We start from the raw sequence: 57,443 nt of genomic DNA on the forward strand, positions 1-57,443 counted from the left end.
TTCGGCGCCCTCGAATTCGCGTTGGCGCAAGCCACGAAGAAACGGTATGAGGGTGAGGTAGACATCCGCGTTTCGATCGACCGCGAAACGGGCGAATTCGAATCGTTCCGCCGCTGGCACGTGGTGCCCGATGAAGCAGGCCTGCAATTGCCGGATCAGGAGATCCTGCATTTCGAGGCAAAAGAACAGATTCCCGATATCGAAGTCGATGACCATATCGAAGAACCGATCGAATCCGTTGAATTCGGCCGCCGTTTCGCCCAGGATACCAAACAGGTCGTCCTGCAGCGCGTGCGTGACGCCGAACGTGAACAGATCCTGGTCGACTTCCTGGAACGCGGCGATTCGCTCGTCACCGGCACCATCAAGCGCATGGAACGCGGCGACGCCATCGTCGAATCGGGCAAGATCGAAGCGCGTTTGCCGCGCGACCAGATGATCCCGAAAGAGAATCTGCGTATCGGCGACCGCGTGCGTGCCTACATCTTGCGCATCGACCGCAATATGCGCGGCCCGCAAGTGATTCTGTCGCGCACCGCGCCGGAATTCATCATGAAGCTGTTCGAGCTGGAAGTGCCGGAAATCGAGCAAGGCATGCTGGAAATCAAATCCGCGGCCCGCGATGCCGGCGTGCGCGCCAAGATCGCCGTCTACACGGCCGACAAGCGCATCGACCCGATCGGTACTTGCGTCGGCATGCGCGGTTCGCGCGTGCAGGCCGTGACCGGCGAGTTGGGCGGCGAACGCGTCGATATCGTGCTGTGGTCGGAAGATCCGGCGCAGTTCGTGATCGGCGCACTGGCGCCGGCGAACGTGTCGTCGATCATGGTCGATGAAGAAAAACACGCGATGGATGTCGTCGTGGACGAAGAAAACCTGGCAATCGCGATCGGCCGTTCCGGCCAGAACGTGCGCCTGGCCTCGGACCTGACCGGCTGGAAGATCAACATCATGACGGCCGAAGAATCGGCCGACAAAGCTGCCCAGGAAACGGCTGCCGTGCGCATCCTGTTCATGGAAAAGCTCGATGTCGACCAGGAAGTGGCCGATATTCTGGTGGAAGAAGGTTTCGCCAGTCTGGAAGAAATCGCTTACGTGCCAATTTCCGAAATGCTGGAAATCGAATCGTTTGACGAAGATACCGTCAATGAACTCCGTACCCGTGCGCGTGATGCGCTCGTGACCGAAGCGATTGCTTCGGAAGAGGGTCTGGAAGGCATGGACGAGGCGTTGGTGAATCTGGAAGGCATGGATCGCATCACCGCCGGCAAGCTGGGTCTGGCTGGTATCAAGACCGTAGAAGCATTTGCAGCACTGGCATACGACGAATTTGGCGCAATCCTGGCCTTGTCTGCGGACCGTGCGCGTGAACTGATTACAAGTGAATTTAAAGATGTGACCGACGATGAGATGAAGTTGGTTGACTCGAAATACGACGATCGTGCCAAGGCGTTGCAAGCCAAGGCATGGAGTCTGGCCGAATCCGCAAAGGCTTAATTTGAGTATCTTTATCATCTCCGCGACACATAGAAAAGAGGACTGAATGGCGAGTAACAACGTAGCCCAATTTGCCACCGAACTGAAGATGCCTGCAGATTTGCTGCTGACGCAGCTGCGTTCTGCCGGCGTCGAGAAAAGTTCGACGTCAGATCCATTGTCGAAAGATGATAAGGACAAGCTTTTGGATCATCTGCGCCGCACACACGGCGCAGCGGCTGACACAGAAAAGAAAAAAATCACCGTGACCCGCAAGGAAACGACTGAGATCAAGCAAGCTGACGCCACCGGCAAATCGCGCACCATCCAGGTGGAAGTGCGCAAGAAACGCACTTTCGTCCAGCGCGACGAAGCTGCGCCGGTCGCAGCTGAACCGGTCGCGCCTGCCGCACCGGTGATCGATCCCGCCGACGTGGCGCGCCGCGAGGAAGAAGCCCGTAAACAGGCTGAACTGATCGCCCGCCAGGAAGCCGATCTGCGCGAAAAACAAGAACGTCTGGCCAAGCTCGACGCGGAAAAAGAAGCCCAGGCGAAAGCCACGCAACAGGCTGAATTGGCTGCGAAGAAAGAAGCGGAAGCGGAAGCGAAGAAAGCGGCCGCCAAGGCTGCCGCCGCGCCTGCCGCCAGCGCTGCCGCGCCTGTCGTTGATGACGCCGCCGCCGAAGCGAAAAAAGCCGCTGCCGCTGAAGAAGCGAAGAAGAAAGCCGCCGCCGCTGCTGTTGCCGCCAAGGAAGCCGCTGACAAAGCGGAAGCCACCGAGCGTGCACGCAAGGCCGTTGCCGACGAAGTCGCCCAGATCAAGGCCATGATGAACGCGCCACGCCGCGCCATCAAGGCGCCGGAACCCGTACCGGTTCCCGTCAAGCCGAAGGCGCCGGAAGGCACCCTGCACAAGCCTGCTGACAAGAAACCTGGCGACAAGCCGGGCGACAAGAAGCCTGCTGTTGCAGACAAGAAATCCATCAAGTCGGCCAATGTGTCGTCCACCTGGTCCGATGACGCGAAAAAACGCGGCACCACCGGTGGTCCGAAACCACGCGGCAACAGCGGCCCAGGCGGCCGTGACAGCTGGCGCGGTGGCGCGAAGGGCCGTCGCCCGACGCACCATGACGACCGTGAATCGAACTTCCAGGCGCCGACGGAAGCCGTCGTCAAGGATGTGCACGTACCGGAAACGATCACCGTGGCCGAACTGGCGCACAAAATGTCCGTCAAGGCATCCGAAGTCATCAAGCATTTGATGAAATTGGGCCAGATGTGCACGATCAACCAGGTACTGGACCAGGAAACCGCCATGATTCTGGTGGAAGAAATGGGCCACAAGGCGTTCGCCGCCGAACTGGACGATCCGGAAGCGCTGCTGGCCGACGTGGGCGAACACGCACACTTCGAAACCAAGCCGCGCGCACCGGTGGTCACCGTCATGGGTCACGTCGACCACGGCAAGACCTCGCTGCTCGACTACATCCGTCGCGCCAAGGTTGCCTCCGGCGAAGCGGGCGGCATTACGCAGCATATCGGCGCTTACCACGTCGATACGCCACGCGGCATGATCACCTTCCTCGACACCCCGGGCCACGAAGCGTTTACCGCGATGCGTGCCCGTGGCGCCAAGGCAACCGACATCGTCATTCTGGTGGTTGCCGCCGACGATGGCGTGATGCCGCAAACGAAAGAAGCGATTGCCCATGCGAAAGCAGCCGGCGTACCGCTGGTGGTGGCGATCAACAAGGTCGACAAACCAGGCGGCAACGTGGACCGAGTGACGCAGGAACTGGTCGCCGAGCAAGTCGTGCCGGAAGAATACGGTGGCGAATCGCCATTCGTGCCGGTGTCGGCCAAAACGGGTCAGGGTATCGACGACCTGCTGGAACAAGTGCTGCTGCAAGCCGAAGTGCTGGAACTGACGGCTCCGGTCGATGCGCCTGCGCGCGGCCTGGTAGTCGAGGCGCGTCTGGACAAGGGCCGTGGTCCTGTCGCGACGATCCTGGTGCAGTCCGGTACCCTGAAGCGCGGCGACGTGATTCTGGCGGGCTCTTCGTATGGCCGTGTTCGCGCCATGCTGGATGAGAACGGCAAGTCGATCGCTGAAGCGGGTCCTTCGATTCCGGTTGAAATCCAGGGTCTGACGGAAGTGCCGGTTGCCGGTGAAGAAGTCGTCGTCATGGCGGACGAGCGCAAGGCGCGTGAAATCGGTCTGTTCCGTCAAGGTAAGTTCCGCGACGTGAAACTGGCGAAACAGCAAGCGGCGAAACTGGAAAACATGTTCGACCAGATGGCCGAAGGCGAAGTGAAAAACTTGCCGCTGATCATCAAAACCGACGTGCAAGGTTCGCAAGAAGCGCTGGTCGGTTCGCTGCAGAAACTGTCGACCTCCGAAGTGCGCGTGCAAGTGGTTCACGCCGCTGTCGGCGGCATCACGGAATCGGACGTCAACCTGGCAGTCGCCTCGAAAGCGGTCATCATCGGCTTTAACGCCCGTGCTGATGCCCAGGCACGCAAGCTGGCCGAGTCGAATGGCGTGGACATTCGCTACTACAACATCATTTACGATGCGATCGACGAGATCAAATCGGCGTTGTCGGGCATGTTGGCGCCAGAGAAACGCGAAACGGTCATCGGCCAGGTCGAGATCCGCCAGGTCATCCTGGTCTCGAAAGTGGGCGCGATTGCCGGTTGCCTGGTCACCGATGGCGTGGTCAAGCGTGCTTCTTCCGTCCGCCTGTTGCGCAACAACATCGTGGTGTGGAGCGGCGAGATCGACTCCCTGAAACGCTTCAAGGACGATGCGAAAGAAGTTCGCGCCGGTCTGGAGTGCGGCCTGTCGCTGAAGAACTACAACGACATTCAGGTTGGCGACACGCTGGAAGTGTTCGAAGTCCAGGAAATCGCTCGTACCCTGTAATCGCAGCAGCAATGAAAACCGCGCGGACATACCGTTGTCCGCGCAAACACGTGGGGCGCATTGGTCAACGGGCAACCGTTTGATCCATGCGCCCTGCGGCACTTAGGACAGCATAAAATCATGGCTAAACATAGCAAAACCATGCCAGCGCGCGGCTTGCGCGTGGCCGACCAGATCCAGCGCGATCTGGCCGAAATCGTCGCCTACGAACTCAAAGACCCGCGCGTGGGCACGATGATCACCATCACCGAAGTGCAGATCACGCCCGACTACGCGCACGCCAAGGTGTTTTTCACGATGTTGAAAGACAGCAAGGAAGCCATCAAGAACACCACCGAAGGCCTGATGGCCGCGTCGGGCTTCATCCGTGGCTTGCTGGGCAAGCGCCTGCACATCCACACCTTGCCGATGCTGCATTTCGTGCACGACAGCTCGACCTCGCGCGGCATGGAAATGTCCTTGCTGATCGACAAGGCCAACGCCACGCGCGCGGCCGACGCCGAGCCGGACGCGAAACCTGAGACGGACGAGCAATAACAGTGGCGGGTCCGAAGAAACCACCGGGCATCAAGCGGGTGCGCGACCTGGTCGATGGTGTCTTGTTGCTCGATAAGCCTGTCGGCTGGTCCAGCAACGACGCCCTGATCAAGGCCAAGCGCGTGCTGAACGCGAAAAAAGCGGGCCATACGGGCACCTTGGACCCGTTCGCCACGGGCTTGCTGCCGCTGTGCTTTGGCGAGGCGACGAAGTTCTCGCAGGACTTGCTGGAAGCGGATAAAACCTACGAAACCCTGGTGCATCTGGGGCAGACGACGGATACGGGCGACACGGAAGGCGAAGTGCTGGAAACGCGCGACGTCAACGTCACCGAAGAACAGATCGAAGCCGTGCTGGCGCGGTTCCGCGGGCCTATCCTGCAGACGCCGCCCATGTACTCGGCCTTGAAAAGGGACGGCAAGCCCTTATATGAGTATGCAAGGGCAGGCATCACCCTGGAGCGCGAAGCGCGCCCGGTGACCATCCACAAGCTCGAGTTCCTCGGCTATGCAGCCCCTTTCCTGAAATTGTCCGTGATGTGCAGCAAGGGCACATATATCCGCGTGCTGGGCGAAGACATCGGCCATGCCTTGGGTTGCGGCGCGCATCTGAATGCCTTGCGCCGCACGCAGGTGGGCAATCTGACGCTCGATGGCGTCGTGACCCTGGATGCGCTGACGGCGCATGCCGAGCCGTTGAGCTTGCTGGCGCCCGTCGATGCATTATTGTCGAGTTTCCCCGCCGTCCAGCTGACGGAAGAATTGGCCAAGCGTTTCCTGCATGGCCAGCGCATTGCGCTGGGCAAGGAAGACGTCGCCGTGCCGGCCGAACCGGGCAGGGTGCGCGTGTATCACGACAGCAAATTGCTGGGCACGGGCCAGTTGCAGGAATACAGCATCCTGGCCCCGGAGCGCTTGATCGCGACAGCGCATCAATAAGTCACAGCAACGTCACATTACCCAGCGACACTCGTCAAACAGTGTCGCTTTTTTAAACAAACCGTCCCCGACTGTGGGAGCCGCCAGCATTTTTAGATAGCGTTGCAACGCAACATGCTATACTACGCGGTTCCGGAAATAGATTAGCATTCGGGTATCTCGTACACCTTGTACGCACTCCGCAGTTTTTCAGTAACTACTACGACCATGTCAAATACAAAACGCGCAATTCGTAATATCGCCATTATCGCCCACGTTGACCACGGCAAAACCACGCTGGTGGATCAGCTGCTGCGCCAGTCCGGCACCTTCCGTGAAAACCAAGCGGTCGACACCCGAGTCATGGACTCGAACGACCTGGAAAAGGAGCGCGGCATTACGATTCTGTCGAAGAACTGCGCTGTTGAGTACGAAGGCACCCACATCAACATCGTCGACACCCCAGGCCACGCCGACTTCGGCGGCGAAGTGGAACGTGTTCTGTCGATGGTCGATTCGGTTCTGCTGCTGATCGATGCACAAGAAGGCCCGATGCCGCAAACCCGTTTCGTCACTCGCAAGGCGCTGGCACTGGGTCTGAAGCCTATCGTGATCGTCAACAAGATCGACCGTCCAGGCGCACGTCCGGACTGGGCCATCAACCAGACGTTCGAACTGTTCGACAAGCTGGGTGCGACCGACGAACAACTGGATTTCCCTATCATTTACGCTTCGGGCCTGAACGGCTATGCCGGCCTGACCGAAGACGTGCGCGGCGGCGACATGAAGCCGATGTTCGACGCCATCCTGGAACACGTTCCAGTACGTGACGACAATCCGGAAGGCCCGCTGCAAATGCAGATCACCTCGCTGGACTACTCGTCGTACGTCGGCAAGATCGGCATTGGCCGCGTCAACCGCGGTACCGTTAAAGTTGGTCAAGACGTGCTGGTCATCAATGGCCCAGGCGCCACGCCAATCAAAGGCCGCATCAACCAGGTGCTGAACTTCAAGGGCCTGGAGCGCGTGCTGGTGGACGAAGCCGTTGCCGGCGACATCTGCCTGATCAACGGTATCGACGAAATCGGCATCGGTTCGACCCTGTGCGCAGTGGACACCCCGGAAGCGCTGCCGATGCTGACCGTCGACGAGCCAACCCTGACCATGAACTTCATGGTCAACAACTCGCCGCTGGCTGGCCGCGAAGGCAAGTTCGTGACCTCGCGTCAACTGCGTGACCGTCTGGAAAAAGAATTGAAGGCCAACGTTGCTCTGCGCGTAGCGCCGACCGACGACGACACGATCTTTGAAGTGTCGGGCCGCGGCGAGCTGCACCTGACGATTCTGATCGAAAACATGCGTCGCGAAGGCTTCGAGCTGGCCGTGTCGCGTCCACGCGTGGTCTTCAAAATGGTCGATGGCGTGCGCCACGAGCCGTTTGAAAACCTGTCGGTTGACGTGGAAGAAGTCAACCAGGGCGGCGTCATGGAAGAACTGGGCCGTCGTCGTGGCGACCTGCAAAACATGGAATCGGATGGCAAGGGCCGCGTGCGTCTCGAGTACCTGATCCCGGCGCGTGGCCTGATCGGCTTCCAGGGCGAATTCATGACCCTGACCCGCGGCACCGGCCTGATGAGCCACGTATTCCACGAATACGCGCCAGTCGACAACACCCGTGGCGAAATGGCTGGCCGTCGCAACGGCGTGCTGATTTCGCAGGACGACGGCGCCGCCGTTGCCTACGCCATCTGGAAACTGCAAGACCGCGGCCGCATGTTCGTGTCGCACAATGACCCGGTCTACGAAGGCATGGTCATCGGTATCCACTCGCGCGACAACGACCTGGTCGTCAATCCGATCAAGGGCAAGCAGCTGACCAACGTGCGTTCGTCGGGTACCGACGAAGCGGTGCGCCTGGTGCCGCCTATTCAGATGTCGCTGGAATACGCCGTCGAATTCATCGAGGACGACGAACTGGTGGAAATCACGCCGAAATCGATCCGTCTGCGCAAGCGCTTCCTGAAAGAGCACGAGCGTAAAAAAGCGTCGCGTGATTCGTAATCTGTTGTAGCGCATGGCCTGCGGGCCATGCCGCGCTCAAGCCCGTTGCTCCGCCTTTCCTTCACCGGTGAGGCGCGCAGCGGGTTTGTCATTTGCAGCTCCTGTTTTTTTGTAGACACCATGACTTCCTCTTCTTTGCCTTCCCGCCGCCTGTCCGTCGCCCCGATGATGGACTGGACCGACCGCCATTGCCGCAAGTTCCACCGCGAAATCACGCGCCACACCTGGCTCTACACCGAGATGGTGACGACGGGCGCGCTCGTGTACGGCGACGTGGAGCGCCATCTGCGCTTCAACGAGGAAGAGCATCCGGTGGCGCTGCAGTTGGGCGGCAGCGACCCGACGGACCTGGCCACCAGCGCGAAGCTGGGCCAGCAGTGGGGCTACGACGAGGTCAACCTGAACTGCGGCTGCCCTTCCGAGCGCGTGCAGAAAGGCGCGTTTGGCGCCTGCCTGATGGCCGAGCCGCAACTGGTGGCCGACTGCGTGAAAGCCATGCGCGACGTGGTCGACATCGACGTCACGGTCAAGCACCGCATCGGCATCGATGACAGCGAGTCCTACGACTTCGTGCGCGACTTCGTCGGCACCGTGGCCGACGCCGGCTGCAAGACGTTTATCGTGCATGCGCGCAACGCCATCCTGAAAGGCCTGAGTCCGAAGGAAAACCGCGAAGTGCCGCCGCTGAAATACGATTACGCCTACCGCCTGAAGCGCGACTTTCCCCAGTTCGAGTTCATCATCAATGGCGGCATCAAGACCCTGGACGAGATCGACCTGCATCTGCAGCACCTCGATGGCGTGATGCTGGGCCGCGAGGCGTATCACAATCCGTATGTGATGGCGCAGTTCGACCAGCGCTATTACGGCGACGAGACGCCCGTGAAAACGCGCGAGCAGGTGCTCGAAGCGATGATTCCCTATATCAGCGCGCAGCTGGAAAAGGAAGCGGGGCGCTTGAAACTGAACAGCGTCACGCGCCACATGCTGGGCCTGATGCAAAACCTGCCCGGCGCGCGCGGCTTCCGCCAGACCCTGTCGGACTCGAAGAAGCTGGCCTCGGGCGACCCCCGTTTGCTGCTGGAGGCGGCGGCGCGTTTGTCGCTGCCCGCGTAATGGACGCCTGCCACAGCCTTGCGCGCGTGATTGAGGGCTACCTGCTGGCCGTCGGCGCTCTGAAGGATGACGGCAGCTTGTTTCTTTGCGAGTATCTGGGACCCGTCGCGCCGCAGGCATCGCTCGAGGCGCTGTGCCGCGCGCTGCGGATTGCGCCGGACGGCTTGTCCTTGCGGCCGCTCGAGAGCGTGGTGTGCAGCGGCATCGCCTGCACGCCGCGCCAGTGGTTGCTGGAACGGTTTCGTCCCATGAGCGAGGCGGACCGTCAGCCGCTCGATGCGCGTTTATATGACGGTTTCGAACGCGAACTGGCCGAACTGCTGCGCGGCGAGCCCCGCTGGTATCAACTGGTATCGTCAAGCCAGATCAGCCTGGCCGGGCAATTGGGCGCCATCTGGAGCGTCTTTGTCTTTGGCACAGAGTGCCACGCCTATGTGATGCATTGCAGCTGGGACAGCTGAGCCAACTTGTCTATACCGCTGCCCCTGCGCAGTGGTATTGTCCGTACTCCCCCTTCCTCTGAGCACCTCCTCCAAAACGATGCAATATGGCTACGCCATGTGTTGTAAATGCGCCGTTTCGGCGCACGCCCGCACTGCCATGGGGCATTTCTAAGGGGCAAGAATCGGCGTTGTTGCCATTTCCCCGAAGAAAGTTAATCTGCCATTTATTCGGGTACTTATTGCTTGCTTTGAGGCAAAATTTACACCTATAATTGATTATAGACAAATATTTCTCATATGAATGTTTGATGTTGATCTCACATCAGCAGTGTCAAAAATTCAGTGTGTGGAGCAAGTTTGCATTCGCAGTCACTGGCTGTTTCAGGGCTGGCGAAGGACCAGGAAGTACCCCAGGCTGCGTGCAGCCGGATACCGCCAGCATACCAATGGGTAAGGGCGGATACCGGTGTACCGCAGCCTTCGTCTTGTCGTGCCGGGCAAAAAATCCTTATCAATAGTTTCATTTACGAAGAGCCGAAATGAATTTAGCAAAAATGAAGGTTGGTACCCGCCTGGGCCTGGGTTTCGCCCTGGTACTGGTTCTGCTGGTGGCCGTGACCGTCCTCGGCATTGCGCGCATGGCGCAAATCCAGGAACGTCTCGATCACGTGATCAATGTCAACAACGTCGTCACCCGTCTGGTGATCGACATGCGTGGCAACGTCAGCGACCGCATCACCTCGCTGCGCATCCTCACCCTGATGACAGACGCGAGCGATATGGAGCCGGAAATGGCGCGTATCAAGACGCAGACGAGCACCTATCAGGAAACGCAGAAGAAGCTCGAAGAGAAATTCGCCGTCGAGTCGACTGCCGAAGAAAAAACCCTGCTCGCGTCGATCAAGGAATACGAAGCGGCCGCCATGCCGGCCATCGCCAAGGCATCCGCACTATGGATGGCCAACGATGCGGAAGGCGCCACGCGCGTGATGATCAAGGAAATCCGCCCGGTGCAGAAAAAATGGATGGAAGCGCTGGAGCAGCTGGCCACCCTGGAAGACAAGCTCAATGAGCAGATGCAAACGGACGCCCGCAAGGCCTTCGACAGCGCGCGCCTGTTCATGATCATCCTCGGCGTGCTGGCCGTGGCGATGGGCGTGGCGGCGGCACTGGTGATTACCCGCGGCCTGCTGAAACAGCTGGGCGGCGAGCCTGACTATACGGCATCGATCGCCGGCAGCATCGCCAATGGCGATCTGTCGATCGGCATCCACACCCAGCCTTCCGATACGTCCAGCCTGCTGGCGGAAATGAAGGAGATGCGCAACAGCCTGGTGGGCATCGTCGGCCAGGTGCGCGTCGGTACGGAAACCATCGGCACGGCCTCGCGCGAAATCGCCGATGGCAATATCGACCTGTCGTCGCGCACGGAAATGCAGGCGAGCGCGCTGGAAAAAACGGCGTCGGCGATGGAAGAACTGACCTCGACCGTGAAACAGAATGCCGACAATGCACGCGAAGCGAACAAGCTGGCCGCGACCGCGTCGGACGTGGCCCTGAAGGGCGGCTCCGTCGTGTCGCAAGTGGTTGACACCATGAGCTCGATCAACGAGTCGGCCAAGAAAATCGTCGACATCATCGGCGTGATCGACGGCATCGCCTTCCAGACGAATATTTTGGCGCTGAACGCGGCTGTGGAAGCGGCACGTGCCGGCGAACAAGGCCGCGGCTTTGCCGTGGTGGCGTCGGAAGTGCGCAACCTGGCCCAGCGCTCCGCCGGCGCGGCGAAAGAAATCAAGATCCTCATCGACGATTCGGCCGAGAAGACGGAACGCGGCACGCGTCTGGTCGGCCAGGCTGGCGTGACGATGGGCGAAGTGGTCGACAGCGTGCGCCGCGTGACCGACATCATGAGCGAGATCGCCAGTGCCAGCCAGGAACAAAGCGCAGGCATCGAACAGGTCAACCTGTCGATCATCGAGATGGATGGCATGACGCAGCAAAATGCCGCCCTGGTGGAACAGGCCGCCGCCGCGGCGCAAAGCTTGCAGGACCAGGCGGCCGAACTGGCCCACGTGGTCAGCATCTTCAAGCTGGTCGAAGGCGAAGAGAAACCGGTAGCGGCGTCTGTGCCGGCGCCCGTGGCGGCTGTGGCTGCTCCGGTTGCCGCGCGCAAGCCGGCGCCGGCATTGCGTCCGGTGAAATCGCTGACCCGCAAGACCGAAGCGTCCGCTCCCGTGGCTGCCGCGGCGCCACGCAAGGCGGCAGGGGCCGGCAGCACCAGCAATGACGAGTGGGAAGAGTTTTAAGCGCGGCCAACAGCGCACAGGAAGTTGTAATTACCGTATCTGATAATCATGGGGAAGCACATGTTTGAGAATAAGCGTTTGATGAGTGTTGCAGCAGCCTTGCTGGTGTCCGTTTCTTCCGCAGCCTTCGCTGCCGAGGTGCCGGCGTCGTTCGATGCCAAGAACTGCAAGGCCGACTATCCGAAAGCCTCGCTGATGAACGAAGAGCAGGGCACCGTGTCGATGTCCTTCCTGGTCAATGCCGATGGCAGTGTTGCCGATTCGAAAGTCGAGAAGAGCAGCGGCTTCAAGAACCTGGACAAGGCCGCCATCAAGGCCCTGTCCGCATGCAAGTTCAAGCCGGGCACCAAGGACGGCGCCGCAGCGCAAACCTGGACCAAGGTCGATTACGCCTGGAAGCTGGACTGATCCACGCATCGTCGGGAGCGCCGCTCCCGGCATGACCATATCCGCTACGGGCGGCGCCTGCGAGGGTGCCGCCCGTATTGTTATGTGCGCCAGCCAACGGCGCTGTCGCCCCCGATTCTGTTACCCTCGAAACATACCTTCGGGATCTCTCACCACAAGAGGCTTATCATGCAGCGCATCCTGACACTTTCTTCCCTGGCGGCCACCGGCTTGCTGCTTTCCGCCTGCGCTACACTGGGCACGCCTGTGGGCTTGCAGGCGGGGCAGACCGTCGCCGTCGTCAACAGCTTGAGCTGGGACAATCCCCTGACAGGCAAGCGCGACGGCGTGCGCACCAGCTGGCCCATCAAGGATGGCAAGATTGCCCCTGAACATTTTCCGCTGGCGCAATTGAAGCAATGCGAGGCCGGCGGCAAGGCTTGCAGCTGGGGTGTGATGCGGGCGCAGCGCAGCGCGCCGCGGCTCGCTTATGCGGACGGCGGCGTCGACCTGGCCGTGGACGTTTCGATCGACGTGGCGCGGCGCCAGGATGCGCGCCAGGGCGAGACGCAAACGGCGATGGCGATACCACAGGACGTGCCGGCCCTGGCGGGCAAGCAGCGCGTGCAGCCCAGCTGGAAATTGAAGTATGGCAAGGTCGAGCAGGTCGAGCTCGATTACGGCGTGCGCTACCAAGTGTGCGTGCAGCGCTACGATGCGGTCGGCAAGGCCATCGATACGTGCGCGATTCCATTTATCTGAGGAAACATGCCGCGCGGGCTGCTTGTGGCGCCATTGCCACATTTCATGTTGCGGCGTGCGTCGGGGTGTAACAATCGGTAAAAGCGCAGCAAAGCCACGTGTAATTTCTTATAGTACTTAATTAAGGTAGTGCAGAGAATTGGTACTCGAGGAGAATTACGATGAAAACCCTGTTGGCAGTAATGTCGCTGGCCGCCCTGGGTGGCTGTGCCGTGGCGCCCCCCGGTCCCGCGTATTACGGTTCGCGCGCGCCGCAGGGGGCCTACAATCCATATGAATGGCATACGGTCTCGTCCGAGCCGGTGCAGTCGGGCCGCGTGATGAGCGAACCGCGCGTGGAATACACGAATGAGCCCGTGTATGTGCAGCAGCCTGTGTACGTGCAGCAACCAGTGTATGTGCCGGCGCCCGTGTACGCGCCGCAACCGTATTACTACAATCCGCCCGTGACGATCGGGCTGGACTTCATGTTTGGCTTTGGGCGCTACGGCGGACACCGCGGCGGCTGGGGCGGGCATGGCCGCTACCACGGCCGTCGCTAGACGCCGAAAATTGGCCATCTGGCGTGAGAAAGCGCGCCGTGCTTCGTAAAGCACGGCGCGCTTTCTCATTGGCCATGACGGGCAGCGCCGCGAAGCTGAATCAGTGGAAATATACCGAACTCTGGTGCAGCACGTCCGCCGAGCACAGGATATACATCGCCGCCGCTGCCAGACCTATTTGCAAGGCGCCAAAGCTGATCGGGATGAGGCGGGACATGTCGTACTCCTGAGTAGTAATGAGGTGTGGTCAGGCTTTCATCTTAGGTTGAATTGATGCCTTTGGGCATCGGATGAATGTCCGCCACGATGTAGGACAACACCTCGTCGCTGAGGCCCCGCCTCGCTCTCCGGCGGCCGGAGTAACCCCCAATAAATTATTGCGATTTCTGACTTCCATAACCGGCGCTCTGCGGCGTTGCCCACTGCTAGCAGTGCTCGCACTGCGTCGCAGTGGGCGCCTTGCATAGCATCCGGTTCTGTTCGTCATAACTTCACAATAATTTCCTGAGGATTACTTACCGATTTTTCCAGCGCAGCACCGGCTCTTCCGGCGCCGTGTCCGGCACGTTCGACATCGCCAGCCAGTGCGTCAGGCGTTCCGGATGCTTGAGATTGATGCCCATGCCATCGATGATGCCCACCTGTTCCAGCATGCGCGCATCGATCTTCGCCTTCGACACCGTGGGCGCGCCCATGACCATGCGTTCATACGCCTTGCGCGCCTTGTGTTCCCACTTGTGCAGATTGCTTTCGTCGAAACGGTTCGCTTCGAAATACACGGTCAGGGTGCCGTCGAGGTTGCCGAAGCCGACAATGCCTGCGCCCTTGCGGATGGTGGTGGTGTTGTTGATGTCGAATTCCGCCGTGGGCACGAAAATGCCGGCGCGGCCATCGATGTCGGGACGTCCCACGGGTGTTTCCTTGCCGTAGGAACTCGTTTCGGTAATGGTTTTTTCTGCAGACATGGTGCGTGTGTGGTGGCCGTGCCGGAAGCGCAATCGGGTCCGGCAGCGCCAGTCATCCTGTTCAAAAAATGCGTGCTGATGATCAGGGCGGGGTAGGGGCCCTGGCGGAGCGATGCTTGGCATTGCTTGATACTCCGCTATTGTAGCGCCAATTTAATTCTTTTGGGCAACATTTAATGCGGCGGTGCACGCTTCTTCGGACGCAAAAAAGCCGCCCGGCCAAACGGCGGGACGGCTGTTGCGCGGCGACTGTCCGGGCTCAGGCGGCTGTCTTGCGGCGTGCCATGAAACCCAGCAAGCCCAGGCCCAGCAGCATCATGGCGTAGGTTTCAGGTTCCGGCACGGCGGCCATTACGGAGACGTTGTCCAGGTAGGAACCATAGGTGGGTGCGGAGACGGGGCCGATCGATTCGAAGCGCAGCAGGCTCGACGAGCCGAGCGCGGTCACGTTCTGGCTGTAGGTTTGCCACACGCCGCTCGTGGTGCCGATCAATGCCGTTGGCGTCAGCAGGGTGGAACCCCAGTAGACATTCATCAGGCTGTTGGCGCCGCCAGCCGTATCGGGGCGGCCCGAGTAGGCAAACGACAGCGCATAGGTGCTGCCGGCCGTGGTGGCGATCGCTTGCGATACCGACGTCAGGCGGTCGGTATTGAGTTCCAGGTATTGCGTGCCGTTGGCGGCGACAGGGTTGAATCCGCCTTGGCCGCCTTGCGTGGCGCCTTTCTGGATTTCAAAGGCCGAGTTGCCGCTGGCCGATGAGGTCCAGCCTGTCACGCTGCTGAGCGGTGCCCAGGCCGAGGCGATGACATTGTCTTCAAAGCTGCCGTTGACCACCAGTTCGGTCGCGGCGTTGGCGGCGCCGGCGGTGACCAGGGTGGCCAATGCGGCAATCTTCAGGAAGGTGGCTGGCGTTTTCATGAGGTTCTCTTTTGGTTGATTAAAGGATAATTTAATTTCTTAAATGACATTTAAAGAATATCACCAAAACTCACGAAAAAAACAAGCGCTCGCTAAAAATATTTGCAATTGTGAAATCTTTTGTTTCTTAATGGCAATTATTTTCATGACGGAACAATTACTGTCGCGCCGTAAGGCGAACACGGCTTCCGACCGCCTTGCACCACGGTATTTTTGTGACATCGGGACGTAAAAAAAACCTGCATCGAAACAACAACGATGCAGGTTTTTCTGAGGGGAGGCGCGGGGGCGGCGGCATCTCGATTCGATAGGCACTGCCGCAGGCCGTGCTCAGAAGGTCAGGCGGCCCTGCAGGTAGACCATGCGCGGCGCGCCCACCAGCTTGCCCAGGTTGCCGTCCGAGGTGCGCGTGAAGTAGCGCTTGTCGGCGAGGTTGTTGATGCCGGCGACCAGCTCCAGGCCGGCCGGGCCCGGTACTTTCCATTTCACTTGCGTGTTCCAGGTGCGGAAGCCGGGAATGACGCCCAGGTTGCCGGCCGCGTTTTCCGCCACGGTGTTGGCTTCGTCGGCGAACTGGCGGCTCTGGTGGCTGCTCGACAGGTCGAAGCCCCAGGCGCCCAGTTGGTAGTGGGCGCCGACGGTGTCCGTGGTGCGCGAATAGAAGGGCACGTCATTGCCCGCGTTCGCGCCATCCTGCAAGGTCGCCTTGGTGTAGGTGTAGGTGGCGTAGGCGTTCAAGCCGGCCAGCGGGCCGGATCGGTCGAAATGGTAGTCGATGGCCGATTCCAGGCCCCGGTGATGCGTGGCGCCCACATTGTAGAAGACGACGTTCTCGCCGCTGCCGACGGACTGGATCTGGTTGTCGAACTTGATGTTGAACAAGGTCGCTTCGGCCGACAGCTGGCCGCTTTTCCAGCGCGCGCCCAGCTCGGCTGTTTTCGCCAGTTCCGGCTGCAGCGGATTCTTGCTTGACTGCGCATTGAGCTGCGTATTTTGCACGGCGCCAAACGAGCTGTTGTAGTTGCCGAACAGGGTCACGTTAGTGTTGAGCAAGTAAGCCACGTTCAGCGAGGGCAGGGCCTTGTTGTTGAGCAACTCGATCCGTTGGTCGGTCGGCAAGTGGTTGAAGCGTTCCATCTTGATGTGTTCGTAGCGCACGCCCGGCGTGATGCGCCACGCGTCGATGGCGATCTTGTCGTCGATATACACGGCCTGGGCATCGGTGGCATTGTCGGCGAAGCGCGTCGGCGCTTGCCGTACGCCGCTGGCGATGACGACGTTGTAGATGGCCTCGTCGGCCCGCTCGACCAGGTAGCGGTAGCCGACGGTGACGTCCTGCGAGACCTTGCCGGTAATAAAACGCTGCGTGTAGCGCGGCTCGATGGCCGTCGTTTCATAGTTGCGCGGCTGATGCCCCAGGTTTTTTCCGCTGATCAGCGTGCTTTCGCGCGAGCTCTTGTTGTAGTAGGCGCGCACCTCGACTTCCTGCGTGCCGGAGAGGGCGTTCAGGTAGCCGATGTCGAAGGCCTTGCGCTCGCCGCTCCAGAAGTCGGTGGGGCGCGTGTTCTGGAACGGGTCCTGCTTGTATTGCGCGGCGGTCAGGCCGCCCGGCGTGCGCGACGTCACGTCATAGTAGGACAGCTTGCCGTAAACCTCGGCCGTCGGGCTCAGGTCGTAGCGGAATTTCAGGGCGAAGTCGTTGACCTTCTCATCGCTGCCCACGCGCCAGTCGCTGCCGCGGATGCCGGAATACAGCACCGCCAGACCCAGGCCGCTGTCGAGCTGGGTGCCGGCGAAGACGCTGGCCTGCGTGTTGTGGCCCACTTCGCTGTACGAGTTGTAGCGCACGGTGGCGTCGCCTGTGACGCCTGGCGTGGTGGGCACGCGGCGCGTCTTGAAGTTGATGATGCCGCCCACGTTTTGCGGGCCGAAGCGCACGGCGCCGCCGCCGCGCACCACGTCGACCGTCTCGACATTGGCGAGGCTGACGGGCGCGAACGACAGTTGCGGCTGGCCATACGGCGCGACCGACATCGGTATGCCATCGAGCAAGACCGTGCTGCGCGGCGAATAGCGTCCGGCCAGTCCCCGTACGCCGATGTTGAGTGAGATGGCGCTGCCCGCGCTGCCCGAGTTGTCGCTGATCTGCACGCCGGGAATGCGGCGCATTACGTCGCTGAGGCTGGTCGCGCCCGAGTTCTCGATATCGTCCTTCTGTACCACGGTGCGTGCGCCCGCGAAATTTTTCGTACTGGCGGCCATGCTGGTGCCCAGCAGGTTGCTGCTGACCTGAATCGATTCCAGAATGGGGCCGGCATTGTCTGCGCTATTGGCTTCCTGCGCTTGCGCGGCAAGCGGCGCGCCCAGGCAGGCGAGGGCGATGGCCAGCGCGCACGGGCGCAGCGAAAAGGGCAGTGCGAAAGGTGTGACGGCCATGCATGGATCTCCGTAATGACAATGTTTGCGCGGGCAATCGGGCGGCGCGACAACATCGTGGCGTGGACGTCCGGCGCAAAAGGATGATAATGATAATGATTCTCATTTTATCCGTCAATTGCGAACACTGCGTAGTGGTGGTATGCCTGTCTGCTGGGTGAGGAAGTGTTGCTGACGCGGTACAGGAAGGAGTCTGGATTGCCGCTTGGCACCATTGCTCGGGTGCGGCGGCATTCTGCGTGCTTCTTGTATACTGCCGCTTTTGCAGCCGTCAGACGTGAACGTACAATGAGCCAGATAACTGAAACGACACCAGGCGATTCCTCCGTGGAACGCCGCCAGGGCGACCAGCCGGCAAGTGCTGCGCGCAAACTCAATCTGCTGGTGGTCGACGACAACCAGGAAGTGGGCGAATCGCTGGCCATGCTGCTCGAAGCGCTGGGCCACCACGCGGTGGTGGTGCGCAACTGGCAGATGGCCGTCGAGCAAGTCAAGCTGTGCGTGCCCGACGCCGTCTACCTCGACATCGAGATGCCGGGCATCAGCGGCATCGAAATCGGCCGCCGCCTGCACCACAATCCCGAGACGGCCAACGCCGTGCTGATCGCCGTCACCGGCCACAGCCTGCCCATGTACATGGACGACGCGCTGGCCGTCGGCTTCCGCCATTTCCTCGTCAAGCCCGTGCGCCTCGACGACCTGGCGACGACGGTGCAGTCGGTGCTGGCGGGATAGGTATCCTGCAGTAAAAGACGAAGAGAGCCGGCTGCATGCCGGCTTTTTTGCAAGAATGCGCCTGGGATTGGAAAAACAGTTGTGCTTGCTTAAAAGCGCCGTCCCTGATCCGGCATAGAGTGGCATGACATCTATCTCAAGGAGATGATTCATACCCTATATTTATTCCAATGTCGCCGAGTTGAAAGGCAGGCCCGTTGTCGGTAGTCGCCGCTGCGTCGCTTTGGTGCAGTACTATGCTCGCGCGCCAGTCACGGCAAACTGGCGCGAGGGTGAAGCGGTGTTGGGGAACGCCAACATCAAACCGGGAACCGCGATCGCCACATTTGTCAGGGAGCGTTACCCGAACCGACCACATGGCAATCATGCCGCCTTGTTCATCGGCCAGGCGATAGGCGGCATCTATATTGCAGACCAATGGAAAGCCGACGGCAAGACCGAAATTTCGGTGCGGCTGATACGCTCGCAAGGCAAGGACAAGCGCGGTAATTACATCCACGCCAGCGATAACGCCGATGCATTTTCCGTGATTGAATGAGGTTGGTCATGGCATACTCAAAAACGACAATGGCAGCACGGACCTGCTGGCCTGCAATGGCACTGCTGGCCATATCGTGCCTGCAATCGGCAGCCAGCGCCGCGCCCGTTGCCTGCCCAGTGTCGATTTCCCAGGGCTCGCTGCAGCTTGCCGATGTACCGCAAGGCTGGACCAGCTATGTCGGTTCGCCACTTTACCTGCATGCGGCGGCGCCGATGAACGGGCCACCGGAGCAGTTGGGCGAGCTGTCGGACTTCCGGCAAAAGCGCTTGAAAAAAGGTTGGGTAGATACTTATCGGCTCGATGGCAAGTTTCCGGAGGGGAAATGGCTGGCCTGTCGTTACGGCGGCACGGGTCAGCTGACTTTGGCGATGCGGCTCGACGACAGTATCGACAGCTGTACTTTTACTTATCGGCAAGGTGAGCATGTCGGTGAGCGCAACATCGCCATCTTGTGCAGATAGTCATGGTGTTTGATTTACGCCATAAAAACCTGCGCCGAAATAGAAAAAGCCCGGTTCGAAAACCGGGCTCTTCTTTATTCTGTGGGGTGGCTGATGGGGCTCGAACCCACGACAACAGGAATCACAATCCTGGACTCTACCAACTGAGCTACAGCCACCACTGTCTTACTTACCTGTTTAGCTGTTTTGCTGAACAGGTGCCGAATTATACAAAGAACTCGCCAAAGTGGCAAATCTAAATGCAGTCTTTTTTAAAGAATCGAAAGATTGCATGAAAACGCTCGCTTTTGCTCACCCAGCTCACACGGACAGGTGCGCGACGGGCGGCTGCAAGTCCAGCAAACCGGAGAAGGCTTGCGCCAGGGATTCGACCTTGGCCGTCGTGTAACCTTGCAGCTGGGGCGCATCGTTGCCGGTGCGGCGCAGGCTGGCAGCATCGAGCAGCCGGGCCAGCTGGCGCGCCACGGCGTCGCCCGTGTCCACCAGCGTGATCGCATCCTGCGTATGCGCGCGCACCGTGCGTTCGATGGCGTCCTGCACGAAGGGGTAGTGCGTGCAGCCGAGCACGAGGGTGTCGACGCCTTGTTTCAGCATGGGGGCGATGTAGCGTTCCAGCATGGCGCTGGTGGCGTCCAACGGGTCGTTGCCCAGCTCGCACTGCTCGATACGGTCGGCCAGGCCGATGCAGGGCTGCAAGATGAAGGTGGCGCCTGTGGCGGCGCTCACCTGCTCGCGCAGGGCCAGCAGCTTGTCGCCGCGCAAGGCGCGTTCCGTGGCCAGCACGGCGATCTTGCCGTTGCGGCTGATGGCGGCTGCCGGCTTCAGGCCCGGCTCGACGCCGACGATGGGCAGGTCGGGATAGCGCGCGCGCAGTGCCTTGATGGCGGCAATGGTGGCCGTGTTGCATGCCACCACCAGTGCCTTCGCGCCTTGCTGCAATAGAAAGGCGGTGATCGCCAGTGAACGGTCGACCACTTGCTGTTCCGTCTTGTCGCCATATGGCGCATAGGCGGAATCGGCAAAGTAAATCAAATCTTCCTGCGGCAGCTGCGCGCGGATATGGCGCAGCACCGACAGGCCGCCCACGCCGGAGTCAAAAATGCCGATGGGCGCGTCTGGGCGGGCAGTGCTTGCAATAGAAGTCATATAAAGCCGAAGAAGATAAAAAAACGCCGCGCTGATGTGGCCGCGCGGCGTCTATGGTAGAGCTTGTTTAAGCAACCGTCACGGGAATCTTGCTGACGCTATTGAGTTGCTCGATCTTCGCTTGCCACTCTTTCGGGCCCGTGTTGTGCACCGAGGTGCCTTTCGCATCCACGGCCACCGTCACCGGCATGTCGACGACGTCGAATTCGTAGATCGCTTCCATGCCCATGTCGGCAAAGCCCAGCACCTTGGCGTGCTTGATGGCTTTCGATACCAGGTAGGCGGCGCCGCCCACGGCCATCAGATAGGCCGACTGGTGCTTCTGGATCGATTCGATGGCGACCGGGCCGCGCTCGGCCTTGCCGATCATGGCGATCAGGCCCGTCTTTTCCAGCATCATGTCGGTAAACTTGTCCATGCGCGTGGCCGTCGTCGGGCCGGCCGGGCCGACGGCTTCGTCGCGCACCGGGTCGACCGGGCCGACGTAGTAGATCACGCGGTTCTTGAAGTCGACCGGCAATTCCTCGCCACGGGCCAGCATGTCCTGGATGCGTTTATGGGCGGCGTCGCGGCCCGTCAGCATCTTGCCGTTCAACAGCAAGGTCTGGCCCGGCGTCCACGAAGCGACTTCTTCCTTAGTCAGGGTGTTGAGGTCGACGCGCTTGGATTTTTCCGTGTCCGGCGTCCAGTGCACTTCCGGCCACGACGACAGCGACGGCGGCGTCATGTAGGCAGGGCCCGAGCCGTCGAGCACGAAGTGGCCGTGGCGCGTGGCGGCGCAGTTCGGGATCATGGCGACCGGCTTCGACGCGGCATGCGTCGGGTGCATCATGATTTTCACGTCGAGCACGGTCGTCAGGCCGCCCAGGCCTTGCGCGCCGATGCCCAGCGAGTTGATCTTGTCGCACAGTTCGATGCGCAGTTCTTCCAGCTTGTTCTGCGGACCGCGTTGCTTCAGCTCAAACATGTCGATGTCTTCCATCAACACTTCTTTTGCCATCAGCATGGCTTTTTCGGCCGTGCCGCCGATGCCGATGCCCAGCATGCCGGGCGGGCACCAGCCGGCGCCCATGGTCGGCACCGTTTTCATGACCCAGTCCACCAGCGAGTCGGATGGGTTCATCATGATCATCTTCGACTTGTTTTCCGAGCCGCCGCCCTTGGCTGCCACTTTCACGTCGACGGTATTGCCTTCGACCAGTTCCATGTGCACCACGGCTGGCGTGTTGTCCTTGGTGTTCTTGCGGTCGAAATGCGGGTCGGCCACGATGGAGGCGCGCAGCTTGTTGTCGTCGAAGTTGTACGCGCGGCGCACGCCTTCGTTGACGGCGTCGGTGACGGTGCCGCTGAAGCCTTCGAAGCGCACGCCCATGCCGATTTTCAGGAAGACGTTGACGATACCCGTGTCCTGACAGATAGGACGCTTGCCTTCCGCGCACATGCGCGAGTTGGTCAGGATTTGCGCGATCGCATCTTTCGCCGCCGGGCTTTGCTCGGCCGCGTAGGCGCGCGCCAGGTGCTCGATGTAATCGGCAGGGTGGTAGTAGCTAATGTACTGCAACGCTGCGGCAACGGATTCGATCAGGTCTTCTTGCTTTATGACAGTCATGGTGTTCTCGCGGTAGATAAGAAGGGTAAGACTTTTTGCTGAAAGCCCATGGCCGCTGCTGGCAGCCATGGGCTTCCGGTTAATGCGGGCGTGCCTGGTTCTGCGTCACGGTCATGATGCGGTCGGTGTAGGCAATCGCCATCGCCGACAGGATGAAAACCATGTGGATCGCCGTTTGCGCGATGACCACATTCGGTTCCTTGGCATAGGCGCTGGCGTTGATGAAGGTCTTCAGCAGGTGGATCGACGAAATGCCGATGATGGCCATTGCCAGTTTCGTCTTCAGCACGGAGGCATTCACATGCGACAGCCATTCCGGCTGGTCCGGATGGTCGTCCAGGTGCATGCGCGAGACAAACGTTTCGTAGCCGCCGATGATGACCATGATCAACAGGTTCGAGATCATGACCACGTCGATCAAGCCCAGCACCACCAGCATGATGGTCGCTTCATTGAGCTTGACCGGTGGCGGCACGCCTGCCACGGTGACGGCGCTGATGACGTGCTGCAGGGCCGCGTCATTGCCGAACACGGCGCCGATCAGGTCTGACAACTCCACCCAGAAATGAAATACGTACACGCATTGGGCAAGAATCAAACCCAGGTACAGCGGCAGCTGCAGCCAGCGCGACATGAAGATGAAGGCGGACAGGGGATGCAGTTTGCTATGTTTGGGCTTTTGTAAGTGGTCGATCATCTGGAGTTTCCTGGGGGTAAATACCAATTTTTGGTATGCCCGACATTTTACACTTGCTGCTGATCACTGCGCATGCCCTCGATTTGGATTCTTGGGCTTGATGAAACACAAAGCGACGCCAACTAATTGACTTGTTATCAGTTTTTCCATCCAGAATGCTGGGCGGCGTACGCTTGACGCCCGTCGCCTGTGGCGATTATGGTTAGAATGGACCGAGGAAAACGCCGACTGTAAGGCGTCCGTAAGACAGCAGGAATATTGTGTTAGCAAACAATTACTACACTGGAGACTAGCATGGCCGCTATAGAGAACCAAGGGCAGGGCACAGAGCAGCAGGGACCGGAAGAGTCGCGCGTATTTGAACCGTCGGCAGCGTTTGCCGCACAGGCAACGATTTCCGGCATGGACGCCTACCGCGCCATGGTGGCCGAGGCCGAACGCGACTACGAAGGCTTCTGGGCCAAGCTGGCGCGCGAAAACCTGAGCTGGAAAAAGCCGTTCACCCGCACCCTGAACGAAGACAACGCCCCGTTCTACAAATGGTTCGAAGACGGCCAGCTGAACGTGTCGTACAACTGCCTGGACCGCAACATCGAAAACGGCCTGGGCGACAAGACGGCCATCATCTTCGAAGCGGACGACGGCACCGTCACCAAGGCAAGCTATAAAGAGCTGCACGAAAAAGTCTGCAAGCTCGCCAACGGCCTGAAAGCCAAGGGCATCGCCAAAGGCGACCGCGTCATTATCTATATGTCGATGTCCGTCGAAGGCGTGGCCGCCATGCAAGCGTGCGCGCGCATCGGCGCCACCCACTCCGTCGTGTTCGGCGGCTTCTCGGCGAAATCCCTGCAGGAACGCATCATCGACGCGGGCGCCGTGGCCGTCATCACGGGCGACGAGCAATTGCGCGGCGGCAAAAAGCTGCCACTGAAATCGATCGTCGACGAAGCGCTGGCGCTGGGCGGCTGCGATTGCGTGAAAAACGTCATCGTCTACAAACGCACGGGCAGCGACTTGCCGATGGTGGCCGGCCGCGACACGTGGCTGCACGACCTGGTCGAAGGTCAGAGCGCGCAATGCGAGCCGGAATGGGTCGATGCCGAGCATCCATTGTTCATCTTGTATACCTCCGGTTCGACGGGCACGCCGAAGGGCGTGCAGCACTCGAGCGGCGGCTACCTGCTGTGGGCCGCGCTGACGATGAAGTGGAGCTTCGACATCAAGCCGGACGACGTGTTCTGGTGCACGGCCGACATCGGCTGGGTGACGGGCCACAGCTACATCGCGTATGGCCCGATGGCCGTGGGCGCCACGCAAGTGGTGTTCGAAGGCATCCCGACCTTCCCGAACGCGGGCCGCTTCTGGGAAACCATCAAGAAGCACAACGTCAGCATTTTCTACACCGCCCCCACGGCCATCCGTTCGCTGATCAAGGCGGCCGACGTAGACCCGAAAGTCCACCCAAGCAACTACGACCTGAGCAGCTTGCGCCTGCTGGGCACGGTCGGCGAGCCGATCAATCCGGAAGCGTGGATGTGGTACTACAAGCATATCGGCGGCGAGAAATGCCCGATCGTCGATACCTTCTGGCAAACGGAAACGGGCGGTCACATGATCACCCCGTTGCCGGGCGCGACGCCGATGGTGCCTGGTTCCTGCACCCTGCCATTGCCCGGCATCATGGCCGCCATCGTCGACGAAGCGGGCCAGGACGTGCCGAACGGCCAGGGCGGCATCCTGGTAGTCAAGCGTCCATGGCCATCGATGATCCGCACGATCTGGAACAACCCCGAGCGTTTCAAGTCCAGCTACTTCCCGGAAGAACTGGGCGGCAAGATGTACCTGGCAGGCGACGGCGCGATCCGCAACAAGGAAACGGGCTACTTCACCATCACGGGCCGCATCGATGACGTGCTGAACGTGTCGGGCCACCGCATGGGCACGATGGAAATCGAATCGGCGCTGGTGGCCAACCCGCTGGTGGCCGAGGCCGCCGTGGTGGGCCGTCCGGACGACACGACAGGCGAATCGATCTGCGCCTTCGTCGTGCTCAAGCAAGCGCGCCCGACAGGCGAGGAAGCGAAGAAGCTGGCCCTGGAACTGCGCAACTGGGTCGGCAAGGAAATCGGCCCGATCGCGAAACCGAAGGAGATCCGTTTCGGCGACAACCTGCCGAAAACCCGCTCCGGCAAAATCATGCGCCGCCTGCTGCGCGTGCTGGCCAAGGGCGAGACGATCACGCAAGACGTCTCGACCCTGGAAAACCCGGCCATCCTGGAGCAGTTGAAGGAAGCGTCGTAATGGAAGGTCGGTCCCTGCGGGGGCCGACCATGGCCTCTGTTGGGCTGCCGCTTGTCGTTGCCAGCTTTAACTTTTACCCCACGGTAAATAACTTTGGCAGTCCGTAGATTCTTTGCTATAATCTGCGGCTTCGCGACAAGCGAGAAATAGTACGCAATGCGAGCCAGTAGACGCATTGCCTGCAGGAGAGGTGGATGAGTGGTTGAAGTCGCACGCCTGGAAAGCGTGTATAGGTTCATAGCCTATCGGGGGTTCGAATCCCCCTCTCTCCGCCACGGATACAAATTGGCCAGTTCAAGGAAGTCCAAGAACGTCCACAAAAAACCGTTTTAGCCCGTGCTAAAGCGGTTTTTTTGTATTCTGGCGTCCAGTACTGTCCAGCTGCAGCCAGTAAAAATCGGAGCTAGATACAGATCAGCTTACCCCAAGTCTCGCAACCAAGCCCTCATTCGCCGGTCTAAAGTGATTTCTGACGCATATGCTGAGGAGACCAGCCATGGCCAAGATCATCCCTCCCCTGACCGAGTTCCAGGTCAAAAATGCCAAGCCCAGGCAAAAGTCATACAAGCTGTTCGATGGCGGCGGCCTGTACGTTGAAGTGATGCCCAGCGGTTCGCGGATCTGGCGTATGAAGTTCCGCCAATCGAACGGCAAGGAAAATACGCTGACCTTCGGGCCTTATCCGGAAATTTCGCTCATGGTGGCGCGTGAAAAGCGCACGGAGGCGCGCCGCTTGCAGTTGCAGGGGATCGACCCAGGCAAGCACCGCGACGACGCCAAGCGGCTCGCTGCCGAAAAAGCATCCAATACCTTCGAGAAAATCGCCCGCGAATGGTACTCAAACAAGGTGCCGACGTGGAGCGAGCGCACTGCACGGAACATGCTGCAGCGCCTGGAGGCCGATATTTTTCCAAGCATCGGCGACCGGCCGATCACGGAAATCCGGCACCGCGAACTGATTGCCACGCTGCGCAAGATCGAGGCGCGCGGCGCGACCGAGATTGCGCATCGCCTGAAAGCCGTCTGCTCGCAGATATTCAGCTACGCCATCCAGTGCGGCCTGGCTGACCGCAACCTGGTGGTGGACATGAAGGACGTCCTGAAGACCAAGCGCGCCTCGCACTACGCCGCTATCGATGCCGATGAATTGCCCGCCTTCCTGGACGCGCTGGCGCGCAACGAAGCGCGCATGTTCGAGCCGACGCGCATCGCGCTGCGCCTGATGCTGCTGGTCTTCGTGCGCACCAGCGAACTGATAGAAACGCCATGGAGCGAAGTCGATCTGGAGAAGGGCGAGTGGATTATTCCCTGGCAGCGCATGAAACGCGGCAAGCTGACCGTCAACCCCGACATGACCAATCATCACGTCTGCCTTTCGCGCCAGGCGCTGGCCTTGCTGCGTCAGCTGCACACCATCACGGGCCGCGGCACGTACCTGTTTCCAAACCAGCGCGACCACGACAAGCCGCTGAGCAACAACACGCTGCTGGTGGCGCTGGCCCGCATGGGCTACAAGGGGCGCATGACCGGCCACGGCTTCCGTGCGCTGGCCATGAGCACCATCAAGGAGCGCCTGGGCTACCGCCATGAAGTAGTGGACCGACAGCTGGCGCACGCGCCCAAGGACAAGGTGGCCAGCGCCTACGACCGCGCCCAGTTCCTGGCCGAGCGGCGCAAGATGATGCAGGAGTGGGCCGACTACCTGGAAGCCGTGGAGCGCGGCGATACGCCGCAGCCAGGCCATCATGGATCGCTGGAACTGGTGTGGCCAGCGCCGCGTCGTTAAGGAGGGAGCCATGCCAAGACGAATTGAACCCCTGACAGAGCAGCAGCTGATACAGGCGGCGCCTGGAGACAAGCCATTCAAGTTATTCGACGGCTACGGCCTGTATGTTGAAGTCATGCCGACTGGAACAAAGGTCTGGCGCATGAAATTTCGTCAGCCAAATCGGAAGGAAGACAGGTTAACTTTCGGCCACTACCCGGAAGTTTCGCTGGAGCTTGCGCGAAGCCGCTGCTTAACTGCCCGAAAGATGCTCGATGAAGGCCAGGACCCGCGTACGGAATTCAATGCCGCGCACATGCGCCTACCAAAGCGGCTTTGGCGAAGCCGTCCGCTCCCGCCTGCCATAAAGGCCGGAAAAGTGGAGCGTCGCGCAAGCCATGTCGGCATGCAGGCGGTGGAACGGATGCGGCTGCTGGCCTTCCCGGTACTGAGCCGCGTTTCCACCGATGAAAGAGTGCGAAGCGACATGCTGGCCTTGCTGGAGAAAATCCAGCAAGAGTGCGCCGCCGAGGTGATTGACGTGCTGTATGACTACTGCGCCGATATCATCTTCGGCTGCCTTGAATTGGGTATGGATGAAGATGACTTGATCGAGGCCATGAGGGATGCCAGGGTGGCGCAGCGGCGGAGGTGAATGCCTGCTTGCAGCGGCATTATCGTTGCAGGGGGGGGCGGTTTTCTCGATGCTTGGCTAGTTGGCAGTGGGTTTGCTTGTCGAGATTTTTGTTGTGCTAGTTATCAAATGAGTTAAAGTCCTATGAGAATAGCTTGCCTGCTCGTGCGGCGGTGGAGAGCAACGGCAGCGAATGGCTAATACCTCATAGTTAACTTCACTCTGCGGAGCGCAATGAAGACGATACGCTTGCCATCCCGACTAATATCACCACTTACCAGCCCCACCTTTGGCTGGCCGCAACTGTCATTCTTGACTGGCTTGGCAGTCGGAGCTGGCTGTTTTGTTTATTATTTCTCGGCCCCGGTCCTATATATATAACGGCCCTCCTGGTATGTGTGTTCTGCTGCTTCACCATTGTCTTAAATCGACGAGAGCGGCATCGACTTGAATTACTGGCAAATTCTCGACATGGAGAGTCGATCTGCAACTTTGCTCGCAGCTTTGATACGCGGCTTACCGACACCTGGGTCATTCGTGCGGCGTATCAGGAAATTCAGCTCCTGCTGCGCTCCCATGTGGCAGCGTTTCCTGTCCGTGCTTCAGACTCGCTATTGGTGGACTTACGAATAGACCCGGAGGATGTAGAGGATTTGTTGCGGGATATTGCAGAGCGAAGCGCGCACACATTGGTCCGGGTTGAGGAAAATCCGCTGTATGGGAAGGTGAACACAGTGATGGATTTAGTGCTTTTCATCAATGCACAGCCTGGGAAAATCTAGCCTGTTATCGTGCTGGAACTGTCATGGACCTTAGCGGCGGCATCGGCCAAGGAAACTAAATCTTGCATTGCTCTTCATGGCTCCGACCGCTTAGGGGGCTGAGACAGGGTTGGCTGGTTATTTGTTTACACCGGAATAATCTCGGTTACTTGCCCTCAGGTACCTCGCTTGTCGATACGATCAATGCCTGGGGAATGATCGGTTATTGTGGACGCCGTAGCTGTCGGCCTGCTGGCCTCGATACAAGCTTGCATCCAGCGTAGCACTTCGCTTCTGAGCCAGGCGGAGGAACGTCCCTGCAGCTTCACCGGGGCAGGGAAGGTGCCTTCCTTGATGCCCGCATAAACGCTGCTGCGCGACTTGCCGCAGGTTGCCAGCACTTCGCCCAGGCGGATGAAGCGCTCTTCGCCCATGCGCGGTTCCACGCGGCGCTCTTTCAGGTATTCGGTTGTCGCTGCTTTCATGGCGTCCCCTTTCGTGAACCAAAAATGCCAGCGGCAAGACCGAGGTGAACGGCATATGCGGCAGGCCTTGCCCTGCCACCGATTCGTCCTTCGCGGAAACGCGCTCGCAATCATTATTCCGAAAACACGCGTCCAGTATCGAATGCCGTAATGGCTGGTGCAACAAGAATTGGCCTGCCATGCCACTTAGATCAAGCCTGCCGCGCACTACGCGTGACATCAAGGCTGGACACAGGAGCCGGTTCGTGGAAGCTTTAGCAGCTAAAAATTGGGCAACCGACGGCGCATCTTCATGCGATAGATACATTGCCATCGACTGGATTTCATTTTCCCCTTTGCAGTACAGTTGCCACATGCGCATGCGACCGCTTGCATCCCGCGTCATCAATGCCTTCCAGCAAACGTTTCGACTGGCCTCCAGGGAAGATGTTTACAGGCACGGCCATTGGACGAGAAACGCGCTATTGCCGTGTAGTACTCGTACAGCAGACTATAAAAATTTGTTGCTGACATTGATCAAGGTCGGCCCAGATGCATGTCAAATGTTCCCAATTGGACGCTGCCTATTGCCGCTGATCAACCGTGCTACTTTCGGCATACATTCCTGCTAAATCTGCTCTCGTACCTGCAAAAAAATGGTTCGACCGAGGTATTACCCGGTGATTTAAGGGTTTCAGTCGCTGCACAGGGCGAAACTACCGTGCTAGTTTCGGCATACATTCCTGCTAAATTTGCTTTCGTACCTGTAAAAAAATGGTTTGGTCGAAGTTGTGTCCGACGATTTTGGTGGTTTAGTCGCTGCGCGAAGCGGGGCAGGATAGGTGAAGTTAGCTAACCTTCGGTTAGCTAACTTCCCACCTGCTTATTCGCACTTCGTGCTCAACGTAACACCCCAAATTAGACTTTCGAATGAGCATGCATCTACCGTACCTTTACGTGAGTCCGTGTCCGAATGGCAGGCCTGATCCTTGCTGCCTCCCAATTCCTGATCAAGCAGTGTAGGAATTTAAAAATCTCATCGTACTAACAACAATCTGGAAATTAGTTGCGGAATACTGCTACTCTCTACCGTGACAATTTGTGTATTTTTCAGATTTTCAAGATGTTATCCTCACAGTCAACAGTAGTTCTCTAATATTGGTCTCAGCTACGATGAAATTATTTCGCTGGGAGGGATTCGTTAAATTTTTTAGAAAATAGAAAAATGGGCCGCTCAGCTGATTACACAATCCAAGGATTTTTATATCAGTTTAATCAAACGCTTTCTGAATTATTGAAAGCTGCAGATGATGCTGTGATCACTATAGAAGGAATAGTGGAAGACATCGAGGTGGCGACATTCTCTGGAACGAAAGCGATACAATGTAAATACCACGAAACTCAAGATAAATATACGCCAAGCATTCTATATAATCCATTGCTTCAAATGATGAAGCATTTCAAATCCAATCCGACTGCAAAAATTAGCTATTACTTATTTGCACACTTTCCAAATGAAAAAGCAATTACGGTATCTTTAGATGATCTAAATAATGCGATTAAGTCAAAAAATAAGGATTTGAAAGACCTGGTGTTGGAAGTTGCTGGTGTTAATGTTGATGACTTCCTAAAGGTTTTTTCAATTTATGTTACCCCAAAGTATGACGACTTAATGGCGGAAAATGGGAAACTATTACAAGCGCTTGGCTTTAGTAAGTTAGAGGTCGATACGATGTTTTACCCAAATGCGATTCAAATTATCGCTGACTTGAGTATAAAACACGATGTGAAGCTTAGGAAAATAACAAAAATTCAGTTTTTAGAGGCGCTACGCCAAATTAGATCAACAGCCGTATCACAGTGGACACTTGCGCTGAATACTAGAAAAGTAGTACTTGAGACACGTCGTAAACAACTTAAAGAAAATCTCAATGAAAATGTCCGTTTGCGACATATTATAATATTTCCTAAGTTTATTGATGAATTTGAAGATCAAATTGTTCTTTTTATTAAGTCATTTACTGATAAATACCATTTTAAAGTATCACATACACATACCCCTCTTTTTGCGATAGATGTTAATGTAAATCTTTTCGACGAAATTGCGGAACGGCTTGTTGCGAAAGATGCAATACCAAATCATGGCCGACCGGTTAAGATTTTTTCAGAGGCAAATTTTTTTCGCGAGCCGTTGGTCCAAAAGGATAAAAAAGAATTTGTTTTGCGACTTATTCGCTGGGAGGAATATAAAAACATTGCTATTAATACGAAGCCAGATGATCTTTTCGTAATCGGTGATGGCGAGAAAATTATGTTGAACGTAAGGGATGTAAATTTGGAATTTCTCGGATCTGAGAAATTTAATGAAATAAAATACATGATGGGGATAAGCAATGCCTATTAAGATTGGATCTGTGCTTTCCTGTGCTCCTGAGGCCATTGTTGTTATGGTCGATGGCCTTGAGATTTTCGAAAAAAACAAAGAAGGTTTGCAAGTTGGTCGTTTCTTAAAAATCGCTCAAGGCAATCTTGACTTCACGATTGCTACTATTCGAAATATTAAAGGAACTAACAACCTTGGCCTAGATGGAAGTCCACTTTGGAGTTTCCAGATCGAATGCCAGGCCATTGGGACATTGGTTGAGGACAAGACGTTTGATCGAGGCAGTTTACTTTTACCTGTACCGACTGAGCATGCATTTATCGCAGAGGCGGATACTCTCGATAAAATATTTTCTGCAGATGGAGAGCACGATTTTCCGCTAGGCAAACTCTCTATGAATAAGACGATTGATCTTATGATAGATGGAAATCGATTTTTTAGTAAACATATTGCTGTGGTCGGTTCAACTGGTTCTGGTAAGTCATGTACGGTTGCTAGCGTATTGCAAAGTGTTGTAGGTATTTCTCAGAATAAGAATAAAAACAAAAATACGAGAAATAATTCGCATGTTTTGATATTCGATATACATGATGAATACACTGCTGCTTTCACACTTTTAAAGGAAGAGTCTTTTACTCTAAGTCGTCTGGATATTGATTCTTTACAGTTGCCATATTGGTTAATGAATTCAGAAGAGTTGGAAAGTATGTTTATCGAGAGTAATGAAGCAAACTCTCATAATCAAGTTAGTCAATTCAAACATGCTGTTGTTCTTAATAAAGAAAAACACAATCCAAAGATTACTGAAGTCACTTACGATACGCCAGCATATTTTTCGATCGATGAGGTTTATAGATATATTGAAAACTTGAATCGAGAAGTCATTGGGCGATTAAATGGGGAAGATAAACCTAAGCTGGCTGATGGGCGATTAGTAACAGATCGAAAAATATACTTTGATAAGATTCATGACTTTGTTCCGAACTCTACTGCGAAAGAGAGTAAAGCAACCAGCGGGCCGTTTAATGGTGAATTCAACAGGTTCGTTTCTCGACTTGAAGCAAAGTTAGCCGACAAGCGTCTGAGATTCCTTTTGAATGCGAAGAAGCCGGACGGGCAACCTCATGTTACCGAGGACTTTGAAGCATTGATGAAACAGTTCATCGGCTACCTTGATTTGGCGAACGTCACTATTGTAGACTTGAGTGGTGTACCTTTTGAAGTTTTGAGTATTACCGTTAGTTTGATATCACGTCTTGTCTTTGATTTTTGTTTTCATTATTCTAAGTTGCAACATGCGCAAGGAAAGCTAAATGATATCCCTGTTATGTTGGTTTGTGAGGAAGCGCACAACTACGTTCCACGGAATGACCATGCTGCATATCGAGCATCTCGAAAATCTATCGAACGAATCGCGAAGGAAGGACGTAAATATGGCCTAAGTCTGATGGTTGTAAGTCAGCGTCCCTCAGAAGTGTCGGAAACTATCTTTGCTCAGTGCAGCAATTTCATGTCCTTGCGTCTGACAAACGATGCGGATCAAAGTTATGTGCGACGGTTATTTCCAGACAATGCTAATGCTATAACGGAAATTCTACCTAACTTGGCTCCGGGAGAGTGTGTGGTTGTCGGTGATGCAGTTTTGCTACCTGCAGTCATCAAGATGCCTCTACCTGTTCCAGAACCCCACTCGCAAAGCGTTAAGGTTCATAAGGAGTGGAGAGAACCGTGGCGCGATGTTGTGTTTGCACAAGTCATTGAGCGCTGGCGCAAGTAGATTCAGAGCGAAATTAATGGCGCAGTAATTAGCTACCTCGCGTATTCGATTGATCTCCTAGTTCTCCATGGATACTTTGTGGCCGAGAATTTTGTCGTTGAATGAATACTTAGGGGCATTTTCGGGGAATGGGCCTCTATCGGTTGGATCGCAACGGGAGCTCCATCCTTTTCTAAGTATTGGTGAAAATGGCGATATCGAAAAATATTATCCATAGACAAGCGCAATCAGTGAAGTTTCGCAAATTATTCATTGGCTCTTCTTGATGGTTGCGTTGGCAAAATTCGGCTAAAAGTCAAGACTACCGAATATTGGATAAGTGATTGATTTTTGGGGTATGGTTGAGGGTAAACCCGAGATCGAATTCTGTCGAAAACAAAGGTTGGCGACGCTTGCTGCGAAAGATAAAAATCCCCCTCTCGCAAAAGGCCACCTTCGGGTGGCCTTTTTGTTTTTTTGCGCGCCCTGTGCGGGGGATTCGAAGGGTAGGGCCTGCGGGGCCGGCACTCTCCGAATCGACCAACTGCTGCCGCTGCGCGGCAGTCCCGCGCGCCTGCGGCGCGCGTTCGTGGTTCTAATCAGGGTTTCGGCTGAGCCGGCTTCTACGGCGCCCAGCGCATCAGTCCGTGTCCGAATAGCGGACCCGACCTTCGCTCTCTTGCTCTTCTTAACATCGCTCCAGGCCGCATGAAGCATGGGTTGTTGAATTGAGTAAGTCCGTTTCCATTGACCTATCACATACCTTACCGGGGGTGTTGAGCATACCTTTCAGTGTATGAATTGTGCTGCGCCCACGTAGCAGTACTCACTGCCATTGCCCTTATTTCCAAGAAGAATTCTATGTTAGTTTTATGTGGGGTAGACGTTGGTGATCTATCCCTGTTTGTGATGTGGGGGGCTTTCTTGTTGTCATCGTTGATGATGCTGAGGTTCGAACACATAACAACAAGGAGCGGGTGTAGCCATGGATGTATGGAAAGCGATAACCTATGTGAGTTCGCCTCTGACGCTCGTAGCGTTCCTTGCTGCCGTTGTGGCATGGGTTTATGTCACCCAGCTCAAACGTACTGAGGTACTAATCAATAGCGCCAAAGAATCTGACAGACGCATATTGCTCGAAGGCGTGCTGGAGGTACTTCGTGTCAATGTGGACAAACTACCTCTGGCACGTCGATTTGAAATTGCAACACAGCTTCTGCACGGAAGGGCACTTAAACTCAAACTGGCATTTACTGCGTTCATGGTGGTGGCGTTTGGAATGCTTGCTTTGTCTGCTTTCGCCATCTATCAATTACCAGCGGAACAATCCATCAAGGATTTGCTGGAGGGACAGCAAAAGCTAGAGGCAGTGGCTGCACTGAAGAGACATCAGATATATCCTATTTCTGATTCTGATTTGCCTCGTGCCCTGAGCGAGCTTGTAAAACTCGACAAGAATGAGTTGAAGTTGGGGATACTTGAGAGAACGCAGAAAATGCAGGAAAAAATTGACGCAGCTCCCTCTGTTGCCGAACTACGGAGACGCGCGGAGAGAACGGAGGCTCCCTTCGAGCGTCTGGGCCTCAAGCTATGGGCAGGCGTTCCCAAAATAGGTCCAGATCAGCCACGTCGTTTTTATGTCAATGTACCAATAGGTGCCGACTATGCATGGAAAAGGCTGAGGATTATCAATCCAGCCACAAATGAGGAAATCAGGGTGATTGCTCGCCCAGTGATAGATGACCAGATTCGAGACGTTGACATTCACCTTAATTATCAACAAGCCGCACAGCTCTTCGGTACGCAGATTCCTGAAAGAAAGAAGGAATTATGGGCGCAAGTGCTGGGGCCGGGGCAGCTTTATGATCCAAGTTGTGAACCCGCTCGCAAGCCGGCGGAAAAGAGGCGGTTGGCGCAATGTGATCCTGAAGAGTCGCCTGACTATTTTGTTATGTTAAAGTCCCGGCCATAAGCATATCGTGCTGAGTCTGCTCGAGCGCGATACTACCGCCATATCGTCCGGAGCAAGGTACGCTCAAATACATAATCTGTTTTGTAGACGAGATGCGGCTTACCGAAGTCCTGTACAACCCATGTACTGCACAGCGACGCGGGATGCTTAATTCACGGACGCTGCCATCACCGTTATTCCCCCGCAAACCTTGTCGCTTCTCAATTCCCCATATTTTCCAGAATGTACCGTATTGGCGCACGAAGCTGCCCGCGCGATGGCAATAGTTGGTCGATTCAAAGAGGGGCGGGCCATTAGCTCCGATCCTTTGACCTCCTCGATAGGCTATGAAACTATCCCGACAAAGTCCGAATAGATCTAGGTAAGGGCGTGTCGGGATTTGTGGCAGACCTAGCCCTGGGCAGCTGCAGGCTTCGCTACCGCCGGCTTGCCCCGCGAGCGCGGTTTCGCAGCCACCGCTTTTCTGGGAGCGCCATCCTCCGTCACCGTCTCCCCATTCCCAATAACCTCCGCCACCAGCCGCACCCCAAGCGCACCCAGTACGCGAGTCATGGTTTCCATGCGCGGCTGGCTATTCGGGCGCAGTGCTTTGTACGGACTCTCGCGCCCCAGTCCAGCCGCTTTGGCAATTTCGGTCATGCCGCGCGCGCGATATCGCCAATGGCGGCGGCAAATATGGCGGCGTCGTTCGTTGCCAGCGCCTGCGTGATGTAGGCGGCGGCTTCATCGCTGGTAATGTATTCCACTGGATCGAAGTCTTCCAGATCCAGCCCGTTTTCCAACCGGACAATGTGCTGAGCGATGATTGCCCTAGTCTTGGCGTCCTTGATATCGGACAAGCAGTTGCTGAAGTGCTTGGTTTTTGTGTCCGTCTTCTGAGATAACTGTATTCATTCGAATACAGATGTGCAATCCAATTTGAGTAATCATTACTCTCCCGCAAACCTTGTCGCTTCTCAAGCCTCTCATAGTTTCCCCGATGTATCGTAAGACTCTTCTTCATCCCCCGGAGAACCCCATGCCGATGCTTTTTTCGTCATCGAATAGAGGGGCATCCATGCAACATCAGCGTTTGTTGAGCGGCGCCGCCTGCTGCATTTTCCCTGTGTTCACGCAGGCTGCCGTGGCCATCTCGCTCGCTTGCCCGGAGAGCGTGCCTGCGATCTCGATAACGCTGAATGCCGTGCCGGCTGGCTGGACGCCGTATGTCGACAGCCCGCTCTATCTGAGCGCCGCAGCGCCGATCGACGGCGCACCGGAGCGCAGGGGGCAGCTCGTGCCCGGCGGGGAGCGCACGAAGAAAGGGCATACGATACTCAGCTACCGTCTGGAAGGCTCCTATCCAGACGGCAAGTGGCTGCAATGCAGTTACGGCGCGCATGGTGAGGTGACACTGTCGAAGAGAATGGACGACAGTGTCAGCCTTTGTGAATTCACCTACAGGAAGGGCAGCAAGGCCGGGCAGAACGAGATCGATATCGATTGCCGTTAAGTCATTGGCATCACCGCACTCCGCCTCCCTTGGCTTCGGCCTCGATCAAGCTGAGCGCCGCACGCGACAGCAGGCCGCTGCGCGTCTCGTGCCGCGCTGCCGCATAGCGGTCGATCTTGCTCAGCACAAAGCGCGGCAGGCTGATGTTGATGCGTTCGGGCTTGCTATCGAGTTTTTCTAGGTCGAGGTGGACCAGTGCCCAGATGCCACCCGCATGCTCAGGATTGGCCTGTAGAGCTTCGATCTTGCTTTGCGTGATATCCACGGGTTCGCCCAGCTCCAGCAGTGTCTCGATGTGACTGGTGATGGCTGCCCGGACGTTGTTGAGCGCGTCTTCCACGCTATCGCCCCACGAGTGGACGCCTTTGATGTCGGGGACGTTCACACCGTACACACTATCGGCATCTTTAAAAATGACAACAGGGATATCCATTGCTCCTCCCTCAGTTACTATTTATCGAACTCTGCAATACGCAATAGACATTCTTACTTCAGCCCTGCGGATCTCAATATGCTGTTCCACGTGCCGACAGGCAGGTCTTTTTTCGGATGCGGTACCGTGACCAGGCCAGGCTTTTCAGCATGTTTGAAGTGATGGTGGCTGCCTTTGACGCGTACCTCTTCCCAGCCATCCTCTTTCAGCATTCGGATCAAAAGACTTGAGTTCATGCGTCGCTCCCAAGTACTGCTATCTATAATCATACACAGAATGTGTATAAGTGTGTATTCCAGGTCTGACGCTACGCAACGTTCAGACGCAAAAAAGCCCGCCGAAGCGGGCTTTCTCACTCTACAGTCAAGCCAAAAGCTCAGAACTGGTTCATGGTGTTGTCTTTGCCGGCAGCTTTGAGCGCCGCTTCACCGCTGAAGTAATCCTTGTGATCGTCGCCGATGTCCGAACCGGACATGTTTTGATGCTTCACGCAGGCGATGCCCTGGCGGATTTCCTTGCGCTGCACGCCGGCCACGTAGCCCAGCATGCCCTGGTCGCCGAAGTATTCCTTGGCCAGGTTGTCGGTCGACAAGGCGGCCGTATGGTAGGTCGGCAGGGTGATCAGGTGGTGGAAGATGCCGGCTTCGCGGGCCGAGTCGGCCTGGAAGGTGCGGATCTTCTCGTCGGCGGCGAGCGCCAGCTCCGTCTGGTCGTATTCCACGCTCATCAGCTGGGCACGGTCGTAGGCGGATACGTCCTTGCCTGCCGCTTTCATGCTATCGAAGATTTGCTGGCGGAAGTTCAGGGTCCAGTTGAACGATGGGCTGTTGTTGTACACCAGCTTGGCGTTCGGGATGACCTTGCGGATTTCGCTGACCATGCCGCCGATTTGCGCGATATGCGGTTTTTCCGTTTCGATCCACAGCAGGTCGGCGCCGTTTTGCAGCGAGGTGATGCAATCGAGCACGCAACGCTCTTCGCCGGTACCGGCGCGGAACTGGAACAGGTTGCTCGGCAGGCGTTTTGGACGCAGCAGCTTGCCTTCGCGCTTGATGATGACGTCGCCATTGCCCAGCGCGTCGGCGGACACTTCTTCGCAGTCGAGGAAGGAGTTGTATTGGTCGCCCAGGTCGCCTGGTTCATTGGTGACGGCGATCTGCTTGGTCAGGCCGGCGCCCAGGGAGTCCGTGCGGGCGACGATGATGCCGTCGTCCACGCCCAGTTCCAGGAAGGCGTAGCGGATGGCGCGGATCTTGGCCAGGAAGTCTTCGTGCGGCACCGTGACTTTACCGTCCTGGTGGCCGCATTGTTTCTCGTCGGACACCTGGTTTTCGATCTGGATGCAGCAGGCGCCCGCTTCGATGAACTGTTTCGCCAGCAGGTAGGTCGCTTCGGCATTGCCGAAACCGGCGTCGATGTCGGCGATGATGGGCACGACGTGGGTGACGTGGCCGTCGATCTTGGCCTGGATGGCTTGCTTTTCAGCACCTTGAGCCGCGTCCAGCTGGCGGAACAGGCCGCCCAGTTCGCGGGCATCGGCCTGGCGCAGGAAAGTGTAGAGCTCCTTGATCAGGGCCGAGACGGCCGTTTTTTCATGCATGGACTGGTCTGGCAGCGGGCCGAACTCGGAGCGCAGAGCGGCGACCATCCAGCCGGACAGGTAGAGGTAGCGGCGGTCGGTGCTGTTGAAGTGCTTCTTGATCGAGATCATCTTCTGTTGACCGATGAAACCATGCCAGCAACCGAGCGACTGGGTGTACTTGGACGGGTCCGCATCGTAGGCGGCCATGTCGTTGCGCATGATCTTCGCCGTGTACTTGGCGATGTCCAGGCCGGTCTTGAACTTGTTCTGGGCGCGCATGCGGGCGGCGGACTCGGGATTGATGGCATTCCATGCGCTACCTTGTTGCTCTTTCAAACCGGCAACAGCCTTGATGTCGTCTTGATATTGGGACATGTGTATCTCCTAAAGAAAAACTAAGTTTGAGAAAATCGTCGAGTGCGCCGCTTTGTCGATGCGAACTACATGACTAAATAGTAGGCTTATTGGCGCCGATGTTCAAGTCTTATATAAGACATATAACTTAAATTAAGTCTTTGTTTTTCAAGGGCTTAATTATTATTTTTCAGGATGTGGAATGAATTTTCAAAAAGTGAGAGCGGCGGGGTGGAGCATTGCTCATCAGGATTCCGCGATATGAAACGCCTTTTCAGAATTTGGTGCAGCGCGACAAAATCGGGGCGAAAAAAAGCTCCAGAAGGTGGCGCAGAGGTAAGTTTGTTTTAATATCATGCTCCGCTTGTGAAAGGTAACGTCAGTGATGCAGATCAACGGTATGGATTTACCCATCGAGTATGTTGCTTTTGCAGCAAGGTATCGGAATGCGGCAGGATTCTGCAATTTGAGACTGAAGGAAGAGCTCGATTCCTTCGGCAACGTCTTGCAGACGGAATTGGCTCACATCTATATGGATGAGGTCGAACTGACTGCCCAGACAGCGCAGCTAGAGGCGTTTTTCACAGGTGATGGCTGCTATGGGGAGCCTGGAAGCGGCAGTGCTGGCCCGGGAGCCATTGCGGACATCGTTGATTTTACAGAAGTCATTTGTTTCGGCATGGCCGGTGACGGGAGTCAGTTCTGTCTCGATTACAGGGGCGCTCGAAGCGCGCCTTCCGTCATCTTGTGGGACGATGATTACTGGCGAAAGATTTCAAATTCCTTTGAAGACTTTCTATTGCTATTTTCTTGATCGATTCCATGGGCAGTTGCTGCAGCGCACGAAGTCACCCCCGCGCGCTGCGCGACTCTAGCGTCCCACCGTCTGCCGCTGGTCCTTGATGAACAGCGCCGTCAGCATGCCGATTACGCACACGCCGATCACGTAATAGGCGGGGCCCAGTACGTTGTTCTTCAGCATCAGGGTCACGACCACGGGCGTCAGGCCGCCGAAAATCGCATACGACAAGTTGTAGGAAAACGACAGTCCCGAGAAGCGCACCTGGGCCGGAAACGCTTGCACCAGCACGTAGGGCACGGCGCCGACGACGCCGACGAACAAACCCGTCATCGCGTACAGGGGCAGCAGCAGGTCGGGGCGGGTGCCGACGGTGGTGTAAAAGAGGTACGTGGAAATGGCCAGCAGCACGGAGCCGACGAAGATCACGCGCTTGCCGCCCAGGCGGTCGGCCAGCATGCCGGCGATGATGCAGCCGAAGGCCAGGCACAGGGTCGCCACGGTATTGGCGACCAAGGTGGTGCGCGGGGCGATGTGGTGGATCTTTTGCAGCAGGGCAGGCGTCATCAAAATGACGACGACGATGCCGGCCGACAGCATCCAGGTCAGCAGCATGGACACGGCGACGGCGCCGCGGTGGCTGCGCAGCACGGATTTCAAGGGCATTTCCGTCGCTAGCGCCTTGCGCTGCTGCATTTCGGCAAAGACGGGGGTTTCATGCAGCCAGCGGCGCAGATACATGGCGCCGAAGCCGAAGATGCCGCCCAGCAGGAAGGGATAGCGCCAGGCGCCCTCGCTGATTTCCGCCGGCGTGTAGACGGTGTTCAAGCCCGTCGCGACGAGCGAACCGAGCAGGATGCCGACCGTCAGACCCGCCGTCAGCACGCCGCAGGCAAAGCCCGTGAAACGGCTCGGTACGTGTTCAGAGACAAACACCCAGGCGCCCGGCACTTCGCCGCCCACGGCCGCGCCCTGGAAGACGCGCATCAAGAGCAGCAGCAGCGGGGCGGCCAGGCCGATGCTGGCGTAGGTGGGCAGCAGGCCGATCAGCAGTGTCGGCACGGCCATCATCAGGATGGAGAGAGTAAACATGCGCTTGCGGCCGAGCAAATCGCCGAAGTGGGCCATGACGATGCCGCCCAGCGGACGCACGACGTAGCCGGCGGCAAAGATGCCGAAGGTTTGCAGCAAACGCAGCCATTCCGGCATTTCCGGCGGGAAGAACAATTGGCCGATGGCGTTGGCAAAGAAGACGAAGATGATGAAGTCGTAGAACTCCAGCGCGCCGCCGAGGGCGGCCAGCGACAGGGTTTTGTAGTCTTGTTGGGTGAGGGGACGGCTTGCGGCGTTGATGGCAGCGGTGTTGGAAGTAGGCATGTGTCTCGTTCTTGTGTGTTATCGGAGATTGCCAGACCTAGCATACGCATTTCCGCCGCGTGAGTAAACGCCGTGGCAGGGTGCCCGCGCGGGGAGTCGCCTCAGCTGTGCTTAATACAACGCCGCTATCATTCGCGTTGACTTCATTGGAAAGGACACTGTATGCATATCATGATCGTGGGCGCCAGCCGGGGCCTGGGACGCGCGCTGGTGGACGGTTTGCTTGCTGACGGACATGCCGTCATCGGCGTATCGCGCCAGCAGCCCGCCGACTTGCCCGCTGGCCTGGGCACGCAGCTGCAATGGATCGCGGCGGACCTGGCCGCACCCGCGGAGGCGGTCGAACGCATCGCCCACGAAGCGCCCGCCGCGCTGGACGCGGTGATCTACAACCTGGGCGTGTGGGAAGAAAAAGCCTTCAGCGACGACTACACTTTCCTCGGCGATGCGGACGATACTATCGTCGACATGGTCAATACCAACATCACGTCGACCATCCTGCTGCTCAAGCGTCTGGTGCCGCGCTTGCTGGCCAGCGGCAAGCCGCAGCTGATACTCACGGGGTCCACGTCCGGCCTGCGCCAGAGCGGCCGCCCCGAAGTGACGTTCAGCGCGTCGAAATTCGCCTTGAACGGCATCGCCGACGCCTTGCGCGAAGGGTTCCGCGCGCAGGGACTGGCCGTGACGGCGCTGCAGCTCGGCTATCTGAATACCTATGATGGCTTGTCCGTGCCGCTGGCGGATGCTAGCGCGCGCGGCGAGGGCGAACTGATTCCTGTGCATGACGTCGTCGCCGTCGTGCGCATGCTGCTGAACCTGTCGAATGCCTCCTTCGTGCGCGAACTGGTGATGCCCGCGCTGCGCGACGAGCGTTTCTGACTCTTACGCGTTCTTGCCATAGACCTCGGACCAGCCGAGACGCTCTTCCAGCCACTCGTCCACTTCCGAGCTATCCATGTGCATCAGGGCAGCGCCCAGCCGCAGCTTGCCCTTGGCCAGGGCCAGCACGGCGAACACGGATTCGAGCATGACGGGGTCGAGCTGGCCCTGCAAGTCGCGCGCGGCGATGGCGGGTAGTTGGGCCCAGGCATCGCGGTAACTGTCGGCCAGCCAGTCCGGCAGAGGCGGATTGTGCTGGCGGTGGCGCTCGATTTCAATCAGGGCGATGAGCGCATAGAAATCTTCCTCGCGCGCTTGCGCGCCGCCCAGCATGGCGACGAGCTGGGGCACGGCCGCATACGAGGCGACGCCCACGTCGCCTTGGTGGTGCAGCTCTTCCCACAGCTCATGCCACACGTCTTCGCCCGCCCGCATGGCCTTGAGCGCCTCGGCCACGTCGTAGGGTATGCGGTAGCCGCCTTCCAGGGTGGGCCAGAGAGGATCGTCGAGTGATAACAGCATGGTTTTCCTTGATGGGACAGCTCGGCTGAGCAAACGCGCACTATACAAGCACCCGGCGCACGCAGAGCGCGTAGCCGTCGAACTCGCGCAAAGTCTGATAGGCGACGCCCGTGTCAAAGTCCTTGCACCAGGCTTCGTCTTCGATGTCGCCCGGCTCGCTCGACCAGTGCCAGTTTGGCCGGAATGCCTCTTTCAATGTCGCATACAGCAAGGTCTGCTCGCGCCGGCTGGGCAGGCTGTGACCGAGGCTGGCGGCCCAGTCTGATGCGGCTTGCCAGGAATGGTACTCCAGCTCGCACTCGTCCGGCTGCAGCACCAGGTGGTAATCGGGCGCGCCATCCTTGCCGAGAATCAGGCCGGCATAGCGCTCGCCCTGCCGCAAGGGGACGGGTGCGGCCGCCGCTGGCGCCAATGCGACCCGGCGCACGGCGCAGGCGCGGCCGCTGTAGGTCTTGCGAAAGTTGTATTGGGTGCCGTTATCGAAATCGTGGCTCCAGGCCAGGCGGGGCAGGATGGCGTCCGCTTCCGACGACCAGTACCAGGCATCCGGGAAGGCGTCGCGCAAGTTGGCGTGCAGTAAGGCCAGTTCGCTGCGCGTGGGCAGGCAGGCGCCGCGCGCCGCGGCCCAGTCGAGCGCGGCTTGCCAGGGCAGGGCGCCGCCTTCGCCGGGCAGCAGGAACAGCCGGTAGCTGGGGGCGCCAGCGTGGCCAGGCATGATGCCCGCGTAGCGCTCGCAGGCAATGGCGCCCAGCACGCCAGGGCAATGCTCGAACCAGCCATCGTCTTCTTCCTCGGCAATAAAGGCCGCGATCAGCGCCTGAGGCGCGGGCGGTGCGCCGGCCAGCAGGGCGTTGAAGCAGGCAATGGCCGAGGCGTGAGGCGTTCCGGCGCCATTGGCGATACCGACGAGAAACTCCCCCGCCCAGTCGGGCAAGGTGGCGATCAGGCGCGGCAGTTCCTGCAGCAGGGCCATGCAATACGCCGTTTCGCCGTAGCGCCAGGCGGCTCGGTTGGCTATCTGATAGGCGCCGTAATCGTGTTCGGCTTGCACGGATTGAAAGATGGCCAGTGCGTATTGCGCGCCTTCCTTGCCCGTCAGCGCGTCCAGCATGGCGCAGTAGCGCTGGAAGCGCTGCTGGGCTTCATCGGGCGGCGTGGTGCGGTCGTCGTCCTGGACGATGTTGCCCAAAATTAAAAGTTCGGTTTTCCAGTGTTCGAACGATGTCGGCATGGGTGTCATTGCTGAGAGTGGTAACGGCGCCATTATGCCCGGGCCAGCCGTGTTCCGGCGCGTCTGCTGGGCATGCTACAGTCCGCCATCGCCGCCCGCCTTGGATCATTCTCGATGTCAACCTGGACTTCCCCGCCACAACTCGTCGCCCTGGCCGCTTTTTATGCGCAGGCGCAAGCCCATCCGGAAACGCTCAGTGATACTGTCTTCCTGGAAAACGTGAAAAACGCCCACTGGCCCACCAATTGCTGGAATTATGTGGAAGCGTCGTTCGCCATCATCGCGCCCGCCTGCCTGCTGCGTCCGCAGCTGACCGCCGAGCTGATCGTATTCCCCATCGATGCCATGATCGCGGGCGGCCTGGACGATGCGGGGCAAGTCATCGCGATAGGCCAGGCCTGCGCCACGCGCGACGCGCCGTATGTGGCGGTGAGCGAGGAGGGCAAGCGCTGGCTGATGCAGGTGTGGCCGACCTTGGGCGAAATGGCCGGGGCCGTGTTCCGGGCCCGGCTGCAAGCGGCGCTGGCCGATGAAGATTGATGTAAATATAAACTGACAGGAATACACATGATTGCAGGAAATTTCTTCCCTCCCGACTATAAAACTTTTCCTTTCAAGCAAGGAGATCTGCTGCTTTCCCAAGACGAGGGCGGCAAGTTTTCTGTTTCCAAGGTGTTGAAGATAGATACAGTCGAGGTCGGCCGCGGCGAGGCGATTTACATGGGCGGCAAGGACATCGTGGCAACGGAGGACGATTACCTGTTGATCATCGGCTGTGCATACGGCGAATACGAGTTCGCCACGGCCGAGGAGGCGCAGGCCGCTGCGCTGGACGGCAACTGGACAGTCAGGATAGGCCACGCTCCGAATCGCAGCCCGGGCGCGGCGCAGGGGCAGTCACTGATTGGCTATGAAGCTGTGCATGAAAGCGAACTGGAGGGCTACCATTTGTGGAGGGAAGCCTTTGATGCGGGCAAGGCTGGCGTGTTCTGACAGCGACGTGGCCTGTTGCAGGGCGGTCGCTGGCCCTTGACCTGGAAAGCCCGTTTACGTTAGGGTATACGTAACTACTTACATATATTTCGCCCAACATGTCTTCCAACTTGCAAACCTACGGCTCCCTGATGCTGGCCAGCCGCCTGCGCCGTCTTTCCGATCAACTGTATGCGGGCGTCGATACCAGCTATCAGGCCGCCGGCGTCGAACTGACGTCGCGTTGTTTCCCCCTGTTATTGCTGCTGCGCGACAACGGCCCCACGTCCATCACGGCCCTGGCCGCGCAGATCGGGCAGACGCATCCGGTGGTGGTGCAGCTGGGGCGCAAGCTGCTCGATGCCGGCGTGGTGACGGAGCTGCCGGACGCCAGGGACGAGCGTCGCCGCCTGCTGGCGCTGTCCGACGCCGGGCTAGCCTTGCTGCGCAACATGGCGCCCCTGTGGGACGACGTGCGCGCCGCCGTCGATGCGGTGTTCGAGCAGGGCACGCCGCAGCTGATGGCCAGCCTGGACCGGGCGGAAGCGCGCCTGCAATCGCAAGGCTTTGGCGAGACCATCGCCGCCTGCCGGCGCCAGCGCGAGCGGGCTGCCGTGGAAATCATCGATTACGCGGCCCAGTATGCGGCCGATTTCAAGCGCCTGAATATCGCATGGCTGGAACGCTATTTCTATGTCGAGGCGCTCGACGACAAGGTGCTGTCCGATCCGCAACGCTCGATCCTTGACGACGGCGGGCAGATTTTCCTCGCGCGCCTCGATGGCAAGATCGTCGGCACCTGCGCCCTGATCCGCGCCGGCGACGCCAGCATCGAGCTGTCGAAGATGGCCGTCACCCCGGAATGCCAGGGCCTGGGCATCGCGCGCCGGCTGATCGAGCGGGCCTTCGACGCCTTCGAGGCCAGCGGCGCCAAGCTCCTGTTCCTGGAGTCGAACAGCAAGCTGGCGCCCGCCATCCGCCTGTATGAAAGCAGCGGTTTTACCCACGTGGTGCGGCCGGCCGGCGACGCCCATTATCAGCGCGCCGACGTCTACATGGAGTGGCAGGGCAGGTAGCACACGCCAGGGCGCCACGCGGCGCTCCCCTTCGTCCGTCTCCCGCGTTACAATACGTGCTCCCATAACGGAACCATGGTTCCACTATCGAGAGACGCCGACGCCGCATGCCTTCCTTTCCGATGCCCTTCCCGCAGATGATCGTTCCCCCGGAACCCACCCAGGCGCGCAGCAAGCAAGCGTTCGAGCGTCTGCTGCAGGTGGGCGAACAGTTGCTGGCGGAAAACCGCTTCGATGAAATCGGCGTGGCCGACCTGGCAAAACTGGCGGAAACCTCGGTGGGCACGTTTTACCGTTTATTGGGCGACAAGGACACCCTGAGCCGCTTGCTGTTGCAGCGCTTTTTTTCCGACATGGTGGAAAAGGTCGAGACCCTGACGGAGCTGCGCCAGTGGGAAGGGCGCAGCCTGGAAGACTTCATCCGCGCCATGGTGGCCATGTTCGTGGCCGTGAATGGCGGGCGCAGCGGTGTCTTGCGGGCCTTGATCACGCGCGCGTCGCAGGATGCGCAATTTCGCGACAGGGTGCACCAGATCAATCATTTGATCTCGCAACGCACGGTAGCCGTGCTGGCCAGCAAGTCGTCCAGCATCCGCCACCCGAACCCCACGCAGGCGATGATGGTGGTGCCGCCCGTGCTGCTTGGCATCCTGAACCAGCACACCCTGACGGGTTCGCTGTCCTTTTTGTCGGGTGCGGCGCTGGAAGATGAGCTGGTGCGTGTTGCTTTAAATTACCTGACTTGAGATATTTAGCGATTTAACTTGAAATCGGAATTCGGATTCCGTATTATGTTTTCCAACAGCAGGAAAACATATTCCTGCACCTGAACACAAAGCATGTTCAACAGCAAGGAGACAGAATGCGGCGTCACACGACATCCGATGTTCCATTGCATTACCTCGACCTCGATCCCGGCACAGAGAGGGAGCAGGGCGAGCCCGTGTTTCTGCTGCACGGCCTCGGTTCCTGCGCCGCAGACTGGCGCCCGCAGATCGACGCCCTCGGCAGCGGCTACCGCCTGATCGTGCCCGATATGCGCGGCCATGGCGCCAGTCCCGCACCGAACGGCGACTGGCAGATCGGCGACTTTGCCAACGACCTCTTCAACCTGATGGACCAGCTCGACGTGCCGCGCGCACACATCGTCGGCTTTTCCCTGGGCGGCATGGTGGGCCTGGAAATGGCCAACCGCGCGCCGGGCAGGGTGGCCAGCTTGTGCCTGATCAACTCGCAACCGTTCCAGGGCAGCAAACCGGCGTCGCTGCTGTTTGCCTACTGGCTGCGCCGCACGGTGATCGCCACCTTCGGCCTGAAAGCCATGGGCAAGATCATCGGCAAGAAACTGTTTCCCGATCCTGCGCAGCAGGCGCTCGTCGAGCGCTTCGCCACGCAGATGGCGGGCATGGACAAGCGCGCCTACCTGGCCGCGCTGGACGCCATTTTCCACTGGGATATCGACATCCATTTCCAGGCCCTGGCCATGCCCGTCTTCATCATGGCGGCCGACCAGGATTACACGCCCGTCGCCAGCAAGCGGGCCTTTGCCGCGCAGTTTCAGCAGTGCGAGATCGAGATCATCGCGAACTCGCGCCATGCCACGCCCCTGGACCAGGCGCAGCGTGTGAATACCTTGTTGCAGTCCTTCCTCGCCACACATTCAAAATAAACAGGCCACTCGCCGCACGGGCAGGAGGCCGGGAAACAGTCATCGCAGGGCAGGTGCTCGCATTGCGCGCGCCGGTACCGTGACGTCTTGCGATTCTGGAATCCGGCCGTCTTCCCTGGCGGTAAGCAAGCCTGACATTGGAGACGCTATGAAACTTGCTTTGAAATTGATGCCCGCCGCCCTCGCCGTTGCCGGCGCCTTTGCCACCCAGGCCCATGCCCAGGAAGCCAGCCCCGCTGCCGCCAGCACTGCCCAGGAAGCCAGCGATGCGAAAGAACGCATGGACACCGTGACGGTCTCGGCCCGCCGCCGCGAAGAGCGGCTGCAGGACGTGCCGCTGGCCGTCACGGCGTTTTCCGCCAAGGCGCTGGAACGGGCGAATATCCAGAACCTGGCCGACTTGCAGGAGCGCGTGCCGAACCTGACCGTGTACGCGTCGCGCGGCACGAATACCACTCTGACGGCCTTCATCCGCGGCGTGGGCCAGGCCGACCCCGTCTGGGGCGTGGACCCGGGCGTGGGCATTTATTTCGACGACGTCTACATGGCCCGTCCGCAAGGCGCCTTGCTCGACGTGTTCGACGTGCAGCGCATCGAAGTGCTGCGCGGCCCGCAAGGCACCCTGTACGGCAAGAACACCATCGGCGGCGCCATCAAGTATATTTCGCGCCCATTGGCGAAGGAAAACGGCGCCTCGGCGGAAGTGGGCATCGGCAATTACAACCAGCGCAACTTCAAGGCTGCCTTCAACCTGGCCAATGAAAACGGCACCTGGCGCGCGCGCCTGGCGGCCGCCAAGCTGGACCGTGACGGTTTCGGCCGCAACACGTTTAACGGCAAACAGGTCAGCGACCAGGACAGCACGGCTGCGCGCTTGTCCATCGGCTACTTTCCGCAGGACATCCCTTTGACCGTCGTGCTGAGCCTGGACGCCACGGACGACAAATCGGGCGTGCGCGGCTTCCAGCGCATGGGCGTGAGCGCTTTCGACCCGCTCAAACGGCCCGCCAGCACGGATGCGTACGACATCCAGAGCGGCATGCCGGGCAACAACTTCACACACAACCGCGGCGGCTCGCTGGTGGCCAACTACACGGTCTCGAACGACTGGTCCGTGAAAGTGATCGGCGCCAAGCGGCGCAGCACGTCCGAGCAAACCATCGACTTTGACGGCTTGCCGCAGCCGATCGCCGACGTGTTCGGCGATTCGCACGACGAGCAGAAGAGTCTGGAATTGCAAGCCTCGTACAGCGGCGACTACGGCGCCGGCGTGATCGGCCTGTACCGCTTCGAAGGCACGGCGGGCGGCGGCATTTACAACAACTTCCTGGGGCGCCAGTTCACGGCCGCCGTCAGCACGGTGGAGACGGACAGCACGGCGCTGTACACGGACTGGACCTGGCCCGTGGGCAAGGCGTGGAGCATCAATGCGGGCCTGCGCCACACGCGCGAGGAAAAGCGCGCCATCGTGCTCAACCGCACCTTTGCCGACGTGGGCTTTACGCGGCCCATCCAGACGGCGGCCGACTTCGACAAGTCCTTGTCGGTCAGCAATACCTCGCCGAAAATTTCCGTGCGCTATGAAGCGTCGAAGACGACGAATTTCTACAGCAACCTGTCGCGCGGTTTCAAGTCGGGCGGCTACAACGTGCGCGCCAACAACCTGGTGGTGCCGGACTCGGCGCGGCCGTACAAGGATGAAAAGCTCGACGCGCTGGAAGTGGGCATGAAGTACGCGGCGCCGGACGACACCTTCGACGCCAACGTGGCCCTGTTCTACAACCGCTACAAGGATATCCAGTTGTCGGTGTTTACCAGCTACGTGCAGCCGGGCGGCGTGCCGGGCTTCTATGGTGACTTCACGAATGCGGGCAAGGGCACCGTGAAAGGCGCCGAGTTCGAATTCTCGTGGCGGCCGAACCGCCAGTGGGAAGTCAACGGTTTCCTCGCCCTGCTCGACGCCGGCTATGACGAGTTCATGAGCGGTGGCAAGAACATTGCGGATACGCAAAAGTTCAGCAATACGCCGGCGCGGCAAGTGGGCTTGAACGTGACGCGCACGGACCGCGACGTGTTCGGCGGCGCCTTGCGCAGCATGGTCGGCTATGGCTACCGCAGCAAGGTCTACCCGACGACGGACTTGAGCGAAACCCTGGCGCAGGGCGGCTACAGCATCTGGACGGCGGGCGTCGTGTGGGAGGCGCCGAAGCACTGGACCTTCAGCTTGCACGGCAGCAATCTGGGCAACAAACGCTACCGCACGGATGGCTACAACATTCCTGCCGTGTTCATCCTTGACGGCTTCTATGGCCCGCCGCGCCAGATCATCGCCAAGGCCGGCTACAAATTTTAAGGATATCAACTAGCGGGGCTGGACCCGTTGGGTCCGGCCTCGCCGGTCGGAAGTGCCGGCTTGACGGGCGTCCAGCCGGTTTGTTGTCGCTGTTTTCGTCGTGAATAATAATCAGGAGACTGGCATAGCACATCTGCATCAGCAACTGCGTCACTTCTTATCTGCAATCATCGCCGCCTGCGGCTTGCTGGCCGCGCTGCCGGCCGCAGCCGGCCAGTGGGACTTCGGCCTGTATGCGAGCCTGTGGGGTTCGCGTGAATACCAGGTCTGGCTGCCGAGCAATTACAATCCGAACACGCCGCTGCCCGTCGTGCTGATGCTGCACGGCTGCGGTTCCGAGCCCAACAGCATGGCGGCCGTCAGTCGCTACAACCAGCTGGCCGACAGCGAGAACTTCATCGTCGTCTATCCGCGCCAGAACGTCACGGCCAACCCCATGCGTTGCTGGAATTTCATGCTGCCGCTGAACCAGGAGCGGGGCACGGGCGAGCCGGCCGTGCTGATGGGCATCTTGAACAAGGTCAAGAGCAAGTACGCGGTGCAGGACAGCCGCGTGTATGTGACGGGCATCTCGGCCGGCGGCGCCATGGCCTCCATCATGGCCGCCTGCTACTCGGACGTGTTCGCCGCCGTGATGGTGCATTCGGGCGGCATGTACAAGGGTGCCACCGGCCTGGTCACCGCCGCCGATTCGCTGTTCAACGGCAGCTCGTTCGATCCGAAAGTACGGGGCAAGGATGCCTGGCGCTGCTCGGGGTCGCCGCGCCGATTGATGCCGACGATGGTGTTCCACGGCACGTCCGACATCGTCGTCAACCCGGTCAATGGCGAGCAAACCATCGAGCAATTCCTGCAGACCAGCGATTACGGCGACGATGGTCTCGACAATGACAGCGTGCGCTACCGCGCCGACAGCATCGTGCGCCAGACGGTGCCGTACGGCCGCAGCTATGCCATCGACACCTACCTGCACAACGGCGCCGTCATCGCGCAAAAGTACACGGTCGAGGGCATGAACCATGCGTGGAGCGGCGGCCCTCCCGGCTGGCCGTTCAGCGATGAACTGGGCCCGGACGCCACCGTGATCAGCTGGAATTTCTTCAAGAATTACCAGCGCTGATGACGTAGGGAACTAGCGGCTTGTACAATGGGGCGCGGCGATTGCGCCCCATTTTGTTGTCTGTGAAAGATTCCATGCCTGCTTGCCGTTTCTTGCCCTGTGTTGCTGCCGTATTGCTGTCCGCCTGCACGAACTTCGGTCCATCCGCGTCAAAGACTGCTTATACGCAAGCGTTCGAGCGTGCCGCCCAGCAAGACAGCATGCGCAGCGAATGCGACTGGAACGTGCGCTACGCGCCCGTCGCGCCAGAGGACACCAGCGTGGCGCAATTGCAGGCGATCGCCACGGCGCGCCTGGCGGCCTTGCAACTGACGCCCGCCTGGACCCTGTCCATGCCCGGCAGCGCGGCGCACGCCTTTACCGAGTCGGAGCAAGACCGCGCCGGGCTGCAATTGCTGCTCAGCATCGTCTTGCCGGCCATGGAGCGCTATCCGGCCGGCTTCTTCGCACGCATGGGCTTGCGCCGCGTCGTGCTGGTGAAGGACTTGAGCGTGGAAGGCCAGCGTCGCCTGGCCATGCCGGCGCCGGAAATCGACAGCGTCGTCTACGCCGACAACCTGCTGGCCGCGATGTGTCCGTCCGGCATGGAGCTGCGCGTGCACCACGAGTATTACCACTTCATCGAATACCGGCTGTTCAACGATTTCTATTACCGTGACCCCGCCTGGCTGGCCCTGAACCCGCCCGGCACGGCCTACGGCCAGGGCGGCGCCACAGCCTACGGCAAGGGTTTTCAAAATCTGGGCCACCCGCAGCCGGGCCTCGTCAGCCTGTACGCCGCCTACGGCCCCGAGGAAGACAAGGCGGAAGTGTTCGGCTGGATGATGACGCCGGCGTATGCATCGCGGCTGGAGCGGTGGACGGCGTTTGATCCCGCCTTGCTTGCCAAGCGGGAAAAGTTGAGGGAAGTATTGGGAACCTTGGCGGATTCTTACTAAATATCAAGTATTTCCCTGCCATCCCATGGCATTGTCGGTTCTCCAGCTTGATTAAGAGCCTATCCCGGTAGGGAGATGTATTCATCTACTGGGATAGGCTCTAAATGCAGTGCGCATGAGGAGAACGTCATGGACGGTGACGAGTCGATATCGGGTGCCCAGCGTCCCTTGCGCCTGCGCCTGGGTATTTCGCCCAAGATACCAGCCGGTGTACTGATACCGCAGCGCATCGCCGGCAACGAGGCCGTCTGTGGCGGCATCGAATACCGCGTGCTGTGCGTCTCGACGCATGCCGATTTGCCGCTCAGTAGTTTGATTGCCTTGCCCGCCGCACTCGATATTGTCACCGATCAGGGCCAGCTGCGCAGCATCTGCGCCATCGTCACGCAAGCGAGCGCCGGCGACAGCGATGGCGCGTTGGCCAGCTACCAGCTGGTGCTGACGGACGCTTTTTCCATCATGGAAAAGCGCTGCAATACGCGCGTCTTCCGGCGCCTGACGGATATCGAGATCGTCAAGACCCTGCTCGACGAATGGATACGCAGCAATACCGTGCTGGCGCACGCCTTCCAGTATGCGTTTGCCGATTTCTTCGAGGCGCAGACGTATCCGCAGCGCGAGTTTGTCATGCAGCACAATGAATCCGATGCGGCATTCGTGCGGCGCCTGCTCAAGCGCAGCGGCGTCGCCTGGTTTTTTCGTGCGCAGGGCAATACGGATGCGCATGCCGAGCCGGCGCATACCCTGGTGCTGTTCAACCATGCCGACGGTTTGCGAAAAAACATGGCGGACACCGTCCGTTATCACGCGGACCGCGCGACGGAACAGCGCGATACCCTGACGTCGTGGAGCGAAATGCGCAAGCTGCAGGCGGGCAAGGTAACGCGTCATAGCTGGAATGAGGAACACCCGCGCGCGCGGCCATTCATGACCGCAGATGCCTTGGGGAGGGGCCAGCAAGGCATGCATGGCAATGCCATTGCGGCCACGCTTGACGATTACCGCGTGTTGCCGCCGCGCGCGGGCAACGATCATGAGGCATTGTGTCAGCTGGGCATGCTGGCCATGCAACAGCACGATTATGAGAGCCATTGCTTTCATGCCGAAGGCAGCGTGCGCGACCTGTGCCCGGGCGAATACTTTACTCTGGCCGAGCACCCCGACATCGACGCCTTGCCTGCGGCCGAGCGCGATTTTGTCGTCACGTCGCTGCAGGTGGCGGCTCAAAATAATTTACCCAGGGAACTTGCCGCCAGGGTGGAGCGTCTGTTTGCGCGCAACCGTTGGCTGGCCGATGACGCATCGTTGCCGCAGCGCGAGCTGACGGCGGTGGACGACGGCCCCTTGCGCATGCAGATTGAACTGACGGCCGTGCGGCGCGGCGTACCCATCGTGCCGGCCTACGACACGCGCATCGACTTGCCGCCAGTGACCATGCAAAGCGCCGTGGTGGTGGGGCCGCCCAATGAGGAAGTCCATTGCGACGCGATGGGCCGGGTCAAGGTCCGCTTTCCTGCCACGCGCACGCTGGATCACCAGCATGCGGGCGGCACAGGCGCCTCCGACACGGATGCCGATTCGGCCTGGGTGCGCGTCGCGTCGAGCTGGGCGGGAAGCGGACCTGGCAGCATGCAGCAATGCGGTTACCTGGGCTTGCCCCGCGTGGGCAGCGAAGTCTTGCTGGCCTTCCTGGGGGGCGACCCGGACCGGCCCATCATCGTGGGACAGTTGTATAACCACAGCGCGTTGCCGATCGCCTTGAGCAAGGCGGGCGACTTGCCTGCTAACCGTTATTTGTCCGGCATCAAGAGCCGCGAGATCAAGGGCACGCGTGGCAATCAGTTGCGCTTTGACGATGTCCATGGACAGATCAATGCCCAGCTTGCCAGCGACCATGGTTCCAGCCAGCTCAACCTGGGCTGGCTGACGCAGGATCGACGCAATGGACAGGGCGATGCACGCGGCGAGGGGGCCGAACTGCGCACCGACGAGCAACTGGCGATGCGGGCAGGCAAGGGAATGCTGATCTCGGCCTGGAAGCGCCTGAACGGGGATGGCGGCCACATGGCGCGCAGCGAATATCTGGGCCTGATGGAAAATTGCCTGGAACTATTCCGTTCGCTGGGTACGTATGCTGCCACGCATCACGCGCTGACTCAGGATGAGCAGGCGCAGCAGGAGTTGCAGCAGAGCTTGAAAGGCTGGGAAGGCGGCAGCAATACGCAGCCCCGTGCCGAGCTGGGTGGTGCTGCGGCGATTGCCGTCACGGCGCCGGCCGGCATCAGCTTTGCCAGTTCGAAAGCCATTATCAGCTATGCCGCCGGCAGCATCGATACGGTGGCGCAGCAGCATCTGCAAGCGGTGGCGGGCCAGCGCTACAGTGTGAACGCAGGCAAGGGCATTTCGCTGTTTTCCCACGCGGATGGCATTCGCGCCATCGCCCACCATGGTAAGTTCCTGCTGCAAAGCCAGCATGACGACATGGACCTCAACGCGGCGAAAAATTTGAGGCTCACCGCCAGCGAGGGCAAGCTGACGGGTATGGCCGATGAAATTGTGTTGATTTCCAAGCATGGCGCTTTCATCCGCATTGGCGACGGCATCACCTTCGGCAGCAAGTCGCCGCTGAACTTCAATGCGCCCAACTTCGTCTTCAATGACCCGCAAAGCATGGCGGTGGAGTTGCCAAGCTTTGCCGAGGGCAAGGCGGATCAGCAATTCATTTTTCAATACGAGGGTGATGACAGCCCCGTCGATGGGGTGCAGCCAGAACCGCAACTGGCGCCGCAAGCGCACTTTGCCGTGAAGCTGGGCGACGGTTCGTCGGCAAATGGCCGCAGCGATGAAGGCGGCAAGACGGAGGTGCTGGAGCGCGCCGCGATGCATCTGGCCGCCATCGAAGTGTTCAACAACAAGGATTGATGATGCCGGGAGAGTGCGATGGGCAGCTATCCGAAAGCGCCGTACGTGGTGGGCGAGGACGTGGGGATCCTGCATTGCGAACGCAGCGTGTGCAAGAAGGTCAAGATACGCCGCAACCTGCCGGGCAACATCATCGTCATCCATGGCGTCAACGACGTGGGCGTCAGCTACAAGGCGGTGGAACACGGCTTGTGCGAGGGACTGACACAAAGGCTGGGGCGCGGCTTTACCCCGGCGTCTTATCGCATGCCCGTGGCGGTGGACAAGGACAGACTGGAAGACGATCCCGATGCCGTCTTCTTCAAGCGCACGATAGCCAAGGATACCAATAGCCCCGTGATTCCGTTTTACTGGGGCTACCGTGAAGTAGGAGAGAAATGCCGCACCGTCAATGGCCAGTTTGTCGACCGCTACGGCAACCGCCTGGACAAGGATCTGTCCAAGGAAGGCGGTCCTTTCGGCAACGCCACCAGCAATTTGCCCGATATGTGGCGTCCGGGCATCTATGCGCCAGTCGATCCCATGGGCGATGCCCTGCGTCCATTGAGGACGGCGCCCGGCCGCATGTACATGGTGCTGGCGGCCCAGCGGCTGGCGGCGCTCATTTCCATGATCCGCGATTACGATGCGGATGATACCGTCAGCATCGTCGCGCACAGCCAGGGTTGTCTGCTGTCGTTGCTGGCGCAAGCCATGCTGATGGAAAAGGGACTGGCGCCGGGCGATAATCTGATACTCACGCATCCGCCGTACAGCCTGGTTGACAGCTTGCCTCTGTTGATGCGAGGCGCCGCGTGGTTCGATGGCGGCGAAGACGCGGCAATGAAGCCCTATTACCATTTGCTCAGTGGTGCGCAGACCTTGGGCGCGCGCCTGAAGACCTTGGTGAATATAGTTGCCGGCGTGGCGAAGGGCAACGGCCAGGCTTGCAGGCCGCCGTTTGCCGACCTGAAGAAGGACGAACATCGTGGCATGGTCGGCAGCCGCTGGCAGAGTGCAGAGGACCGCGACAACCGCCGCAAGGTCTATCTATACTTTTGTCCTGAAGATATGACGGTGGCGCTCGATAACATCCAGGGCATAGGATGGGACGGCGTGCCCGATTATGCATTGGGGAGCGAATTGGTGGAAGAGGAAGAGACTCTCAGTCTTGATGGGTACAGCGTTTCCTCCGGACATACCAAGATGGTAGAGCGCTCGCAGGTACGCGGCGCGCTGGCGGAACTGGGCGGCAGATTTTATCAACGGGTATTCAGCAACAAGACCAGGCTGGATCCGGCTACTGGCAAGAGCACGGTATCGTTCGTAGGCAAGCCGCCACCTTTTGATTTTCCACTAAGGCTCACGACAGAAAGCGAACAGTCGCATGTGGAAGTTTCCTTACGTAGTCATCGTGCGCAACACAAGGCGGTGGCGTGGCCTGTCAATACCAGGTTGAGCAAAGTGGAACAGCGCAATGGCGTGCGCACCATTACTGGCGAAGCGTTGAAACAACCGGTACCGGCCGACTTGCGTGGCACCTCGCAAATCGATCCCGCCAATATTCCCGCAACGTCCATGATGAGAAACCGTACCGTTGCCGATCAGGGACCGGCGGAGGAAGTCGACCCCTGCGATGCATCAGTGGCACTTACCAGCGGAAGCGGTCTGCACACAACCACCGAGGATCGTCCGGATCCGGCCGGCTATCGCCGGTTTCCAGAGCGCGATGAAGCCATACGCGGAGCCGAATTGGCCTCGATGACGACTGCCTATAACAAGGAAAAGAAACTCGATGGCAAAGGGCCGCTCGATCAACGCAAGGTCATTGCCGCCACCCGCTACACGGACGGAAATGTCCTGGCAACCATCCAGGAAAGCCCGAATGAGGCACGCTTGCGCTGGCAGCAGGAGGTTAGTGCCAAGTCTTTTCATAGCTCCATTATTGGTAGCGCGAAGAATCATAGCCAAGTGACCGCATATGACGTGGCGATTGGTAGCGGCAAGGCTAGTTCTGATCCGCAGTTCTATGCGTACTTATGTGCGGTGGCGGATTGGCGGGTGAAGATATCGTACGAACTCGGAAAACGACGGCCAGGAATCCTTTTATGGTCGGAGTTTCTTAAGACTTTTCGTATGTATTTTGATGCGGAAAATAGTTGGAGAAAAAATGTAATCAAAGGAAGCATATCTTATTACAACTCAGGTGTTTTACCTGCTGATCTACCGTTGCTGACAGGACCTCTGTGGAAAATCGTCATATCAGAAACCAAAAGCGGGAAAAAGACTTCTGACGTTAAGAAGTCGAAAACTTGAATGATCTTAGCTTTCTATAGTTTTCTGCCCGCTCTGCGATGAACTGCAGAGCGATACCTTTCAATAGCTAGAACAGGAGGTCATCATGACCGTCGTTCGTTGGATTGGTATTCCATTGCTAGTACTGTTTCTTGTCCTATTTGTTAAGTGGGTCAGTGTGTCGGCACAAGAAAATGAACGAGAGTCGGCATCAAAAAAGAGATCTGCGCAGGTTCAGAAAGAGAGTGTAGATGGTACGACATCACGGGATGAATATGTCTTGGAAGTGATAGGCCTTGGAGTGACATTTGATAGATATCGGCAAGCCAGACTATGGGATGCCTTACAAAAAGGAAGTGCTTTTACTTCTATCAGAGAACAGGACAAGAGCAAGTACGCGTGGAGCGCCTTGGATAAAAATGGGGTGAG

The 57,443-nt window shown here is 58.6% G+C and carries 49 protein-coding genes and 2 tRNA genes (2 of these 51 running past the window's edge); 35 read left to right on the forward strand and 16 right to left on the reverse strand.

Going from position 1 to position 57,443, the window contains the following annotated elements; all coding sequences use genetic code 11:
- From nusA to ACQ4W4_RS13750, 11 genes are all read left to right on the forward strand, one after another.
- Window positions 1-1,497: the 3' portion of a transcription termination factor NusA gene (gene nusA, locus ACQ4W4_RS13700; RefSeq protein ID WP_070222358.1), read on the forward strand. 69 nt of this gene lie to the left of the window's left edge; 1,497 of the gene's 1,566 nt are visible here — the last part of the coding sequence; its start codon lies beyond the left edge, outside the window; it ends in the stop codon at window positions 1,495-1,497.
- Window positions 1,498-1,543: 46 nt separating this feature from the next.
- Window positions 1,544-4,402, forward strand: a complete 2,859-nt coding sequence (gene infB, locus ACQ4W4_RS13705) for a translation initiation factor IF-2 (RefSeq protein ID WP_034760145.1) — start codon at window positions 1,544-1,546, stop codon at window positions 4,400-4,402.
- 120 nt (window positions 4,403-4,522) lie between these two features.
- A complete protein-coding gene (gene rbfA / locus ACQ4W4_RS13710; RefSeq protein WP_152253626.1) occupies window positions 4,523-4,939 on the forward strand; it encodes a 30S ribosome-binding factor RbfA in 417 nt (138 codons plus the stop codon).
- Between the two features lie 2 nt (window positions 4,940-4,941).
- On the forward strand, window positions 4,942-5,877 hold the full coding sequence (truB, locus tag ACQ4W4_RS13715; RefSeq protein ID WP_436542464.1) for a tRNA pseudouridine(55) synthase TruB: 936 nt from the start codon (window positions 4,942-4,944) through the stop codon (window positions 5,875-5,877).
- A gap of 207 nt (window positions 5,878-6,084) precedes the next feature.
- Entirely contained in the window at window positions 6,085-7,917 is a 1,833-nt protein-coding gene (gene typA / locus ACQ4W4_RS13720; protein ID WP_034782534.1) for a translational GTPase TypA, read from the forward strand.
- Window positions 7,918-8,037: 120 nt separating this feature from the next.
- Window positions 8,038-9,033, forward strand: coding sequence for a tRNA dihydrouridine(20/20a) synthase DusA (gene dusA / locus ACQ4W4_RS13725; protein WP_436542465.1), 996 nt, complete (start codon window positions 8,038-8,040; stop codon window positions 9,031-9,033).
- On the forward strand, window positions 9,033-9,494 hold the full coding sequence (locus tag ACQ4W4_RS13730; protein WP_436542466.1) for a hypothetical protein: 462 nt from the start codon (window positions 9,033-9,035) through the stop codon (window positions 9,492-9,494). The genes dusA and ACQ4W4_RS13730 overlap by 1 nt, the downstream gene beginning before the upstream one ends.
- Before the next feature lie 521 nt (window positions 9,495-10,015).
- A complete protein-coding gene (locus tag ACQ4W4_RS13735; RefSeq protein WP_436542467.1) occupies window positions 10,016-11,785 on the forward strand; it encodes a methyl-accepting chemotaxis protein in 1,770 nt (589 codons plus the stop codon).
- Window positions 11,786-11,845: 60 nt separating this feature from the next.
- Window positions 11,846-12,193 (forward strand): energy transducer TonB, encoded by a 348-nt coding sequence (locus ACQ4W4_RS13740; RefSeq protein WP_034760455.1) that lies wholly within the window; start codon window positions 11,846-11,848, stop codon window positions 12,191-12,193.
- A 168-nt stretch (window positions 12,194-12,361) separates the two neighbouring features.
- Window positions 12,362-12,934 (forward strand): hypothetical protein, encoded by a 573-nt coding sequence (locus ACQ4W4_RS13745; protein WP_436542468.1) that lies wholly within the window; start codon window positions 12,362-12,364, stop codon window positions 12,932-12,934.
- Between the two features lie 161 nt (window positions 12,935-13,095).
- Complete coding sequence (locus ACQ4W4_RS13750; RefSeq protein ID WP_436542469.1) at window positions 13,096-13,476, forward strand: hypothetical protein; 381 nt, start codon at window positions 13,096-13,098, stop codon at window positions 13,474-13,476.
- Between the two features lie 515 nt (window positions 13,477-13,991).
- Here the strand turns inward: ACQ4W4_RS13750 and ACQ4W4_RS13755 are convergent.
- From ACQ4W4_RS13755 to ACQ4W4_RS13765, 3 genes are all read right to left on the reverse strand, one after another.
- Complete coding sequence (locus tag ACQ4W4_RS13755) at window positions 13,992-14,441, reverse strand: hypothetical protein (RefSeq protein WP_436542470.1); 450 nt, start codon at window positions 14,439-14,441, stop codon at window positions 13,992-13,994.
- A 259-nt stretch (window positions 14,442-14,700) separates the two neighbouring features.
- The gene (locus tag ACQ4W4_RS13760; RefSeq protein WP_436542471.1) at window positions 14,701-15,360 is read right to left on the reverse strand and encodes an FxDxF family PEP-CTERM protein; all 660 of its coding nucleotides are present in this window, start codon (window positions 15,358-15,360) and stop codon (window positions 14,701-14,703) included.
- Between the two features lie 330 nt (window positions 15,361-15,690).
- Window positions 15,691-17,796 carry a TonB-dependent receptor family protein gene (locus ACQ4W4_RS13765; protein WP_436542472.1) on the reverse strand — a complete coding sequence of 702 codons (2,106 nt, stop codon included), beginning with the start codon at window positions 17,794-17,796 and terminating at the stop codon, window positions 15,691-15,693.
- A gap of 288 nt (window positions 17,797-18,084) precedes the next feature.
- Between ACQ4W4_RS13765 and ACQ4W4_RS13770 the strand changes: the two genes are divergently transcribed.
- The 3 genes from ACQ4W4_RS13770 (at window position 18,085) to ACQ4W4_RS13780 (ending at window position 19,533) form a co-directional block, all read left to right on the forward strand.
- Window positions 18,085-18,531 carry a response regulator gene (locus ACQ4W4_RS13770; RefSeq protein WP_436542473.1) on the forward strand — a complete coding sequence of 149 codons (447 nt, stop codon included), beginning with the start codon at window positions 18,085-18,087 and terminating at the stop codon, window positions 18,529-18,531.
- Window positions 18,532-18,691: 160 nt separating this feature from the next.
- A complete protein-coding gene (locus ACQ4W4_RS13775) occupies window positions 18,692-19,069 on the forward strand; it encodes a BPSL0067 family protein (protein ID WP_495542790.1) in 378 nt (125 codons plus the stop codon).
- Between the two features lie 29 nt (window positions 19,070-19,098).
- The gene (locus ACQ4W4_RS13780) at window positions 19,099-19,533 is read left to right on the forward strand and encodes an STY0301 family protein (RefSeq protein ID WP_436542691.1); all 435 of its coding nucleotides are present in this window, start codon (window positions 19,099-19,101) and stop codon (window positions 19,531-19,533) included.
- Between the two features lie 82 nt (window positions 19,534-19,615).
- Here ACQ4W4_RS13780 and ACQ4W4_RS13785 read toward each other — a convergent pair.
- From ACQ4W4_RS13785 to ACQ4W4_RS13800, 4 genes are all read right to left on the reverse strand, one after another.
- Window positions 19,616-19,691, reverse strand: a tRNA-His gene (locus tag ACQ4W4_RS13785).
- Window positions 19,692-19,833: 142 nt separating this feature from the next.
- On the reverse strand, window positions 19,834-20,679 hold the full coding sequence (gene murI / locus ACQ4W4_RS13790; protein WP_436542475.1) for a glutamate racemase: 846 nt from the start codon (window positions 20,677-20,679) through the stop codon (window positions 19,834-19,836).
- 67 nt (window positions 20,680-20,746) lie between these two features.
- The gene (locus tag ACQ4W4_RS13795; protein ID WP_070218188.1) at window positions 20,747-22,288 is read right to left on the reverse strand and encodes a fumarate hydratase; all 1,542 of its coding nucleotides are present in this window, start codon (window positions 22,286-22,288) and stop codon (window positions 20,747-20,749) included.
- Window positions 22,289-22,367: 79 nt separating this feature from the next.
- Window positions 22,368-22,985: a TIGR00645 family protein gene (locus ACQ4W4_RS13800; protein WP_436542476.1), complete on the reverse strand. Its 618-nt coding sequence runs from the start codon at window positions 22,983-22,985 to the stop codon at window positions 22,368-22,370.
- Between the two features lie 294 nt (window positions 22,986-23,279).
- Between ACQ4W4_RS13800 and acs the strand changes: the two genes are divergently transcribed.
- The 4 genes from acs to ACQ4W4_RS13820 all read left to right on the forward strand — a co-directional run bounded on the left by acs (window position 23,280) and on the right by ACQ4W4_RS13820 (window position 27,706).
- Window positions 23,280-25,286 (forward strand): acetate--CoA ligase, encoded by a 2,007-nt coding sequence (gene acs / locus ACQ4W4_RS13805; protein WP_436542477.1) that lies wholly within the window; start codon window positions 23,280-23,282, stop codon window positions 25,284-25,286.
- Window positions 25,287-25,470: 184 nt separating this feature from the next.
- A tRNA-Ser gene (locus tag ACQ4W4_RS13810) sits at window positions 25,471-25,561 on the forward strand.
- Between the two features lie 221 nt (window positions 25,562-25,782).
- Complete coding sequence (locus ACQ4W4_RS13815; RefSeq protein ID WP_436542478.1) at window positions 25,783-27,072, forward strand: tyrosine-type recombinase/integrase; 1,290 nt, start codon at window positions 25,783-25,785, stop codon at window positions 27,070-27,072.
- Between the two features lie 10 nt (window positions 27,073-27,082).
- On the forward strand, window positions 27,083-27,706 hold the full coding sequence (locus ACQ4W4_RS13820) for an Arm DNA-binding domain-containing protein (protein WP_436542479.1): 624 nt from the start codon (window positions 27,083-27,085) through the stop codon (window positions 27,704-27,706).
- A gap of 916 nt (window positions 27,707-28,622) precedes the next feature.
- Here ACQ4W4_RS13820 and ACQ4W4_RS13825 read toward each other — a convergent pair.
- On the reverse strand, window positions 28,623-28,931 hold the full coding sequence (locus ACQ4W4_RS13825; protein WP_436542480.1) for a helix-turn-helix transcriptional regulator: 309 nt from the start codon (window positions 28,929-28,931) through the stop codon (window positions 28,623-28,625).
- A gap of 1,204 nt (window positions 28,932-30,135) precedes the next feature.
- Between ACQ4W4_RS13825 and ACQ4W4_RS13830 the strand changes: the two genes are divergently transcribed.
- The 3 genes from ACQ4W4_RS13830 (at window position 30,136) to ACQ4W4_RS13840 (ending at window position 35,021) form a co-directional block, all read left to right on the forward strand.
- Entirely contained in the window at window positions 30,136-31,314 is a 1,179-nt protein-coding gene (locus tag ACQ4W4_RS13830; RefSeq protein WP_436542481.1) for a hypothetical protein, read from the forward strand.
- Window positions 31,304-33,070: an ATP-binding protein gene (locus ACQ4W4_RS13835; RefSeq protein WP_436542482.1), complete on the forward strand. Its 1,767-nt coding sequence runs from the start codon at window positions 31,304-31,306 to the stop codon at window positions 33,068-33,070. The genes ACQ4W4_RS13830 and ACQ4W4_RS13835 overlap by 11 nt, the downstream gene beginning before the upstream one ends.
- Before the next feature lie 964 nt (window positions 33,071-34,034).
- The gene (locus tag ACQ4W4_RS13840; RefSeq protein ID WP_436542483.1) at window positions 34,035-35,021 is read left to right on the forward strand and encodes a hypothetical protein; all 987 of its coding nucleotides are present in this window, start codon (window positions 34,035-34,037) and stop codon (window positions 35,019-35,021) included.
- A 390-nt stretch (window positions 35,022-35,411) separates the two neighbouring features.
- Here the strand turns inward: ACQ4W4_RS13840 and ACQ4W4_RS13845 are convergent, their stop codons facing one another.
- Entirely contained in the window at window positions 35,412-35,660 is a 249-nt protein-coding gene (locus tag ACQ4W4_RS13845) for a helix-turn-helix domain-containing transcriptional regulator (RefSeq protein ID WP_436542484.1), read from the reverse strand.
- Entirely contained in the window at window positions 35,657-35,860 is a 204-nt protein-coding gene (locus tag ACQ4W4_RS13850) for a helix-turn-helix domain-containing protein (RefSeq protein ID WP_436542485.1), read from the reverse strand. The genes ACQ4W4_RS13845 and ACQ4W4_RS13850 overlap by 4 nt, the downstream gene beginning before the upstream one ends.
- A gap of 218 nt (window positions 35,861-36,078) precedes the next feature.
- Between ACQ4W4_RS13850 and ACQ4W4_RS13855 the strand changes: the two genes are divergently transcribed.
- The gene (locus tag ACQ4W4_RS13855; RefSeq protein WP_436542486.1) at window positions 36,079-36,513 is read left to right on the forward strand and encodes an STY0301 family protein; all 435 of its coding nucleotides are present in this window, start codon (window positions 36,079-36,081) and stop codon (window positions 36,511-36,513) included.
- 10 nt (window positions 36,514-36,523) lie between these two features.
- On the opposite strand, the gene ACQ4W4_RS13860 is transcribed toward ACQ4W4_RS13855, so the two are convergent.
- From ACQ4W4_RS13860 to ACQ4W4_RS13870, 3 genes are all read right to left on the reverse strand, one after another.
- Window positions 36,524-36,946, reverse strand: coding sequence for a type II toxin-antitoxin system HicB family antitoxin (locus ACQ4W4_RS13860; RefSeq protein WP_436542487.1), 423 nt, complete (start codon window positions 36,944-36,946; stop codon window positions 36,524-36,526).
- Between the two features lie 53 nt (window positions 36,947-36,999).
- On the reverse strand, window positions 37,000-37,182 hold the full coding sequence (locus ACQ4W4_RS13865) for a type II toxin-antitoxin system HicA family toxin (protein ID WP_436542488.1): 183 nt from the start codon (window positions 37,180-37,182) through the stop codon (window positions 37,000-37,002).
- Window positions 37,183-37,322: 140 nt separating this feature from the next.
- Window positions 37,323-38,903: an isocitrate lyase gene (locus ACQ4W4_RS13870; RefSeq protein WP_436542489.1), complete on the reverse strand. Its 1,581-nt coding sequence runs from the start codon at window positions 38,901-38,903 to the stop codon at window positions 37,323-37,325.
- A 364-nt stretch (window positions 38,904-39,267) separates the two neighbouring features.
- Between ACQ4W4_RS13870 and ACQ4W4_RS13875 the strand changes: the two genes are divergently transcribed.
- Entirely contained in the window at window positions 39,268-39,696 is a 429-nt protein-coding gene (locus ACQ4W4_RS13875) for an SMI1/KNR4 family protein (protein ID WP_436542692.1), read from the forward strand.
- A 57-nt stretch (window positions 39,697-39,753) separates the two neighbouring features.
- On the opposite strand, the gene ACQ4W4_RS13880 is transcribed toward ACQ4W4_RS13875, so the two are convergent.
- Window positions 39,754-41,058, reverse strand: coding sequence for an MFS transporter (locus tag ACQ4W4_RS13880; RefSeq protein WP_436542490.1), 1,305 nt, complete (start codon window positions 41,056-41,058; stop codon window positions 39,754-39,756).
- 162 nt (window positions 41,059-41,220) lie between these two features.
- Between ACQ4W4_RS13880 and ACQ4W4_RS13885 the strand changes: the two genes are divergently transcribed.
- The gene (locus ACQ4W4_RS13885; RefSeq protein WP_436542491.1) at window positions 41,221-41,937 is read left to right on the forward strand and encodes an SDR family oxidoreductase; all 717 of its coding nucleotides are present in this window, start codon (window positions 41,221-41,223) and stop codon (window positions 41,935-41,937) included.
- Between the two features lie 3 nt (window positions 41,938-41,940).
- Here the strand turns inward: ACQ4W4_RS13885 and ACQ4W4_RS13890 are convergent, their stop codons facing one another.
- Together ACQ4W4_RS13890 and ACQ4W4_RS13895 are read right to left on the reverse strand one after the other, a co-directional pair.
- Complete coding sequence (locus ACQ4W4_RS13890; RefSeq protein WP_436542492.1) at window positions 41,941-42,459, reverse strand: hypothetical protein; 519 nt, start codon at window positions 42,457-42,459, stop codon at window positions 41,941-41,943.
- Window positions 42,460-42,499: 40 nt separating this feature from the next.
- Window positions 42,500-43,690 (reverse strand): Lcl C-terminal domain-containing protein, encoded by a 1,191-nt coding sequence (locus tag ACQ4W4_RS13895; protein WP_436542493.1) that lies wholly within the window; start codon window positions 43,688-43,690, stop codon window positions 42,500-42,502.
- A 114-nt stretch (window positions 43,691-43,804) separates the two neighbouring features.
- Here ACQ4W4_RS13895 and ACQ4W4_RS13900 point away from each other — a divergent pair, with 114 nt between their 5' ends.
- From ACQ4W4_RS13900 to ACQ4W4_RS13950, 11 genes are all read left to right on the forward strand, one after another.
- The gene (locus ACQ4W4_RS13900; RefSeq protein WP_436542494.1) at window positions 43,805-44,230 is read left to right on the forward strand and encodes a hypothetical protein; all 426 of its coding nucleotides are present in this window, start codon (window positions 43,805-43,807) and stop codon (window positions 44,228-44,230) included.
- A gap of 27 nt (window positions 44,231-44,257) precedes the next feature.
- Window positions 44,258-44,683, forward strand: coding sequence for a hypothetical protein (locus ACQ4W4_RS13905; protein WP_436542495.1), 426 nt, complete (start codon window positions 44,258-44,260; stop codon window positions 44,681-44,683).
- Between the two features lie 98 nt (window positions 44,684-44,781).
- Window positions 44,782-45,738 carry a bifunctional helix-turn-helix transcriptional regulator/GNAT family N-acetyltransferase gene (locus ACQ4W4_RS13910; protein WP_436542496.1) on the forward strand — a complete coding sequence of 319 codons (957 nt, stop codon included), beginning with the start codon at window positions 44,782-44,784 and terminating at the stop codon, window positions 45,736-45,738.
- 107 nt (window positions 45,739-45,845) lie between these two features.
- Window positions 45,846-46,484, forward strand: coding sequence for a TetR/AcrR family transcriptional regulator (locus tag ACQ4W4_RS13915; RefSeq protein WP_198521383.1), 639 nt, complete (start codon window positions 45,846-45,848; stop codon window positions 46,482-46,484).
- Between the two features lie 116 nt (window positions 46,485-46,600).
- Window positions 46,601-47,407 carry an alpha/beta fold hydrolase gene (locus tag ACQ4W4_RS13920; protein ID WP_436542497.1) on the forward strand — a complete coding sequence of 269 codons (807 nt, stop codon included), beginning with the start codon at window positions 46,601-46,603 and terminating at the stop codon, window positions 47,405-47,407.
- A 148-nt stretch (window positions 47,408-47,555) separates the two neighbouring features.
- The gene (locus ACQ4W4_RS13925; protein WP_436542498.1) at window positions 47,556-49,760 is read left to right on the forward strand and encodes a TonB-dependent receptor; all 2,205 of its coding nucleotides are present in this window, start codon (window positions 47,556-47,558) and stop codon (window positions 49,758-49,760) included.
- A gap of 100 nt (window positions 49,761-49,860) precedes the next feature.
- Window positions 49,861-50,880: an extracellular catalytic domain type 1 short-chain-length polyhydroxyalkanoate depolymerase gene (locus ACQ4W4_RS13930; protein WP_436542499.1), complete on the forward strand. Its 1,020-nt coding sequence runs from the start codon at window positions 49,861-49,863 to the stop codon at window positions 50,878-50,880.
- 200 nt (window positions 50,881-51,080) lie between these two features.
- On the forward strand, window positions 51,081-51,818 hold the full coding sequence (locus ACQ4W4_RS13935) for a hypothetical protein (RefSeq protein ID WP_436542500.1): 738 nt from the start codon (window positions 51,081-51,083) through the stop codon (window positions 51,816-51,818).
- A 129-nt stretch (window positions 51,819-51,947) separates the two neighbouring features.
- Entirely contained in the window at window positions 51,948-54,740 is a 2,793-nt protein-coding gene (locus ACQ4W4_RS13940; protein ID WP_436542501.1) for a type VI secretion system Vgr family protein, read from the forward strand.
- An 18-nt stretch (window positions 54,741-54,758) separates the two neighbouring features.
- Complete coding sequence (locus ACQ4W4_RS13945) at window positions 54,759-57,035, forward strand: T6SS effector phospholipase Tle3 domain-containing protein (protein ID WP_436542502.1); 2,277 nt, start codon at window positions 54,759-54,761, stop codon at window positions 57,033-57,035.
- An 85-nt stretch (window positions 57,036-57,120) separates the two neighbouring features.
- Window positions 57,121-57,443, forward strand: the 5' end (the start) of a protein-coding gene (locus tag ACQ4W4_RS13950) for a type VI lipase adapter Tla3 domain-containing protein (RefSeq protein WP_436542503.1). 1,309 nt of this gene lie beyond the right edge of the window; the window shows 323 of its 1,632 coding nt (coding positions 1-323); it begins with the start codon at window positions 57,121-57,123; the stop codon falls past the right edge of the window.

The sequence above is a fragment of the Janthinobacterium glycogeni genome, from assembly GCF_051380725.1.
In the GTDB taxonomy this organism is placed as follows: Bacteria; Pseudomonadota; Gammaproteobacteria; order Burkholderiales; family Burkholderiaceae_D; genus Janthinobacterium.

What these genes read in the sequence shown, in the direction of transcription:
- ACQ4W4_RS13815 (WP_436542478.1), top strand. Translation starts at nt 25,783, where the DNA reads ATGGCCAAGATCATCCCTCCCCTGACCGAGTTCCAGGTCAAAAATGCC.
- ACQ4W4_RS13840 (WP_436542483.1), top strand. Translation starts at nt 34,035, where the DNA reads ATGGATGTATGGAAAGCGATAACCTATGTGAGTTCGCCTCTGACGCTC.
- ACQ4W4_RS13925 (WP_436542498.1), top strand. Translation starts at nt 47,556, where the DNA reads ATGAAACTTGCTTTGAAATTGATGCCCGCCGCCCTCGCCGTTGCCGGC.
- ACQ4W4_RS13860 (WP_436542487.1), bottom strand. Translation starts at nt 36,946, where the DNA reads ATGGATATCCCTGTTGTCATTTTTAAAGATGCCGATAGTGTGTACGGT.
- ACQ4W4_RS13845 (WP_436542484.1), bottom strand. Translation starts at nt 35,660, where the DNA reads ATGACCGAAATTGCCAAAGCGGCTGGACTGGGGCGCGAGAGTCCGTAC.
- ACQ4W4_RS13830 (WP_436542481.1), top strand. Translation starts at nt 30,136, where the DNA reads ATGGGCCGCTCAGCTGATTACACAATCCAAGGATTTTTATATCAGTTT.
- ACQ4W4_RS13945 (WP_436542502.1), top strand. Translation starts at nt 54,759, where the DNA reads ATGGGCAGCTATCCGAAAGCGCCGTACGTGGTGGGCGAGGACGTGGGG.
- ACQ4W4_RS13920 (WP_436542497.1), top strand. Translation starts at nt 46,601, where the DNA reads ATGCGGCGTCACACGACATCCGATGTTCCATTGCATTACCTCGACCTC.
- ACQ4W4_RS13780 (WP_436542691.1), top strand. Translation starts at nt 19,099, where the DNA reads ATGGCAGCACGGACCTGCTGGCCTGCAATGGCACTGCTGGCCATATCG.
- ACQ4W4_RS13825 (WP_436542480.1), bottom strand. Translation starts at nt 28,931, where the DNA reads ATGAAAGCAGCGACAACCGAATACCTGAAAGAGCGCCGCGTGGAACCG.
- ACQ4W4_RS13820 (WP_436542479.1), top strand. Translation starts at nt 27,083, where the DNA reads ATGCCAAGACGAATTGAACCCCTGACAGAGCAGCAGCTGATACAGGCG.
- ACQ4W4_RS13770 (WP_436542473.1), top strand. Translation starts at nt 18,085, where the DNA reads ATGAGCCAGATAACTGAAACGACACCAGGCGATTCCTCCGTGGAACGC.
- ACQ4W4_RS13750 (WP_436542469.1), top strand. Translation starts at nt 13,096, where the DNA reads ATGAAAACCCTGTTGGCAGTAATGTCGCTGGCCGCCCTGGGTGGCTGT.
- ACQ4W4_RS13890 (WP_436542492.1), bottom strand. Translation starts at nt 42,459, where the DNA reads ATGCTGTTATCACTCGACGATCCTCTCTGGCCCACCCTGGAAGGCGGC.
- ACQ4W4_RS13915 (WP_198521383.1), top strand. Translation starts at nt 45,846, where the DNA reads ATGCCTTCCTTTCCGATGCCCTTCCCGCAGATGATCGTTCCCCCGGAA.
- ACQ4W4_RS13900 (WP_436542494.1), top strand. Translation starts at nt 43,805, where the DNA reads ATGTCAACCTGGACTTCCCCGCCACAACTCGTCGCCCTGGCCGCTTTT.
- ACQ4W4_RS13730 (WP_436542466.1), top strand. Translation starts at nt 9,033, where the DNA reads ATGGACGCCTGCCACAGCCTTGCGCGCGTGATTGAGGGCTACCTGCTG.
- ACQ4W4_RS13795 (WP_070218188.1), bottom strand. Translation starts at nt 22,288, where the DNA reads ATGACTGTCATAAAGCAAGAAGACCTGATCGAATCCGTTGCCGCAGCG.
- typA (WP_034782534.1), top strand. Translation starts at nt 6,085, where the DNA reads ATGTCAAATACAAAACGCGCAATTCGTAATATCGCCATTATCGCCCAC.
- ACQ4W4_RS13855 (WP_436542486.1), top strand. Translation starts at nt 36,079, where the DNA reads ATGCAACATCAGCGTTTGTTGAGCGGCGCCGCCTGCTGCATTTTCCCT.
- infB (WP_034760145.1), top strand. Translation starts at nt 1,544, where the DNA reads ATGGCGAGTAACAACGTAGCCCAATTTGCCACCGAACTGAAGATGCCT.
- ACQ4W4_RS13905 (WP_436542495.1), top strand. Translation starts at nt 44,258, where the DNA reads ATGATTGCAGGAAATTTCTTCCCTCCCGACTATAAAACTTTTCCTTTC.
- acs (WP_436542477.1), top strand. Translation starts at nt 23,280, where the DNA reads ATGGCCGCTATAGAGAACCAAGGGCAGGGCACAGAGCAGCAGGGACCG.
- ACQ4W4_RS13735 (WP_436542467.1), top strand. Translation starts at nt 10,016, where the DNA reads ATGAATTTAGCAAAAATGAAGGTTGGTACCCGCCTGGGCCTGGGTTTC.
- ACQ4W4_RS13910 (WP_436542496.1), top strand. Translation starts at nt 44,782, where the DNA reads ATGTCTTCCAACTTGCAAACCTACGGCTCCCTGATGCTGGCCAGCCGC.
- rbfA (WP_152253626.1), top strand. Translation starts at nt 4,523, where the DNA reads ATGGCTAAACATAGCAAAACCATGCCAGCGCGCGGCTTGCGCGTGGCC.
- ACQ4W4_RS13895 (WP_436542493.1), bottom strand. Translation starts at nt 43,690, where the DNA reads ATGCCGACATCGTTCGAACACTGGAAAACCGAACTTTTAATTTTGGGC.
- ACQ4W4_RS13935 (WP_436542500.1), top strand. Translation starts at nt 51,081, where the DNA reads ATGCGCAGCGAATGCGACTGGAACGTGCGCTACGCGCCCGTCGCGCCA.
- ACQ4W4_RS13760 (WP_436542471.1), bottom strand. Translation starts at nt 15,360, where the DNA reads ATGAAAACGCCAGCCACCTTCCTGAAGATTGCCGCATTGGCCACCCTG.
- dusA (WP_436542465.1), top strand. Translation starts at nt 8,038, where the DNA reads ATGACTTCCTCTTCTTTGCCTTCCCGCCGCCTGTCCGTCGCCCCGATG.
- ACQ4W4_RS13745 (WP_436542468.1), top strand. Translation starts at nt 12,362, where the DNA reads ATGCAGCGCATCCTGACACTTTCTTCCCTGGCGGCCACCGGCTTGCTG.
- murI (WP_436542475.1), bottom strand. Translation starts at nt 20,679, where the DNA reads ATGACTTCTATTGCAAGCACTGCCCGCCCAGACGCGCCCATCGGCATT.
- ACQ4W4_RS13870 (WP_436542489.1), bottom strand. Translation starts at nt 38,903, where the DNA reads ATGTCCCAATATCAAGACGACATCAAGGCTGTTGCCGGTTTGAAAGAG.
- ACQ4W4_RS13865 (WP_436542488.1), bottom strand. Translation starts at nt 37,182, where the DNA reads ATGAACTCAAGTCTTTTGATCCGAATGCTGAAAGAGGATGGCTGGGAA.
- ACQ4W4_RS13765 (WP_436542472.1), bottom strand. Translation starts at nt 17,796, where the DNA reads ATGGCCGTCACACCTTTCGCACTGCCCTTTTCGCTGCGCCCGTGCGCG.
- ACQ4W4_RS13880 (WP_436542490.1), bottom strand. Translation starts at nt 41,058, where the DNA reads ATGCCTACTTCCAACACCGCTGCCATCAACGCCGCAAGCCGTCCCCTC.
- ACQ4W4_RS13885 (WP_436542491.1), top strand. Translation starts at nt 41,221, where the DNA reads ATGCATATCATGATCGTGGGCGCCAGCCGGGGCCTGGGACGCGCGCTG.
- ACQ4W4_RS13740 (WP_034760455.1), top strand. Translation starts at nt 11,846, where the DNA reads ATGTTTGAGAATAAGCGTTTGATGAGTGTTGCAGCAGCCTTGCTGGTG.
- ACQ4W4_RS13875 (WP_436542692.1), top strand. Translation starts at nt 39,268, where the DNA reads ATGCAGATCAACGGTATGGATTTACCCATCGAGTATGTTGCTTTTGCA.
- ACQ4W4_RS13755 (WP_436542470.1), bottom strand. Translation starts at nt 14,441, where the DNA reads ATGTCTGCAGAAAAAACCATTACCGAAACGAGTTCCTACGGCAAGGAA.
- ACQ4W4_RS13940 (WP_436542501.1), top strand. Translation starts at nt 51,948, where the DNA reads ATGGACGGTGACGAGTCGATATCGGGTGCCCAGCGTCCCTTGCGCCTG.
- ACQ4W4_RS13835 (WP_436542482.1), top strand. Translation starts at nt 31,304, where the DNA reads ATGCCTATTAAGATTGGATCTGTGCTTTCCTGTGCTCCTGAGGCCATT.
- ACQ4W4_RS13800 (WP_436542476.1), bottom strand. Translation starts at nt 22,985, where the DNA reads ATGATCGACCACTTACAAAAGCCCAAACATAGCAAACTGCATCCCCTG.